Origin of the sequence: Rhodococcus sp. NCIMB 12038 (assembly GCF_002165735.1) — a bacterium.
GTDB lineage: Bacteria > Actinomycetota > Actinomycetes > Mycobacteriales > Mycobacteriaceae > Rhodococcus_F.
Genome location: NZ_NHML01000044.1, coordinates 1 through 44,752 on the forward strand (window position 1 = coordinate 1; position 44,752 = coordinate 44,752).

Below are 44,752 nucleotides of genomic sequence, written 5' to 3' on the forward strand. Positions count from 1 at the left end.
GCTCTTGTGGACGATGAGGTTGACTGCGTAGGGGGCGGAGGGTGTTTCGGGGTTGTTGGCGTCGTGTTTGGCGAGTTCTTCGGTGATGCGGGTGAGCCATTCGCGCAGGACGGGCTGGGGGCGGGCGTTGAGGGAGGGGAACGATCCGACGACGCCGGAGGTGGATTGGGCGATCACCAGGTCGGGGCCCGAGACGATGAACATCGGCGACGCGACAACGGGCAGGCGGAGCCGGTCTTGCAGGATGGGGGGCAGGCTCATGAATTTCTCCTTCATGCAGTGACGAGTGATGCGGTGTTATAGGAACGCAGTGTTATAGGGAAGCAGGGATTTACGACTGGGACAGCTGGGCGGCCATCAGTGGGATGAGCGCCTGCAGGCCCTTCACGGGCCGAACCATCACTTTGAACGACGTGATCTGGTCGCGGTCGTTCCAGTGGATCAGGTCGATGCCGTTGACATGGATGCCGTCGAGTTCGGTGGCGAATTCCAGGACCGCCGACCCGTCGCCGTACCACTCTTCGACATACCGGAATCCGGTGCCGTCGAAGACGGTCAGGGCGGCGCCGAGGTAGGCCAGGACCTTCGGCTTCCCTTCCTGCGGAGTGAAGACCGCGGGGGAGGAGAACACGGCGTCGTCGGCGATCAGGGCGTCGAGTGCGGGGAGGTCGCGGTGGTCGACGACGTGGTGCCAGCGGTCGACGACGGCGGGCCGGGCCGGCTGTGCGGCGCTCATCCGCGGAACGCCGGGGCCGGGAGGTCGTCGCCGAACACGTCCGGCAGGTCGTCGCGGACGCTGTCCGGGAACACGGCGGGCCGCTTCTCCAGGAACGCGGAGATGCCCTCACGCGCGTCCGGCCCGATGCCGCGGATGTTGATGCCGCGGGTTTCGACGCGGTGCGCGATCATCGGATGTTCGGCGCCGAGCGCCCGCCACATCATCTGGCGGGACAGCGCCACGGACACCGGGGCGGAGTGTTCGGTCAGGCTCCGGGCCAGCGCGTAGGCCTCGTCGAGCAGGGACTCGCGCGGGTACAGCTTGTACACGAGGCCGGCGTCGTGGGCTTCGGTGGCGGGGAACACCCGGCCGGAGTACACCCAGTCGAGGGCCGTCTGCAGCGGGACGAGGCGCGGGAGGAACCACGTCGAGCAGGATTCGGGGACGATGCCGCGGCGGTTGAACACGAATCCGATGCGGGCGTCGTCGGCGGCGAGACGGAAGTCGGCGGCGAGGGTCATCGTGATGCCGACGCCCACGGCGGGACCGTTGATCGCGGCGATGATCGGCTTGCGTGATTCGAACATCCGGAGCACCACCCGGCCGCCCCCGTCGCGGCGGGCGTCGGCGCCTTCGTCCTCGTCCTGCCACTGGTCGAACGTCGCGGCACCCGCCGACAGGTCGGCGCCCGCGCAGAACGCTCGTCCGGCTCCGGTGAGCACGATCGCCCGGACCGTGTCGTCCGCGTCGAGCTGGTCGTATGCGGCGATCAGCTCGTTCTCCATCGTGGTGGTGAATGCGTTGAGCTGGTCGGGTCTGTTCAGGGTGATCGTCGCGATGCCGTCGGAGACGGCGAGTCCGATGTGATCCATCGCACCAGCATGACATCGCTACCGAACGATCGCTAGAGCGGAATCTGTGACGGGACCCACTACGCTGGTGTCGTCGTGTGACGATCGGAGCGGGGACGGAGTACCAGGGATGTGCGCTGCAAAGGTGGCCGCTACGAGCACGGGTACCGGGCGGCAGGTGATCCTCGACTCCGCGGTCGCCAACATGAACGAACGCGGCTATCACGGCACGTCCATGCGCGACATCGCGCGCGGCGCCGACATCACCGTCGCGTCGATCTACCACCACTTCGCGTCGAAGCAGGAGATCCTGCAGGACATCATGGTGCGCGCACTCCACGACGCGATCGCGATGACCCGGGGCGCGCTGCTGCGTTCGGGCGGTGTCCCCGCCGACCAGTTGCAGGCGCTGATGCGGGCGTGGGTCATGTTCCACACCACCCGGCAGCGGGACGCAATGGTCGGTGCCACCGAGATCCGCAGCCTCGACGACCCGGGCCGCCGACTCGTCGTCGCCCTCCGCGACGAACAGGAGCACCTCTTCCGCGACGTCATCGAGCGTGGTGTCGAAGAGGGCGACTTCGCGACCGAATACCCGCGGGACGCGGTTCGCGGCATCATCAACATGGGTCAGTCGGTGTGCACGTGGTGGCACGCCGACGGTCCCCTGAAACCCGAAGAACTCGCCGAGCGCTACGCCGACCTCGCCCTCGCGATGGTAAAACCGGCCGTCTGATCGCATGAAATTCGCCCGAAGACTCGACGCTCTCCAGCAGCGATATCCGGCGATGGGTTTCCCGATCGCCGTCGCGTACAAGTTCCTCGACGATCAGGGCGTGTATCTCGCGGCGTTGATCGCCTACTACGGGTTCATCTCGCTGTTTCCTCTCCTCCTGCTGCTGTCCACGGTGCTCGGGTTCGTGTTGTCCGGGCATCCCGAACTGCAGCAGGACATCATCGACTCGGCGGTCAGCCAGTTCCCCGTCATCGGAGCCGACCTGGCCGACCCGCACCGGATCGGCGGCGGAGTGACCGGCCTGGTGATCGGACTGGTCGGAGCCCTCTACGGCGGCCTCGGCGTGGCGCTGGCCTGCCAGAATGCCATGAACACGGCCTGGTCGGTGCCGCGCAACATGCGACCCGACCCGATCCGCGGCCGGCTGCGGGGTCTGCTGCTGCTCGGCACGATCGGGCTCGCGATCCTGGGGACGGCCGCGGTCGCCGGGATCGGTGCCGCGACGCACCTGTCCGGTTCGTTCACGGTGCTGCTGATGCTCGCCGCGATCGCGATCAACTCGGTGATCTTCGTCCTCGCGTTCCGGCTCGCGACCGCCCGCCCGCTGTCCGTCGCGGACGTGGCGCCCGGCGCCGTCGCGGCGGCCGTGCTGTGGCAGGTGCTGCAGTCGTTCGGTGCGTACTACGTCAGCAAGGTGGTGAGCACCGCGTCCGTGACGAACGGGGTGTTCGCCGTCGTGCTGGGACTGCTGGCGTTCCTCTTCCTCGCCGCCGCGGCCGTCGTCATGTGCGTGGAGATCAACGTCGTCCGCGTCGACAGGCTGCATCCGCGGGCGCTGCTCGTGCCGTTCACCGACAAGGCGGAACTCGTGGACGGCGACAAGCGGACGTTCACCGACCAGGCGAAGGCGCAACGTGCGGTCCCGCGCCAGGGAATTCACGTCACCTTCGACGAACTTTCTGGGACGATGGACGAGTCTGCACCGACGGACGAGTCTGCACCGACGTCGAAGGAGGAGCCGTGACCGATCCGATCTTCGACAAGTCGGAACAGCTGAAGCAGGTCCAGCAGGGGATTCTCCCCGGCGAGACGATCATCGCCGTGTACGACTGCATCGGCGCGGGCACCGGCTTCCTCGCGATCACGAACCTGCGCGTCGTGATCCAGGACAAGAGCTTCGTCGGCAAGCGCACCGCGATCACGTCGATCCCGTACAAGAACATCCGGTCCGTGTCGTTCCTCAGCAACAAGTCGTGGGCCGGCCAGTTCTTCTCGTCCAGCAGCATCGCCGTCGACGTCGCCCAGACCACGTACGAAGCCGATTTCCGCGGCATGGACAAGGCCCACCACGTCCACACGGTGATCCTGCAGCACATCACGTGACGTAGGTCGCTCCGGTCCGGTGCGCCGGCCCGCGTCTCACCTGCACGCTCGGTGAGTGGAATCACGCCCGCGCGGATTGTTAATTCGCTTGCGGCCTCACCCATACTGGGACGAGCCGGTTTGCCACGATCTCGGCCCGGCGTTTTCCTCAGGCGAGTCCACGACATGTGTTCGCCGAACCTACGATCTGCCCCGATGGGAGTCCTGCTGCCATGACGCCGCCCTCCGTCCAGTTCACCGAATCCGCGGTCGCCGCTCCTTCGACGTCTCGGCGGCCGCGGATTCCGTCACCGAGCAGGCGCGGCGCGATGCTGGCGCTTGCGCTCGGCGGGTTCGGCATCGGCACAACGGAATTCGCATCCATGGGACTGCTGCCGGCGATGGCGGCGGGCACCGGGGTGTCGGAGCCGGTGGCCGGGCACTTCGTGTCCGCGTACGCGCTCGGCGTCGTCGTCGGCGCGCCCACGATCGCGGCGCTGGCCGCGCGCGTCGAGCGGCGCACGCTGCTCATCGCGTTGATGGCCACGTTCGTGATCGGCAATCTCGCGACCGCGCTCGCGCCCGGATACGAGACGCTGCTCGCCGCCCGGTTCCTCGCCGGGCTGCCGCACGGTGCGTACTTCGGGGTCGCCGCGTTGGTCGCCGCGCACCTCGCGGAACCGGGCAAACGGGCCAAGGCCGTCGCGACCGTGATGATGGGCCTGTCGGTCGCGAACGTGATCGGGGTGCCCGCCACCGCGTTCTTCGGCCAGATCCTCGGCTGGCGGTCCGCGTTCGTGCTCGTGGTGATCATCGGAATCGTGACGCTGGTGGCGTTGGCGCGCCTCGTCCCGCCGCTGGCCGGGGTGCACGTGAGCAACCCGGTCGCCGAACTCGGGGCGCTGCGCCGGGTGCAGGTGTGGATGACGCTGATCTTCGCGACGGTCGGCTTCGGTGGCTCGTTCGCGGTGTACACCTACATCAGTTCGACGCTCACCGACGTGTCCGGGCTGCCGCACTCGATGGTTCCGGTGGCGTTGATGCTGTTCGGTTCGGGGATGATCCTCGGCAACATCGTGGGTGGGCGCGTCGCCGACAACGCGGTGGTGCCCGGGCTGTTCGGGTGCATGATCGCCCTGATCCTCGTCCTCGCGCTGTTCATCGCCGCCGCGCACAACCCGGTGACGGCGCTCGTCGTGCTGTTCTTCATCGGCATGGCGGTGACCGCGATCTTCCCGTCCGTCCAGGCACGGCTGATGGACTCCGCGGGTGACGCGAAGACGCTCGCGTCGACGCTGATCCACGGCGCGTTCAACCTGGCCAACGCGGGTGGTGCGTGGATCGGTGGGGTCGTGATCGCCGCCGGCTACGGCTACACCGCCCCGGCCGCCGTCGGTGCGCTCCTCGGCGTCGCCGGACTCGTCGTCCTCACGCTCGCGGTCCTCCTCGACCGCCGGCGCCGGCCGGAACCGGTCGCCGGCTGACGGTTCAGGCGTGCACCCCGGCGGCGTAGCGATCTCGTAGCGTGCCCTTGACGAGCTTCCCCGTAGGGGTGCGCGGGAGGTCGTCGCTGAAGACGAGGTTCCGCGGGACCTTGAACCGGGCGAGCCGTCCCCGCACGTGGTCGAGGAGCTCCCCGGCCAGCGCGTCGTCGCCGGTCACACCCGGGACGGTCTGGACCACGGCCAGCACCGATTCGCCCATCTCCTCGTCGGGGACCCCGATCACCGCGACGTCGAGGACGGCGGGATGCTCGGTGAGGGTGTTCTCGATCTCCTGCGGGTAGATGTTGACGCCGCCGGAGATGATCATGAACGACTTCCGGTCGGTGAGGAACAAGTACCCGTCCTCGTCGAGGTAGCCGACGTCGCCGGTGGTGGTCCACGTCGGGTGCTGCGGGTGCTGGGCGTCGCGTGTCTTCTCGGGGGCATTGTGATATTCGAACGGCAGGGTGTCCCGCTCGAAATAGAGGGTGCCGACCTGGCCCGGTGCGAGGTCGGCACCGTCGTCGCCGCAGATGTGCGCGACACCGAGCGCGGCGCGGCCGACGGTCCCGGGCCTGCGCAGCCACTCCTCAGAGTTCACCAGGGTCATGCCGTTGAGTTCGGTGGACGAGTAGTACTCCGACAGGATCGGACCCCACCACTCGATCATCTTCCGCTTCACGTCCACCGGGCACGGGGCGGCGGCGTGCACCGCGACGCGCAGGCTGGAGACGTCGTACCGCTCCCGCGTCTCCGCGGGCAGTTTCAGCATGCGGACGAACATCGTGGGCACCCACTGGCTGTAGGTGACGCGGAACTTCTCGATGTACGCGAGCGCCTCCTGTGCGTCGAAGCGGTCCATCACGACGACGGTGCCGCCGAGGGCCTGCACCGACGCGCAGGTGCGGAGCGGCGCGGCGTGATACAGCGGGGCGGGTGACAGGTAGACGGTGTCGGGCGTGACTCCCCACACCGTGGCGTTCATCCCGGTCATGGTGTCGCCCGGGTCCTGGATCTGCCGTGCGGGCAACTCCGGTTTGATGCCCTTCGGGCGACCGGTGGTGCCTGAGGAGTACAGCATGTCCGCCCCGCGTGGCTGGTCGGGAAGCGGAACGTCGGACTCCGCGGCCGCGGCCGCGTCGAGCGAGTCGTAGCCGGGAATCGTTCCCCCGAACGCCAATCGGTGCTCGACACCGGGGGTGAGGGCGGGAAGTTCACCGGCGACCGCGTCGAGTGCGGCGTCGACGATCAGCGCCCGGGCCCCGCAATCGTCGACGACGTACGCGACCTCGGGTGGCGTGAGATGCCAGTTCACCATCGTGAGGTAGAGCCCGGAACGCATGGCGGCCCAATAGATGTCGAAGATGGCGGGGGTGTTCGTGGCCAGAACCGCGACGTGATCCCCGCGTCGCAGTCCGAGGGCGCGCAGGTGGCGGGCGATGCGGACCGAGCGGGACTCGAGTTCGGCGAAGGTGACCGTCTGCCCGGTGCCTGCCATGATCACGGCCGGCTTGTCGGGTGTGGTGGCAGCATGAGCGCCGGGATACATGGTTACTCCCATTCGTGGTGGATCTCGAGTGATGAATTCGTCTCGGCGTCAGCCGAGTTGCTCCTGCGCGACCTTGGACCGGCGTGCCACGCCGGCCACCGAGATCAGTCCGATCACCGCCGCCACGATCACGAAGACGGCGGGCGAGAGGATGTTTCCGGTTTTCGCCACGAGCCAGACGGCGACGAAGGGGGCGGTGCCACCGGCAATGACGACACCGAGGTTCCAGCCCATCGCGACACCGGTGAAGCGGACGTCCTTGTCGAACAGCAGCGGCATGAGCGTGTACGAGCCGACCTGGGCCCCGGGGTGCGTTCGTAGCCGAGGCTCTTCATCAGATGGATGCTCATGTAGGTGAGGCCGATTTACGCGGTTCCGTTGCACGCCACACTGATTCCGACCGACTGCAGGAGAGCGAGCGGCTGACGCCGGAAGACGGCGACGACGGGTGCCTGCGCCGGTCCGGAATCGGCGTCGTCATCGTGGATTTCCTGGACCCGGGTGCGGGCCCACAGGCAGAGCAGCGTCAACGGCAGCGCGAGAAGGAACGGCACCCGCCATCCCCAGCTCTCGAGTTGCACGTCGGTGGTGAATGCCGACACCGTGCCCGCGACCGCGGCGGCCATCGCGAACCCCATCGTGGAGCCGAGCGGGGTGAACGCGCCGTAGGTGGCCTCGAGATGCCGCGGCGCCGATTCGGAGAAGAACGTGGCCGAGCCGCCGACCTCGCCACCGGCCGAGAACCCCTGGACCATCCGGACGACGACGAGCAACACCGTGGCCCAGATCCCGGTCTGCGCGTGGGTGGGCAGGAATCCCATCGCCATGCTGCCGAGGCCCATGCAGGCGAGCGTCGCGAGGAGGGCCTTCTTCCGCCCGAACCGGTCGCCGATGTGCCCGAACACGATGCCGCCGAGCGGACGCATGAGGTAGGCGGTGCCGAACACGGCGGTCTTCGGCACGCCATTCGGTGGTGGCAGCAGACCCGGTCAACTGGTCCGTCATAGGTGTCCTGACCTTTCGGGATGGCTGAGACGTGCATCACTTCCGGTGGATCATGCCAAGTGAACGATCGCTTGGCAAGTGCTTCGGTTTTCGGGACTCCCAGCGGTTAATTGCAGAATATCGGCGTATTGACTTCCGGAGCTCGTTCGGCCGATGATGGGAATTGGCCGAACGAGCGTTTGGCTGAACATCGAAACACTGGAAAGGACGCAGCGGATGACGACGTCCCACGCCGAAGCGGACACCCACCAGGGCCGGGAGGATTCGGCAGGCGTCGATCTCACCGCCCTCGCCCACTACCTCGACGGCGCACTCGACGGCGGCGTGAGCGGCGACCTCACCCTCTCGCTCATCAGCGGCGGCCGCTCCAACCCCACCTACCGGGTCGCCGACGCCGACCGGACGTGGGTCCTGCGGCGGCCCCCGTACGGGCATGTCCTGCCGAGCGCCCACGACATGAAACGCGAGTTCACCGTGATCCGGGGGCTGGCCGGCACCGCCGTCCCGGTGCCCGAAGCGGTGCTGCTGTGCGAGGACGCGGATGTGCTCGGCGCGTCGTTCTACCTCATGGAACTCGTGGACGGCACGCCCGTCGGAACCGTTGAGCAGGCGTCCGCACTCACCCCCGCCGAGCGTCGCCGGCTCGGACTGGATCTGGCCGACACCCTGGCCGCACTCCACGACGTCGACCCGGACGCGGTCGGGCTCGGCTCGTTCGGCCGCCCCGACGGCTACCTGGAACGCCAACTCGACCGGTGGTCCCGGCAATGGGAGGCCTCGCGCGGCGCCGATCGTCCCGAGGTGGCCGTGCTGCTCGACAAACTGCGCCGCGCGCTGCCCACCTCGCACTTCCCGGGCATCGTCCATGGCGACGTCAAACTCGACAACGTGCTCGCGTCCCGGGGCGACGCCGGGAAGATCGTCGCCGTCCTGGACTGGGAAATGGCAACCCTCGGCGACACCCTCGCCGACGTCGGGATCATGCTGAGCTTCTGGGACCAGCCCGGAGCGGTCGACAACCCGGTGACCAAGGGCCTCGCCCGACTCGACGGATTCCCCACCCGCGCCGAACTTCTCGACCGCTACGCCGGCAAGCGTGGCATCGAGATCCCCGACATCGACTGGTACACGGTGTTCGCAGACTTCAAGATCGCCGTCATCCTCGAGGGCATCAACGCCCGGCACGCGCAGGGCGACACCGTCGGTGGGGGGTTCGACGACGTCGGCGACATGGTCGGCCCGCTGTTGCAGCGCGCGCTCGATCTCGCCGCGGCGTCGCCCGTGTCCGAACTTCGCCGCTGACCGCGGCATCACCGAAACAGATTGGAGCCACCGAAGTGGAATTCGAGTACAGCCCGAAAGTCGTGGAACTGCAGGCGAAGCTGACGAAATTCATGCAGGAGCGGGTGCTGCCCGCCGAGGCGATCGCCGAGGAACAGCTCGCGTCCAAGCCGGACCACTGGGGTGCGCCGCCGATCGTGGCCGACCTGAAGGCCGCCGCCAAACGCGAAAGCTTGTGGAACCTCTTCCTTCCGGCCCGCGAGGGCGCGGGCCTGACCAACCTCGAATACGCGCCGCTCGCCGAACTCACCGGCTGGAGCCCGCTGATCGCCCCCGAGGCGTTCAACTGCAACCCGCCGGACACCGGCAACATGGAACTGCTGCACCTCTACGGCACCGACGAGCAGAAGCAGGAATGGCTCGCCCCGCTGCTCGACGGCGAATTCCGCTCGTGCTTCTCGATGACCGAACCGGACGTCGCGAGTTCGGACGCCAACAATGTCCGCCTCGAGATCGCGGAGGACGGTGACGACTGGGTTCTGACCGGACGCAAGTGGTGGTCCACGGCGGCGCTGCGCGACGACTGCCGGGTGGCCATGGTCATGGGTGTCACCGATCCCGACGCCCCGATCGGCAACCGGCACAGCATCGTTCTCGTCCCGATGGGCACGCCCGGCCTGACCATCGTCCGGTCCACCACCGTGCTCGGTTTCGCCGACCGTCACGAGGGCGGCCACGGCGAGGTCGTCTTCGACGAGGTTCGCGTCCCCAAAGCGAATCTCCTCGGTCCGCGCGGCAAGGGCTTCGCCGTCGCGCAGGCCCGGCTCGGTCCGGGGCGCATCCACCACTGCATGCGACTGATCGGGATGGCCGAGCGGGCCATCGCACTGATGACCGAACGCGCCCGCACCCGCGTCGCGTTCGGTAAGCCCCTCGCGGACGAGGGTGTCGTGCAGGCGACCGTCGCGGACGCGCGGATCCACCTCGACGCCGCCCGGCTGCTGGTGCTGCGGGCCGCGTGGCGGATGGACGTCGAGGGGACGAAGGCGGCCCGCCACGACATCGCCGCCGCCAAGGTGATGGTCCCGCTGACGGTCAAGCGGATCGTCGACGACGCGATACAGATCTTCGGCGGCGCCGGGCTGTCGCAGGACACGATCCTGCCGGTCCTGTACGCGCAGGCCCGGTTCCTGCAGATCGCCGACGGCCCCGACCAGGTGCACCGCCGCTCGCTCGCCCGCGCCGAGTTCGCCGCCGCCCCGGTCCTGAGAGAAGTCCGCGGGTGACCGACGACAGGACGCGCGCCCGGCAGCAGAGCATCGGCGACATTCCCCGTCGTTCCGCGGCGCGTTACCCGCACAAGCTCGCCGTGGTGCACCGCGACGTCCGGCTCACGTTCGCCGAATTCGACGCCGTGATCGACCGGGTCGCGGCGGCCCTGCACGCCGAGGGGCTGAAACAGGGCGACCGGCTGGCGTTGCTGTCGCACAACTGCTGGCAGTACCCGGTGCTGAACTTCGCGACCGCCCGGCTCGGGGTGGTCCTCGTCCCCATCAACTTCATGCTCACCGGCGGGGAGATCGGGTACATCCTCGACGACTGCGCCGCCGACGCGTTCGTCGTCGAGGACGCGCTGGTGCCCGTCGCCGAGACGGCGCTCGCGGAATCGAAGGGAAGCGTCCGGGTGCGGGCGGCGATCCCGCTGTCCAAGGCGGCGGTTCCGGACGGGTGGGTCTCGGTGGCCGGCTGGACGGACGGTGCGTTCGGTTCGCCACCCGAGGTGTGCGTGGAGGACGACGACGTCGTCCGCATCATGTACACGTCGGGCACCGAATCGCGGCCGAAAGGCGCGATGCTCACCAGCCGGTCGCTGATGTGGCAGTACATCAGTTGCATCATCACTGGCGGCATGAGCAGCGAAGACGTGGAGGTGCACGCTCTGCCGCTGTACCACTGCGCTCAGCTCGACAACTTCCTCAGCACCGACATCTACCTCGGTGCGACGAGCATCATCGTCGACGGACCCGACCCCCGGGTGCTGCTGCGCACCATCGAGACCGAGCAGGTGACCAACCTGTTCTGCCCTCCGACGGTGTGGATCTCGCTGCTGCAGTCGCCCGACTTCGAGAACACCGACCTGCGGTCGCTGCGCAAGGGTTACTACGGGGCGTCGCCGCTGCCGCTGGAGATCCTGCGGGAGATGAACCGCCGTTTGCCGGGCATCCGGTTGTGGAACTTCTACGGGCAGACGGAAATGGCGTCGCTCGCGACGGCACTCGGGCCGGAAGATCAAGAGACACGCGGTGGTTCGGCGGGGAAGCCCGCGCTCAACGTGGAGACGCGGATCGTGGACGACCGCAACCAGCCGCTGCCCGCGGGCGAAGTCGGCGAGATCGTGCACCGCAGCCCGCACGCCACCGTCGGCTACCTCGGACAACCCGAGAAGACCGCGGAAGCGTTCGCCGGCGGCTGGTTCCACTCCGGCGACCTCGGCTACCTCGACGAGGACGGCTACCTGTGGGTGGTCGACCGCAAGAAGGACATGATCAAGACCGGCGGCGAGAACGTCGCCACCCGCGAGGTCGAGGAAACGCTGTACGAACTCGACGGCGTCGGTGAGGCCGCCGTGTTCGCGGTGCCGCACCCCCGGTGGATCGAGGCGGTCGCGGTCGTCGTGGTCCCGTCCGCCGGCGTCGAACTCGACGAGAAAGACGTCGTCGAGCACTGCCGCGCACGGCTCGCCGGCTACAAGGTGCCCAAATACGTGATCATCGCCGATTCCCTACCGAAGAACCCGAGCGGCAAGATCCTCAAACGCGTCCTCCGAGACACTTTCGGTTCCATTGCCCAAGACTGAGGTGACGTGAGTGGCAAAGCGTGGTCGGGCACGCTTTGCCACTCACCTGGGGATCAGCGGGACAGCCGGCGCTGCCTCGCATAGGCCACGCCGACGAGCGCACGCAGTGCCTGCGGTGCCCGTTTCGCGGTCCGCAGGACGGCCTGGTCGATCATGCTCAGCTTCGGTGCGAGTCGAGGGACGGTCCGGGGCGCGTGGTCGGCGTCGGTGAGGGAGTACAGGGGCCACCGGCCCGGCACGCCCTTCAGTTCGCGTTCGCCCACGTCGGCGAACCGCAGTCCCGACCCCACCACGAGGTCGCGCACGGTCCGCGACACCAGTACCTCCCCGGCTCCGGCCGCGGAACCGATGCGTGCGCCGACGTGGACGGTCATGCCGCTGACGTCGGGTCCGTTCCGCTCGACCTGTCCGGTGTGCACGCCGGCCCGCACCTCGAGGCCGAGGGTGCACGCGTCGTCGACGACAGTCTGCGCGCACCGGACCGCCGCGGCGGGGCCGTCGAAGATACTGAACGTGCCGTCGCCGGCCACGTTGAGGAGACGTCCGCCCGCGTTCTCCACCGCGTCGCGGACCTGCCGTTCGTGGGTCGCGCGGAGTTCGCGGTAGGCGGCGTCGCCGATCCGGGCGAGCACCTGCGTCGACCCGACGACGTCCGTGAACAGCACGGACGCGACGAACTGTCCGGCGTCCGGTGTCGGGTGCCCGCCGGTGGCGACTTGCTCGACGTGGTCGATGATCGGCTTCCACGCCTCACCGAGCGACGCGCCGGATTGCGCAGGCGGCAGCAGGTGGAAGGTGCCGCGCGGAATATGGGTGGCGACGTACTGCGAGGCCGTCGCGGGGACAGGACTACCGGAGACGAGCAGCACCCGGGCAGGGCACTGGATCGACGGCAGAATGTCCGAGTAGTCGAGGCGGAAGATCCACTCCATGTGGGCGCGCGCGACGGCCGGCGTCGCGGAGTTCCGCTCGAGCATCGCCATCAGCCGCCGGTTGAACGGGGAATCCTCGCGGGGATCCCACAGCGGCACGCTGGCGCCCGACCCCCACGACTCCGTGGCCGCGCGCCATGCGGCGACGAACTGGTCCCGCTCGGTGGCCGTCCAGCCGTCCGGTACGTGGTCGCCGCCGATCAGTCGCTCGGCGAAGGGCTGGATCAGCACCACCCCGGTGACCCGTTCCGGCGTCCGCGCCGCCACGAGCGCCACGGCGCCGCTCGCGCTGGCCACACCCACCAGCATTGCCTCGCGCATCCCGATCGCGTCCATCACCGCGACGATGTCGTCGGCCTGCTCCTCGAGCGTCGGCAGGTGGTCGACCGGTTCGGACAGCCCCAGCCCCCGCTGCTGGAAATACGCGGTGCGGGCGAACGTGCTGCCGCGTTCCATCAGGTAATGGATCTGCGGGTCGGTCCACATGAGGTCGAGGTGCATGTTGATCTCGAACAGCCACACGACGTCGAGCGCGCCGCCGCCCACCACCTGATACGCCAGCGCGTGTCCGTCCCGCTGGATGTACTGGACGACCGGTGGGTCCATTTTCCCAGCGTAAACGCATGTGAGCGGCAAAGTGTGCGTCCGGACGCTTTGCCGCTCACCTGGGGATGGTGCCGAGCTCCCGGGCCCGGGCGATTGCGGAGGTCCGAGACTTGACCCCGAGTTTGCCGAAGATGTGGACGAGATGGGACTTCACGGTCGTCTCGGAGAGGAACAGTTCCTTCCCGACCTCCCGATTGGATCGCCCGGCGGCCACCAGTGTCAGCACCTGGATCTCCCGCGGGCTGAGGCTGGTGGCCGGTCGGCGGACGCGTGTCATCAGTTTCGACGCCACGGCGGGGGACAGCACGCTGTCGCCGGCCGACGCGGCCCGGACGGCGGCGAGCAGTTCGGGCGGGGGCGTGTCCTTCAGGAGATACCCGGCGGCGCCGGCGGCGATCGCGTCGAGGATGTCCGCATCCGTGTCGTAGTTCGTGACCACCAGCACGTGCGGCGGGTTCGGCAGCGACCGCAGGTTCCGGGTGGCGTCCACCCCCGACGTGCCTGCGCCGAACCGGAGGTCCATGAGCACGAGGTCGACGGGGGTCGTCGCACACAACGCCACGGCGTCGTCGGCGGTGGCTGCCTCGCCGACCACCTCGATGTCGTCCTCGTGCTCGAGCAGGGCGCGCAGTCCCGCGCGCACGATCGCGTGGTCGTCGGCGAGCAGCAGTCGGATCATGCGCCGGCCTCGAGCGGGAACGACACCGCGACCGCGGTCAGTCCCGGCTCCGACTCCACCGACATCGACCCGTCGAGCAGCTCGACGCGACGGCGAATCGAATTCAGCCCGAACGCTTTCGACGGTTCGCGGTCGAGAAGTTCGACGTCGAAGCCGATGCCGTCGTCGACGACGTCCAACCGGACCGCATCCTCGTAGTACGTGAGGGTGACCGCCATCCGGGACGCCTGCGCGTGCCGGACCACGTTCGACACCGCACCCTGCGCGATCCGCACCAACGCCGCCTCGACGGGCATCGGCAACCGCACCGGATCCCCCACGACGACGGCGATCGTGTCGAAGGTGTCGCTCCTCGCCTGCGTGCAGATCCGCGCGAGCGCGTCCGCGAGCGACTGCCCGTCGAGGACGGCGGGTGTGAGATCGCCGATGAGCTGCCGGGTTTCGGCGAGGCTGTCGGCGGCGGTCTCCCGCGCCAACCGGATACGGTCCCGGGCGGGGTGGCCGGGATCTGCGCGTTCCGCGGCGTGGAGCAGCATCTGAATGCTCGACAGGTCCTGCGCGACGGTGTCGTGGATCTCGCGTGCGAGCCGCTCACGTTCGGCCAGGGAACCGGCGGCGTGTTCCTGCTCGGCGAGTTCGGCTCGGGTCCGGGTCAATTCGTCGATGAGGCGATCGCGTTCGACCGCCTCCCGGTACAGCGCCCGGTAGCCGAGGCCGATCGCCACCGCGACGCACGCCCCGATCACCGGACCGACGACACCCGCGACGCTCCAACCGCGGTGCATTCCGGTACCCACGACCGCCACGACGGTCGCGGCTGCGACCGCCAGGACGCCCCATCGTCGCGGCAGCAGGTGCAGGTACAAGAAGAACAGTCCGAACGCGAGATAGGCGGCGTCGGGGGCGAGGACCATCAGCGCCACCCACAGTGCGGTCAGCGCTGCGAGCCACCAACCCCCGCGCAGGCGTCGCGTCGCCCCCGCCGCGTACACCGCGAGAAACGCCAGCGACAGCACCACGATCGCCGGCGCGTTCGGCGCGTCCAGGAGGACGGCACGCAGGATCACGACTGCAGTGAGCGCCGCGGTCAGCGCGTGCAGTCCGAGTTGGAGTCCCGCGAACACGGGAGTGAGCGGGGAGCGGTGCACCCCGTCCAGCTTATCGACGTGAGCGCACCCGGCATCCATCGAAAGTCGGAACCCGCACCCGACCTTCGACTGCCGGGAATTCCATCCCACGTGCGATGGAACCGTGCCGCGCCGGGGGCACGGTGAGTTCGGAGGCCGTGAGCGCCGCCCCGGCCCGCATCGACTGCGGCGCCAGCCGTGATCCGGAGAGGACCATCACCTGCGTGCCGCGCGTGGTCGCTTCGCGCTGATATCCGTCGTCGTGGTGCTGATCGCGCTGCTCGTCACGTTCCTCAGCGGACTCACGGCCGGACTGCGCCACCAGAACGTGTCCGTCGTGGAACGAATCGACGCCGAGTCGGTGGTCTTCGCGGCCTCCGACGACGGTCCGTCGTTCGACGAGTCCGCGCTGACGTCCGAGCAGGTGGCCGTCTGGCGGCGGAGTGCCGACTCGGTGCACCCGATCGGCGTGGTACGAGGCTCGGCGTCGGCCGTAGGAGGTGCGACGAAGGGGGTGGCGCTCGTCGGCGCGGACGGCGGTGTGGGCGACCGCGCACCGTCCGCGCCGGGAACCGTGATCCTCGGGGACGGCGCGGCGCGGTCGCTCGGAGTATCCGCCGGCGGCACGGTGACGATCGGCGGCCAGTCGTTCACCGTCGCCGCGGTTCGTGGCGACGACTGGTACGGCCACAGCCCGGCCGTGTGGATGACGCTCACCGACTGGCAGCACGCGAACCCGCGCGGGGGTGCCGCGACGGTGCTCGCGGTGACGGGCGGGGACGACGCCACGAACTCCGTCGCGGGGACGACCTCCCGCTCCGTGGCCGACTCCTTCTCCGCCATCGGGTCCTACACCTCCGAGAACGGGTCGCTGACGTTGATGACGGTGATGCTGTTCGCGATCTCCGCGCTGATGATCGGCGCGTTCTTCACGGTCTGGACACTCCAGCGCACCCCCGACGTCGCGACGCTGAAGGCGCTCGGTGCGTCGACCGCATCGCTCGTGCGGGACGCGCTCGGGCAGGCGCTCGTCGTTCTGCTCGCCGGCGTGGGTGCCGGTGTCGGAATGGCGGCCGTGGCCCGGTCGATGATCGGCGATGCGGTGCCGTTCGTGCTCGACGTCTCCACCACCCTCCTGCCCGCCACCGCCCTCGTCGGGCTGGGCCTCCTCGGCGCCGCCTTCGCGCTCCGCTTCCTCGTCACCACCGACCCCCTCACCGCCCTCGGGAGCGCACGATGACCACCCCCGCCCTCACCCTCGACGACGTCACCCTCACCTACCCCGACGGCGCCGGACGCGTCACCGCCCTCGACTCCGTGTCGCTGACCCTCGGCCGGGGTGAGATCGCCGCGATCACCGGTCCGTCCGGTTCCGGAAAGTCGACGCTCCTCGCGGTGGCGTCGACCTTGATCCGGCCCGACTCGGGCTCCGTCCGGCTGGGCGACACCGAACTCACCGCTCTCAGCCGGCGCCAGGCGTCCACACTGCGCCGCGACCGGATCGGCATCGTGTTCCAGCAGTCCAACCTGGTGTCGTCGCTGACGGCCCTCGAACAACTCGAGGCGATGGCGCATCTCGGGCAGCGGCTGTTCGTGCCGCGGCGGGCGGGGCGCGCGAAGGCCCGCGACCTGCTCGACGCCGTCGGCCTCGCAGATCACGCCGGGAAGCGGCCAGCGCAGTTGTCGGGTGGGCAGCGACAGCGGGTCAACCTCGCCCGCGCGCTGATGAACGATCCGTCGCTGCTGGTCGTCGACGAGCCGACCAGCGCGCTCGACCAGGAACGGGGCGCCGCGATCATGGATCTGATCCTCGGTGTCGTGCGAGAACGCGAGGTCGCGACGCTGCTGGTGACCCACGACCGCACGCATCTGTGCAAAATGGATGCAGTCCACCGCGTGGTCGACGGCTCACTCACCTGTGAGTACTTGTTAACCGCGGAGGGTTAACAAGTACTCACGGGTGTGAAATGTATGTTTCGTCCAAAGTCAAGGGTTGACGTTTCTCATGTGCGTGAGATTACATCTTAGCGGTAAGCCTTTGAGGGCTTAAGTAAATGCCTCGACCCGACCCTGAGGATGCTCATGACGACGGTATCGCCCGCCATGGCTGCCACAGCTGAGATGATCAGCGCACGACTCGAACGCCTGCCGATGAGCAGGTGGCACATCAAGGCCCGCGTCATCGTCGGCGCCGTCACGTTCTTCGACGGCTTCGACCAGTTGATGATCGCGTATTCGCTCCCCGTCCTCACCCCCAAGTGGGGTCTGACCCCCGGCGACATCGCCTGGGTGATCGCCATCGGCGGCATCGGCATGCTCATCGGTGCCCTTGCCGGCGGCTGGTTCGCCGACCGCGTCGGCCGGCTCAACGTCATCATCGCCTCGCTCGCGCTGTACGCCGTGATGAGCCTCGGCATGGCGTTCACCGACTCCCTGGAACTCTTCCTCGTCTTCCGATTCGTGCAGGGCATCGGCCTCGGCGCCGAGGTCCCGGTGGCCGCGAGCTACATCGGCGAGATCACCAAAGCCCACAAGCGCGGACGATTCGTGCTGCTCTACGAGGTGATCTTCCCGATCGGGCTCGTCATGTCGGCGATCGTGTCGGCGTGGGTGGTCCCGAACTTCGGCTACAAGATCCTGTTCGCGCTCGGCGCCCTGCCCGTGATCCTGCTGCCCATGCTGTGGAAGCTGCCGGAGTCGCCGCGCTGGCTCGCCTCCCGCGGACGCCACGAAGACGCCCACGACGCCATGACGCGCATCGAGAACGAGATCACCCAGAAGTACGGCAAGACGCTCCCGGCTCCGCAGCCGTTGCCCGCCGTCGCCGTCGACGATCGCCACGGGCGGTTCCGCGAAGCGTTCCAGGGCGTCTACCTGCGCCGCACGCTGATGCTCGCCGCGATCTGGGGCTGCGCCTACTTCGTCAACTACGGCATCGCGTCCTGGCTGCCGACGCTCTACCACTCCGCCTTCAATGTCAGCGTCGGCACCGCGCTGCACTACAGCATCGTCACCAGCGTCGCCGGTCTGATCGGCTGCGTCCTCGTCGCGTTCCTCATCGACAACCTCGGACGCCGCATCTGCATCACCGCGTCGATGGTCCTGTGCTCGTCGCTGCTGTTCCTGCTCGCCGCCACCGGCGCCGACACCGCGACGAAGGTCCTGTTCTGGTCGGCCGGATCGGCCCTGTTCGTCTTCGCCGTCAACATGGCGCTCTACGTCTACACCGCGGAGCTGTACCCGACCCGGATGCGGGCCATCGGCTGCGCCATCGGCGGAGCCAGCGGGCGCCTCGGCATCATCGTCGGACCCCTCGCCGTCGGAGCCATCCTCGACGGCGGCGGCACTCTCACTGTCGTCTTCGGAATGTTCTCCGCGGTCGCCCTGATCGGTGCCCTCGTCGTCGGCTTCTTCGCCGTCGAAACCCGCGAGAAGACCCTCGAGGAGATCTCCCAGTGACCGTTCTCGACACCGCACCACAGACACTGCCGTTCGTCCCGGTCGCCGACCGGATCCTCGTCGCCGGAGAGTGGCGGCAGGCGAGCGGCCCCGCCTTCGCCGTCACCGACCCGTCGAACGGCGACACCCTCCAGGTGATCCACCAGGCCACCGCCGACGACGCCGACGAGGCGGTCCGGAAGGGCCGCGCCGCCGCCGACGACGCGGCGTGGCGCGCGCTGCTCCCACACCAGCGGGCGAAGTATTTGCACCGCATCGCCGACGCCATCGAGGCGAACACGTCCCGGCTCGCGCTGCTGCAGAGCTACAACACCGGCAAGACGGTCGCCGAGACCACGGCACTCGTCGGCAGCGCCGCGGGCACGTTCCGCTACTTCGCCGCCGTCCTCGAAACCGCGGACGACGACCTCACCGCCCCCCGCGGCAACTTCCTGACCATGAGCGTTCTCGAACCCATCGGCGTGGTCGGCGCCATCGCACCGTGGAACTCGCCGGTGGCCAGCGACGCGCAGAAGATCGCCCCCGCCCTCGCGGCCGGCAACGCCGTCGTCCTCAAGCCCGCCGAGTGGACGCCGCTGGTGTCACTCGAACTGGCGCGGCTGATCGACGAGTCGGGATTGCCGAAGGGCCTGCTGTCGGTGCTGCCCGGCAAGGGCTCGGTGGTCGGCGACGCCATCGTCACCCACCCCGGCGTCGGGAAGGTGACGTTCACCGGCGGCACCAACACCGGACGCTCCATCGCCCACGCGGCAGCCGACAAGCTGATGCCCGTGTCGCTGGAACTCGGCGGAAAGTCGCCGACGATCGTCCTCGAGGACGCCGACCTCGACGCCGCCGTGAACGGCGTGATGTACGGGATCTTCTCGTCCACCGGACAGAGTTGCATCGCCGGATCCCGCCTGTTCGTCGACCGCCGCATCTACGACCGGTTCGTCGAGAAACTGGTGGCCAAGACAACCCGGCTCCGCCTCGGGCCCGGCCGCGACCCCGACACCCAGGTCGGGCCGATGGTCCACCGCAAGCACCGCGACAGCGTCGCCGCCTACGTGGACCTCGCGCGCGAAGAAGGCGGACGAGTGCTGTGCGGCGGGGCGATCCCCGACGACGAGCGACTGCGCGACGGCGCCTACTACCTGCCGACGATCATCGACGGGCTGCCCAACAGTTCACGCACGTGCCAGGAGGAGATCTTCGGACCCGTCCTGGTGGTCCTGCCGTTCGACGGCGAAGCGGATCTCGTTGCACAGGCCAATGATTCGGTGTTCGGGCTGGCGGCGGGAATCTGGACCGGCGACTACCGCCGCGCCTGGAAACTCGCGCGTCGACTCCAGGCCGGCACCGTGTGGATCAACACGTACAAGCAGTTCAGCATCTCCACGCCGTTCGGCGGCGTCAAGGAGAGCGGACTCGGGGTGGAGAAGGGGCGCAGCGGCATCGCCGCCTACTCCCGGCAGAAGAGCATCTACTGGGGCCTCGACGAGGAACCCAACCCCTGGGCTGATTGAGCGACCCGCTCGTCGGCAAACTGAAGCTATAGGTCGTCCGGAAAGAAATTCCCGCCACCTCTGTACGACCTATTACTTTAGCGCTAAGATATTGAGACCTAAGCAACTGGAGGCTTGCGATGAACCAACCCATAGCCCGGCTGCGGTGCCTGCGCTCCGTCGAACTGCGCACACAGGCCAGCCTCGAATCCACCGATTTCTACTCGGAGGTGTGGGGACTGCGCGTGGTCGAACAGGGCGCGAACGGTGCTTGGCTGCGGGGAACCGGTGAGCACCACCACGCGCTGCAGCTCACCCAGGCCGAGCGAAACGGCCTCGGCCGCATCACGTTCGCCGTCGCCACGCCGGCCGAGGTCGACGAAGCCGCCCGCAGGCTCGAACTGCGCGGCGTCCCGATCGTCAGCGGCCCGGGGCCGGTCGACGACCTCGGTGGCGGCTACGGCGTGAGCCTGGTCGACCCCGAGGGGCGCGTCGTCGAACTGCTCGCCGACGCACTCGCGGTCCCGAAACTCGGCCGCGACGACGCCGTCCCGGTTGGTGTCACGCACGTCGTCCTCAACACCGTCGACATCGATGCCGCGGTGAAGTTCTACTGCGACATCCTGGGCATGCGGGTCTCCGACTGGTCCGAGCACCAGATGGCGTTCCTGCGGTGCAACACCGACCATCACAGCATCGCGTTCAACCAGGCCGAGTGGACGTCGGTGAACCACGTCGCCTACGAGATGCCCACCGTGGACCACTTCATGCGCGGCATCGGCCGGTTGCGGCACCACGGCACCGTGCCGCTGTGGGGTCCGGGCAAGCACGGTCCGGGCGACAACACGTTCTCCTACTTCGCCGATCCGGCGGGGCTGGTGTGCGAGTACACGTCCGGCATCGCGCAGGTCGACGAGGACCGGTGGCTGTGCAAGGTGTGGCGCCGGGTTCCGGAACTCTCCGACCTGTGGGGCACCGCGGGCCCGCCGTCCAAGCAGGTTCGCGACCACATGGCCGGCATCCCCGACCCCGGGGCGTTCGAGCGGTTCGACCTCGGGCGGGCGTCGTGACGCACGTCGTCGAATCCGGGTCCGGTCCCGCGCTGCTGATGCTGCACGGGATCGGCGGCAGCGCAGACAGTTTCGCGCCGCAGTTCGACGAACTCGCGGGATCGCTGCGACTGCTGGCCTGGGACGCTCCCGGCTACGGTCGCAGCGAGGATCCCGGGCGTCCGTTCGACCTCGACGACTACGCCGACGCCGCCGCCGACGTGATCCGCGACCGGTGCGGCGACGCGGGGGCGCACGTTCTCGGAATGTCGTGGGGCGGCGTGATCGCCACCCGGCTGGCGTTGCGTCACCCCGGCTTCGTGCGGAGTCTGCTGCTCGGCAGTTCCACCGTCGGCTCGGGCGCGGACGGCGAGGCCGCCGACCGGATGCGCGCCCGGGCCGCGACCCTCGAACGGGAGGGTGCGGAAGCCTTTGCCGCCGAACGGGCCCCGCGACTGTTGTCCGGAACCGCCGGCGACGAACTGACGGCGAAAGCAACGGCCATCATGGCGTCGTCGATCCGGCTGCCCGGCTACGGGTACGCCGCCGAATCGATGGCCGCCACCGACCACACCGCCGATCTGCCGAAGATCGACATCCCCACCCTCGTCCTCGGCGGCGACGAGGACCGGGTGACCGGGATTCCCGCGAGTCAGGTTCTCGCGGGCGGAATTCCGGGCGCCGTGTTCGTCACCATCCGCGGTGCCGGACACCTCGCCAACCAGGAGCGACCGGACGCGTTCGACGCCTGGGTCGAATCCTTCATCCACATCACCGAACGCCTGCGCAACCACGTCTAGAGAAGGAGCACAACATGACACTCGAATACGGCACCGCCGACCTGAAGGAATTCACCGACTCGCTGATCCTCACCCGCGGCTCCCGCCACGAGGACTGGGACACCCTGGGCTTCCAGGCCAAGGCAGGCGACCAGTTCAAGCGCGCGCAGATCCGCTACGTCGGCTCCGGCGCGACCGGCAACCACGAGAACGACAACCGCACCATCGCGTCGCAGGGATTCACGTTCTCCAACATGCTGCTTCCCCCCGGCGCCGAGGGCCCGGAGCACACCCACCACGACGCGGAAGAGGCCTTCTTCGTGCTCGAGGGTGAGGTGGAGGTCGGCGTCCACCGCGACGGCCAGGTCGAGAAGCGCACCCTCGGCTACCGCGACATGATCGTCGTCCCGGCCGGCGTGCCCCGCAGCCTGAAGAACAACGGCGACAAGGACGCCCTGTTCTGCGTCATCATCGGCGCCCAGAAGCCGCAGATCCCGACGTACCCCGAGACGTCGGCCATGCACGGCGTGACCCGGGACTGATCGTGAGTCTCGACGGACGCAGCATCCTCGTCACCGGGGCGGGGCGGGGTCTCGGCCTCGCCCTGGCCCGCCGGCTCGGCGAGGACGGCGCCACCCTGTGGCTCGCCGACATCCGCGAGGACTGGGGCGAGGCCGCGGCGGAAAGCCTGCGCGCGGACGGCGTCAAGGCCCAGTTCGTGCGGGTCGATCTCCGTGACGCGGAGTCCGTCGACGCGATGGCGGCCACCGTCACCTCCGGTGGCCCGCTGTACGGCCTCGTCAACAACGCGGCCCTCGCGGACGGCGTGGGCGGCAAACCGATTCACGAACTCGACATCGACGAGTGGGATCGTGTGCTGGGCGTGAACCTGCGCGGCACGTTCCTCGTGAGCAGGGCGATCGTTCCCTCCATCATCGGGAACGGAGGCGGACGAGTCGTCACCATCGGCTCCGACGCCGCCCTGTACGGTTCGCCGCGGCTCGCCCACTACATCGCATCCAAGGGCGGGGTGGCCGCACTGACCCGTGCCATGTCACGCGACCTCGGCCCGCACGGCATCACCGTCAACACCGTGTCGCCCGGTCTGACCGAAAGCGAATCGGCGCAGAAGGTTCCGGAGCACCGGCACGAGCTGTACAGACTCAACCGCGCGCTCGAACGGCCGCAGCAGCCGTCGGATCTCGTCGGCGCCGTCGCGTTCCTGATGGGACCGGAGGCGTCGTACATCACCGGCCAGCAACTCGTCGTCAACGGCGGATTCGTCCTGCACTAGAGAAGGGGACCACGTCGTGGACCTGCAACTGAAAGACCGCACCCACCTGGTGACCGGCGGAAGCTCGGGAGTCGGGCTCGCCACCGTCGCACTGCTGCTCGAGGAGGGTGCCAACGTCGTCACCTGCGCGCGCGACCGCGACCGGCTCGACTCCGTGCTCGCGCCGCTGCCCGGCAGCGACCGCGTCCTGACCGCGTCCTGCGACGTCCGGGACCCGGCGGCGGTCGCCGCGCTGGTCGAGGCGGGTGTCGCCCGGTTCGGCGGCCTCGACGGTCTGGTCAACAACGCAGGCAAGTCCCGCATGGTCCCGCGCGGTGAGGCGACGCTCGACGACTGGCGCGACGAACTCGACCTCAAGTTCTCCAGCGTCCTCAACACCGTCGACGCGGCGCTGCCGGCGCTGCGCAAGTCCGATGCCGCGTCCATCGTCAACATCTCGGCGGTGCTCGCGCGCCAGCCCGAGCCGCGGCTGGTCACCACCAGCGCCGCCCGGGCCGGTCTGCTGAACCTCAGCAAGTCGCTGTCGCTGGAACTCGCGGCCGACGGCATCCGCGTCAACTCGGTGTCGCTCGGACTCGTCGACACCGGTCAGTGGCGACGTCGCTACGAGGAATCCGGCACCGACGCCACCTTCGCCGAATGGGAGGCGGAGATCGCCCAGGACCGCGGCATCGGCCTCGGCCGGTTCGGCCGCGCCGACGAGGTGGCCGCCATGATCGTGACCCTGCTGTCCCCCCGCTCGTCGTACGTGACGGGCACCAGCCTCGACGTCTGCGGAGGCGTCGCGCGCTATGTCTGAGAGGAACACCATGTCGGTAGGAAACGGGGGCGACCTGCTCGTCCAGGTGCTGCGTGAGGCCGGTGTCGACACCGTCTTCGGCATCGTGAGCGTGCACAACCAGCCCCTGGTGCAGGCGGTCGCCAAGCACCTGCGGTTCGTGCCGGTCCGGCACGAGGCCACCGCCGTCAGCGCCGCCGACGGATACGCCCGGGCCACCGGGGGACTGGGCTGCGCTCTCACGAGCACCGGGACGGGTGCCGGCAACGCGGCCGGGTCGCTGATCGAATCGCTCAGCGCCGGAACGTCGGTGCTGCACGTGACGGGCAACGTCGAGAGCCGCTACCTGGGATCGGGTCGCGGGTTCATCCACGAGACGAAGGATCAGCTGGGGATGCTGACGGCGACATCGAAGCACGCCGCCACCATCCTCGACACCGACAGTGCCGGAAAGGTGCTGCGGGAAGGCGTCGCCGCTGCACTCGCCGCGCCCGGCGGACCGTCGAGCATCGAATGGCCCATCGACCTCCAGTACGCGGACCACGTCATCGACGTGGTCGAGCCGGTGACGGAGTCGCCGCGCATCCCGGATGCCGACGAGTTGGCCGTCGCGTTCGCGTTGCTGCGGTCCGCGGAACGCCCGGTGATCTGGGCGGGCGGCGGTGTCGCACACGCAGGCGCGGAGCTGACCGCACTGGTGGAGCAGTGGGGAGTCCCGTTGCTCACCAGCAACTCCGGGCGCGGCGCCGTGCCGGAGGACCACCCGCTGTGCATCGGCAACTACGGCAACACCCCGGCCGGGCGCGAACTCCTCGCCGACGCCGACCTGCTGCTGTCGCTGGGCACGCACTTCCGGTCCAACGAGACCGGCGACTACGCCATGCCCGTCCCCGCCGTGCACGTGCAGATCGACCTCGACGCGGCCGCGGTCGGACGCGTCTACCCGGCGCAGGCCGGCGTGACCGCCGACGTCGCGACGTTCCTGCGATCACTGTCCGAACTGGCCCCGGTCGACGCGTCGTGGACCGAACGCGGCCGAGCGACACGGGAACTGGTCCGCACCCGGCAGCGCGCCGGGCTCGGCGACCACGCCGTGCTGTGCGACGCCGTCCGCGCCGCGTTCCCGCAGGACTCCGTGATCGCCCGCGACGTCACCATCGCGTCCAGTTCCTGGGGCAACCGGCTGCTGCCGATGTTCGACCCCAGGTCCAACGTCTTCCCCCGCGGCGGCGGCATCGGGCAGGGCCTGGGCATGGCCATCGGTTCCGCACTGGCCGACGAGACCCGCCCCACCCTGGCGCTCGTCGGCGACGGCGGCCTGGCCGTCCATTTCGGCGAGATCCTCACCATGGCGCAGGAGAAGCCGTGGCTGGTACTGCTCGTGTTCAACGACGGCGGCTACGGCGTGCTTCGCAACATGCAGCAGGGCGGCGGCGAAGACACGTACGCAGTCGACCTCGTCACCCCCGACTTCCCGTTGCTGGCACAGTCGATCGGCGTGCCCTACCTGCGGATCGGCGGTGCGGCCGAGGCGCACAGCGTGCTCGCCGACGCCGTGTCCCGGCAGGCCCCCGTGATCGTCGAGGTCGACCTCGCCGCGTACGGCGAGATGCCCGCCCCGTTCACGCCGCCCGTCACCGTCCCCGGAAAGGACCCGAAATGACCACAGTTGCGGTGTGCGGCGGCGGAATCGGCGGGCTCGCCACGGCGATCGCCCTCCGGAAGTTCGGCCTCGACGTCACGGTCTACGAGCAGACGCGGCAGTTCGCTCGCGTCGGCGCCGACATCAACCTCACACCCAACGCGGTCCGGGCGCTCGACGGGCTCGGTGTCGGGCCGGCGATCCGCGACTCCGCCGCCCGGCCGCAGTTCCGGATCAGCCGCACGTGGGACACGGGCGCCGAGACGTCCCGGCTGCCGATGGGCGACAGCGCGGAACAGCAGTACGGCGCACCGCAGTTGACCATGCACCGCGGCGATCTCATGACCGCGCTCGAGAACCGGCTGCCGTCGGGGACCGTCGAAATGGGCCGCCGGGTCGCCGGCGTCGCGGACGGGCGCATCGAGTTCACCGACGGCAGTACGGCTTCGGCCGACGTGATCGTCGGTGCCGACGGCATCCACTCCGCGGTCCGGACGGCGCTCCTCGGGCCGGATCAGCCGACGTTCACCGGCGTCGTCGCGTTCCGGGCCGTCGTGCCGGCCGATCGCGTGGGGACGGTGGCGAACCTCGACTGCTTCACCAAGTGGTGGGGGCCCGACAGTTCGACGCAGATCGTCACGTTCCCCCTCAACCAGGGCAAGGACATCTTCGTCTTCGCCACCTGCGGCCAGGAGGAGTGGACCGAGGAATCGTGGACCACTCCCGGTTCCGTCGCCGAACTGCGCGAGCTGTACCGCGACTTCCACCCAGAGGCGCGGGCGCTTCTCGACGCGTGCGACGACGTCCTGAAATCGGCTCTCTACGTGCGGGACCCGCTGGCGTCGTGGACCGACGGCCGGTCGGTGCTCCTCGGCGACGCCGCGCACCCGATGATGCCGTTCATGGCGCAGGGCGCGGGCATGGCCATCGAAGACGCCGTCGTCCTCGCCCGCTGCCTGAGCCTGTTCGACGACCCCGCGGTTGCGCTGCAGACCTACCAGGAGACCCGGCTGGAGCGGACCTCCCGCATCCAGCGCGGCTCACGGTCCAACGAATGGCTGAAGGTGGCCGGCAACGGCGACTGGGTGTACGAATACGACGCCTGGCAGGTGCCGTTGGAGTTGGCCGCGGCCCGAGCGGACGCGTAGGTGGAACCGGTTGGCCGACACACGCTGTCGAGGCGCCGGGCGTTGACCCTGCTGGGTTCCGCCACCGCCGTCGCCGCGACCAGTTGCGCGTCGCACACCTCCGATGCGCAGCCGAGCGGTGCGACGCCGCCGGACGCCTACGAGCTGTCCGGTGACGTCGACGGCTACACGACGACGCTGACTCTGCTCGGAACCGCGGCCGGACCCATCGCCGTGCCGGGACGCAGCGGCGCGTCCAGCGTGCTGGTCGTCGGAGACCGGCCGTATCTCGTCGACGCGGGTCCGTGGTCGAGCCGCAAGCTGATCCAGGCCGGCATCTCCGCCGATTCGCTCGGCGGCGTCTTCGTCACCCACATGCACAGCGATCACATCGCCGACCTGGTCAACGTGTTCTGGCTGGTCGGTGGCACGCCGTCGTACAGGGCCCGGGGTGTCGTGCCCGTCTACGGACCCGGTTCGGCGGGAGCCCTGCCGACGCCGCGTGCGGGCAAGACCATTCCGGTCCGGAATCCGCTCACACCCGCGCCCGGGCTGAGCCAGCTCTTCACCGGCGTCCTCGACGCCTACGCGTACGACATCAACATCCGCAACGCGGAGAAGGGCGCCGGCACCGACTACAACCGCATGTTGTCGCTGCACGACGTGCTGCCACCGGATTCGTCGGGCGCGTCCGCCGAGAACACCGCGCCGGAGATGGAACCGTTCCCGGTGTTCGAGGACGACCGGGTGCGGGTCACCGCGACGCTGGTCCCGCACGGTCCCGTCTACCCGTCGCTGGCCTACCGGTTCGACACCGAGGACGGTGCCGTCACGTTCTCCGGCGACACCGCGAAGTCGCCGACCCTGGTTCGGCTCGCGCAGGGATCCGACATCCTCGTCCACGAGGTGATCGACGTCGACTTCTACGCCGCGACTTCGGGTCCGGCGCTGGTCGAGCACATGATTCAGGCGCACACCACCGCGCAGGACGTCGGACGCGTCGCCACCGATGCGGACGTCCGCCAGGTGGTGGCTCTCCCACATCGGGCCGGGCGACCCCCGGCAGGTCACCGACGACCAGTGGGAGCGTGGCGTGAAGTCCACGTTCGCCGGTGCCGTGACCGTCGGGCACGATCTGGTCCGGATCGGCGTCGGGCAGCGGCGGTAGCGGCCCGGCTGCATCTTGCGCGGTGCTGCCGTCCCGAGAAAGCTTGACGTCACGAGACCGCGACGTGATCGGAGCCAGGGATGGACACCACGATTACCGAGATCGCTCCCGACATCTACCGGCTGTCCACGTATCTGGACGAGCCGAACCTGATCATGAACCAGTTCGTCGTCGACGGTGAGGAACCGCTGCTGTTCCACACCGGTCAACGCGCGCTGTTCCCGGCCGTGTCCGAGGCGGTCGGCCGGCTGATTCCCCTCGACCGGCTGCGGTGGATCACGTTCGGGCACGTCGAGGCCGACGAGTGCGGCGCGATGAACTCGTGGCTGGCGGCCGCGCCGAACGCCGAGGTCGCGCACGGGGCGATGGGGTGCTTCGTGCAGGTCAACGACCTGGCCGATCGCGCGCCGCGTCCCCTGCAGTACGGCGACGTGCTGGAGACCGGCGCCAGACGGGTCCGTCACCTCGACACCCCGCACGTTCCGCACGGGTGGGACGCCGGGCTGATGTTCGAGGAGACGACGCAGACGCTGTTCAGCGGCGACCTGTTCACCGCGTTCGGCCATCACCCTGCGATCACCGAGGAAGAGATCGTCGGACCGGCCATCGCGGCCGAGGACATGGGAAGCGCGACGTGCCTCACGCCGGCGCTCGGGCCCACGATCCGGGCGCTCGCCGATCTGGAACCGCTGCTGCTGGCGCCGATGCACGCGCCGGTGTTCACCGGCGACTGTGCGCGGAGTCTGCGTGACCTCGCGCAGGCGTACGAGGAGCGGATGGCGGCCGAGACCGCGCGGTACTGCGAAGCCGAATAATTGCCCCGCGAATTTCCCCTCGACTGTGGCGCAGAATACATCTTAGTGCTAAATTATTGAGCACTAAGGAACTATGCCTTCGGGTCGAGCTTGGGAGTGAGCGATGACAACAGACGCAGACACCGTCCCCATGATGGTGCGTCAGATGCGGGTCGAGTCCTCGGGCGTCGTCTCGCTCCGTCTCGAACGGCAGGACGGCGGCGCGGTCGACCGGTGGACGCCCGGCGCCCACCTGGACCTGCACCTGAACCGCGGGACCGTCCGTCAGTACTCCCTATGCGGAGACCCTGACGACAAGACCGGGTACCGCGTCGCGATCCTCCACGAGGTGAGCGGCCGCGGCGGTTCCCGGCACGTCCACGAGACGCTGCGGCCCGGCGACAGCCTGTCGGTGAGCGCGCCCCGCAACAACTTCGAACTCCTGCCGTCCCCGCGCTACGTGTTCATCGCGGGCGGCATCGGCATCACGCCGATCCTCGCGATGATCGGCGAGGCCGAACGCATGGGCGCCGAATGGGAACTGCACTACGGCGGCCGAGCCCGCACGTCGATGGCGTTCCTCGACGAGCTGTCCCCGTACGGCGACCGCGTCCACGTCGTCACCGAGGAGGCCGACGGCATCCTCGACCTCGGCGGCATCCTCGGCGCCGCCCGCGAGGAGACCCTCGTCTACGCCTGCGGTCCCGAGGGTCTGCTCGGCGCGGTCGAGGGATTCGCCGGCTCCTGGCCGGACGGCGCGATCCGGCTCGAACGGTTCAAGGCCAAGGAGATCCCCGCCGACACCCTCGCCGGCGACCGTCCCGTCCGCGTGATCTGCGAACGATCCGGCATCTCCGCCACCGTCGCGCCCGACCGGACCATCCTCGAAACCCTCGAGGAATCCGGCGTCGACGTCCCCAACTCCTGCCGCGAAGGCATCTGCGGAACCTGCGAAACCCGCGTCCTCGCCGGCACCCCCGACCACCGCGACTCCCTGCTCTCCAGCTCCGAGCAGGAGTCCGGCACCACCATCATGATCTGCGTTTCCCGCGCCCGCTCCGACGAGCTCGTGCTGGATCTCTAGAAGGGAAGAACCATGAGCCTGTATCTGCAACCACGCCAGTCTGGCACGGCGCCCACCCCGTACGAACGGAAATTGGCCGGTGCGATCGAAGAGGTCTTCGGCACCGGGGTGCACCACCTCGAAGGCCTGGTGAAGGGGCTGAACGCCCTCGGCATCCACAGTCCCGGCGGCGACGCCTGGACCACCGACACTTTCACGGACGAAATCCGACGGATGGGGGCCTGACCATGGTGAACCGACTGCACAAGGCGGCGCTGACCGGCGACGAGATCTTCGCGACCGGGATGCGCGACCAGTGGCACGCAGTGTGCCCGTCCGACTTCGTCGCGCGCGGCGACATGAAGAAGATCCGCCGCCTCGGCGAGGACTGGCTGCTGTTCCGTCAGTCCGACGGCACCCTCCGCATGCTCGCCGACCGCTGCCCGCACCGCGGCGCCCCGCTGTCCCAGGGGCAGCACCTCGGCGACCGCGTCGCCTGCCAGTACCACGGTGTGCAGGTCGACGGCGACGGCACCGTCGTCTCCGTCCCCGGAATGCCCGGGTGCAACCTCGAAGGCAAGCGGCTGGTGACCAGCCTCCCCGTGCGGGAAGTGGCCGGCGCCGTGCTCGCCTGGTTCGGTACCGACCCCGACGCCGAACCCGCACCCCTCGAACTGCCCGAGCGCCTCACCGACGACGGCATCTCACACTTCCTCTGCTACGCGGAGTGGAAGGCGCCGTGGCGGTTCACGCTGGAGAACCTGCTCGACCCGATGCACGGGGCGTTCCTGCACCGGGAATCGCATTCGATGTTCGGCGGGGAGACGTCCGCGAAGTTCCGGATCCGCGAGACCGACCGCGGGTTCTTCTTCGAGAAGACCGACCAGCGGGGCGTGAACTTCGACTGGGTCGAATTCTGCCGGACCGGCATCGACTGGGTGGATCTCGAGATCCCGTACCCGCCGACCGCGGGCCCGGGCGGATCGTTCGGCATCGTCGGCATGGGAACGCCGATCGACGCCGAGACCACCGCCGTGTTCTTCTGGCGCTACCGCCGCGTCGAGGGCTGGGAGCGCGACGTCTGGCGGTTCCTGTACCGCACCAAGCTCGAGGAACGGCACTGGGTGGTGCTCGAGCAGGACCGCACCATGCTCGAGGCGATGGCATTCGACGCGGACCAGGCGGAGAACCTGTACCAGCACGACCTCGGCGTCATCCGGCTCCGCAGGCTCTACCGGGCGCAGGCCGAGGCCCAGGCGAAGGCGCTCCAGGAGGCGTAAGGTCGCGCGGGTTGACTCGAGTGAAATGTCAACTAAGAATGTGTGACGGCCGACACGTCGGGCGCCGGCCGGGTGCGAGGAGGCGCGAGCGGTGCTTACGAACGGTGACGATCGGGGTCGGCCCGCGCTGGTCGAAGCGGCGGGGCGGTGCTTCGCCGAACTGGGATACGAGCGCACCACCGAGGCGGTCATCGCCGCTGCCGCCGGAGTGTCCGAGGCCGAATTCCGCGCCCGGTTCGCGTCCCGCGACGACGCCTTCCGTGCCGTCGCCGCGGAGGTGTTCGACACGTTCGTCGAGGCCCAGCGGATTCCGGTCCCGCCGGACGCGGACCCGCGCAGTATCCTGCGCGCCGCCACCGCCGCGTTCATCGAGACCGTCTACAGCAGCGGCCGATTGTTCACGATGATCGAGGACCGCGCGGCCGTCGACCCCGTGATCGGTGAACAACTCGAGGCGGCGCACAACCGGATCCTCGGCCGGTACATCCGGTTCATCGAACGACTCAACCAGGCCGGCATCGCGACGCCGTGCGCCGAACCCGCCCAACTCGCCCGGAAGCTGTCCGAGGCGCAGTGGACGGGTGCGGCGCGCCTGATCGATGCGTCGCCGGACGAGCAGCGGCGGTTCATCGTGGAGATGACAGCGGCTTCCGAACGATTCATCGGATTCGGTGAGGTCGCCGATCTGACGTCCCGCGCGGCCAGCTGAGTTACCGGCTCAGGCGGTGGGGTCCTGGTTCTCGACGATCGAGTGCTCGAGCTTGCGGAGCAATTCCGCCAGTGACGCCTGATCGTCCTTCGACATCCCGCTGAGGATCTGGGACTCGTTGGCGAAGTGGGCCTCCGCGACCTTGTTGATCACCCGCAGGCCCTCGTCGGTGAGTTGCGCATGGACGATGCGACGGTCCTCGGCGTCGCGCTCCCGCTGCACGAGTCCCGCCTTCTCGAGCCGGTCGACGCGCAGCGTCACGCCACCGGTCGTGACGAGCGCGGACTCCGCCAACTGTCCGGACGTCATCCGGTACGGCGGACCCGAACGTCGGAGGGCGGCCATGACGTCGAACGACGCCATGTTGATGCCGTGCTCCTCGAACACCGCGGCGAGGGACGACTGGTAGCGCAGATACGAACGGTGTAGGCGGCCCAGCACTTTCAGCGGACTCACATCCAGTTCGGGCCACTGGTGGGCCCACTGGTCGACGATGTCGTCGACGGCATCGCGATCTGGAACGGGGCGTTGCGTCACCGGGCGCACCTCCTGAATTCTCGAGGGTCTCATCTGTTTAGTACCAAGATATCGAAACGAGCATAGGTGACGGCGACGCGCCGCGGGTCCCCGCCGATTGCTCGGAACGGGGACCCGCGGCGCGGCTGGGCGTCGGTGCCGTCAGTCGCCCGCGACCGCCGCGACTGCGTCGATCTCGGCGATGGCGCCGTAGGGGAGGCTGCTCACCTCGAGGAACGTGCGCGCGGGACGCGGCTCGTCGAAGATGCGCTCGAACTGGCGGTTCGCCTCCTCGCGCAGCGACAGGTCGGTGACGTAGTAGGTGAGCTTGACGACGTCCTGCAACTGCCCGCCGACGGTGGCGAGGCGATCGACCATGCGGTCGACGGCGGCGTCGAGCGCCTCGGTGCGGCCGGGGACGGCGGTGCCCTCGGCGTCGACGGACAGTGCGCCGGAGACGAAGGCCAGTCCGCCCGCGACCACGGCCGGGCTGTAGGGGTGGTGGGCGGTGACTTCGGTGAGGGACATGGAGGCTCGCTTTCTCGGTGGGCTTCTCCGGCCATTATATCTTAGCGCTAAACTAATTGACAGGGTTGTGGGAATGAAGCCTCGCCCGACGGGTACTCGGCCCCCATGTCCCGAGCCTCCAAACCCTCGGCCGCACCGTTCGTTCCGGACGCCGTCGACCTCGACACGCTGTCCCAAGCGGCGCAGGGGTGCCGCGGCTGCGACCTGTACCGCGACGCCGGGCAGACCGTCTTCGGCGCGGGTACACGATCCGCGCGGATGATGCTCGTCGGCGAACAGCCCGGCGATCAGGAAGACCGCGCCGGCGAACCGTTCGTAGGTCCGGCGGGGAAACTCCTGAACAAGGCACTCGACGCGGCGGACATCGACCGCGACCTCACCTACGTCACCAATGCGGTCAAGCACTTCAAATTCGTCCCCGCCGAACGCGGCAAACGCCGAATCCACAAGAAGCCCAACCGCACCGAGATCGTCGCGTGCAGACCGTGGCTGATAGCCGAACTGGCGGCCGTGCAACCCGACGTCCTCGTGTGCCTCGGCGCCACCGCCGCGCAGGCGCTGCTCGGACCGTCGTTCCGCCTCACCGAACACCGCGGGGAGTTGCTGCACCTCGACGGCGAAGTGGAAGTCGACGCACACCCGGACGTCTTCGCCACCATCCACCCGTCCGCCGTGCTCCGCGGACCGTCGGACAAACGGGACGACGCCTTCGACGCCCTCGTCGCCGACCTGAAGAAAGCCGCCGCCGCCCTGTGAGGATCAACCGGCCGAACTCCTGGCGTGACGGACCGCCGAGGACGAGATTGAGGGCATGACGAATTCGAACCAGACTATGAAGGCAGTCTCCTACTCGTCCTACGGCGGTCCCGAGGTGCTCGAGATCCACGACGTGCCGGTGCCCGAGCCCACCGGCAACCAGGTGCGCCTCGACATCCGGGCCGCCGGCGTGAACCCGATCGACTGGAAGCTGCGGTCGGGGTCGATGGCCGAGGTGATGTCCGTGCAGTTCCCGAAGATCCCCGGCAGCGAGGTCGCCGGCGTCGTCGACGCGGTCGGGCCGGACGCGACCGGTGTGCTGGTGGGCGACGAGGTGTTCGGCTGGTCCGACACCGGTGGCTACGCCGAATACGCGCTCGCCTCGATCGTCGTGCCGAAACCGAAAGGGCTGAGCTGGACGGACGCGGCCACCATCCCCGTGGCCGGCGAGGCCGCGGATCGCGGGCTGCGGTTCCTGAGGCTGAAGTCCGGGGAGACGCTGCTGGTGAACGGTGCTTCGGGTGCGGTGGGAACCATTGCGGCGCAACTGGCGCTGGACGCCGGCGTCACCGTGATCGGCACCGCCAGCGAAAAACACCACGACGCGCTGCGGGAGCTGGGCGTGACCCCCACGACGTACGGCGAGGGAATGGCGGACCGGGTGCGTGAACTCGCCCCGAACGGCGTCGACGCCGTCCTCGACCTCGGCTTCGGCGGGCTCGACGCCGCGATGGACCTGCGCGGGGGCACCGACCGGATCGTCACGCTGTCCGACGGTGCCGCGTTCGGTCTCGGAATCACCTTCTCCTCCGGCAACGCCGGCGACCGGAACGCGGAAACCCTCCGTCGGCTCAGCACCCTCGCCGTCGCCGGAAATCTGACCCTCCCGGCCGCCCGCACCTTCCCGCTCACCGACGCCGCCGACGCCCAGCGCGCCGGCGAGAAGGGCGGGAGCCGCGGGAAGCTGCTGCTGCACCCGTGAGTACTTATCAACCGCCCGACGTTAAGAAGTACTCACGGGTCAGGCCGTGGTGGCCAGCGCGGCGGCGAGGCCGAACGGAACGGCCATCACCACCACCTCGAGGATCGCGCGCCGCAGGGACCCTTCCGCGGTGATCCGGTGCGCGGCTGCCTGGACGACCCACGTTCGCCGCCACCACCAGCCGAGCCCGAGCAGCGCCGCCAACGCCACCGCCTTGGCGAGCACGATCCGGCCGTAGCCCGTGTCGAACAGGGGAGTGACTCCGCCCAGCCGGACGGCCGCGTCGACGATCCCGGTTGCGGTCAGCAGCCACACGCACCGCCACGCGACGACGGAGTACCGCGGCAGCCACGACGACCAGTCCCCCCGCGAGCGGAGCATCAGGCCGAGGGCCGCGAGGAGCCCGAACCACACGGCGGCGGCCAGCGCGTGGACGACGTCGAGGACCGAGCCGAGAACCTGCTGCGACATGTGGCCGGTGATCGGCCGGGCCACCAGAGCGAGCGCCGCGAGGACCAGCACCGGGACGGGGAGCCGGGCGTCGCTGCGGCGGAACGCGACCGCCGACCACACGGTGGCGGCGACGGTGCACACGAGAACGGCGAGGTCGACGCGTCCCGCGCTGATCTCGGTCACGTAGGCGCCGAACCGCCCGACCGACAACTGCGACAACGTCAGGGCGTCGGCCTCCGCCGCCGTCATCGACAGCAGCACAGCCTCGGCGAGCATCCACGCACCCGCGACCGCGGTCGACAACCGCCACAGTCGTTCGTCCCGCACGAGGGGACGGCTGTCCGCGCGACTCCACCAGCCCAGGGCGGCCAGCCCGAGGACCGCCGACCCGAGCACCAGGCACAGCGCCCGGACAGCGCTCGACGGTGACGGGCCCTCTGGTTGCGCCAACGCCCAACCGCACGCGACCCCGACGAGCGACGTGGGTACGGCGAACAGCAGCCACGACTGTCGCGCCGTACCCACCGCGCTCAGTTCTCGCCGCGCGGCTTGCGGAGGGCGAACCACAGTCCGCCGCCGAACACGACCACCCCGGCAACGATGAACGGCCACAGGGGAACTCCGCCGCTGCCGGATTCACCGGAGCTGTCGGCGGCGGCGCCGGGTGTGCCCGACCCCTCCTGGGTGAGGGTGAATGTGCGGGTGCCGCTCACCGGATGCCCGTCGGCGGAGGTGACGCGAAACGCGATGGTGTACACACCGGTCGGTCCCAGCTCGCCGAGTTCGGCACTGACCGTGGGTCCTTCGACGACGGGGTCGCCCTTGTTCCACAGGTTGCCGTCTGGGCCCACCACGGTCAGCGACGCGAATGATTCCTGCAGCGCCTCGTTGAACGTGACGCTGACCCGTTCCGGACCGGACGCGATCTCCGCGCCGTTCTCGGGGGTGGAGCTGATCACGACGGAATGGGCGAGAGCGGTGCCGGCGCCGAGCATGCTCGCGAGCATCGTCAGCAGCCCGACCGCGATCACCTTCACCGACGTGAAGGTGGTGTGTCTTCTCATTTCCGACGGCTCCGGACCATCGCGCCGAGACCGAGCGCCGCACCGAGCGCGCCAAGGATCAGGCCGATGCCGCCGAGCCAGCGGGCGGTGTCGTCGGTGCCGGACGCCGTCGTCTCGGTCTCCTCGGACGTCGTGGCGCCGCCGGCGTCGTGGCTGTGGTCTTCCCCGCTCGCCGCGGCGAGGGTGAGCGTGGGAGCCGGCTTGTCGGGCTCCGCGCCGTCGGGGCCTTCCGCCTGATCCCAGTTGACGACCTCCCCGTCGCTGTACGTCTGGGCGGCGGGGAACGACACGTCTTCCTGCTCCGGCAGCGGTCCGGCGGACAGCTCGAACTGCTGGAACTGTCCGGGCGCGACACCGACACCGGGGTCGGCGGTCCACGTCACGGATTTCGCGACCTGCGACGTCGGGTCCTTCTCGACGACGGACGTCCACCCCGGCATCGGTGTGGTGCGGGCCGACTTCAGGTCGGGGAGCGTGACGGTCAGCTTGGTGGTGGACGCCGTCTCGGACTCGGTGGGGACGCGGAACGTCAGGACGGAGTAGCCGCCCTGCTCGGCGCCGGGGGCGACGACGGTCACGTGGGCGGCGGCCACACCGGCCGCGAGGAGCATGGCGCTACCGGCCGCACCGGCCGTGAAAAGGGCACGCGAAACGAGGGAATTCATCGAAGGTCCTTTGAAAGGTCTGAAGGGAGAAGAGGTGGGAATCAGACCGGACCGGTGGGCCGCGACGCGAAATGCTCGCGCGCAGCAGGGCGTCCACGGGATTCGTGGGACGCGCGGGGACGTGCGCCGTTCTTGTCGCCGAGACGGGCTGCGGTTCACCGCGCAGAACCACCCGCCAGACGTGGACCAGGGGACCGTACAGCCGCTCGGCGTTCGCGATCAGCAGCGCACAGACCACAGTGGCGGCCGCGTGCGCGGCGAGCATCGGCACGGCGGGGACCGCCGAGTGCACGTGCGAGGTGAGCGTGAGCGCGAAGTGCGCGGCCACCTGGCCGGCGCCGAGGGCCCCCACGAGCGCGAGCGGTCCCTGGAACCGGGCGGGCAATTGTGCGGTGACCGCGCCGACACCGCTGCACGTGACGAGCAGCAGGGTCAGAGCCGCGGATTCGGGGAGACCGCCCCCGCCGATGCCGTGCGCCGCGACCGCGAGACCGGCGACGAGCGCACCGACCGCCGACCCCCGAAGGGTGGCGGTCGCGGCGGGACGGGCGGGGGACATCGAGGTGATCGGGTCGTTCAGCGCACGCCGAGGCGGGCGAGGAGATCGGCTTCGACTCCGTCGAGTTCGGACGAGATGGCGTGATGGGCGGCCTTGCGGCGGGCCTGCGGCATCTGCTCGGCCGCGCGGACGGCGGTGTTGAGGTCGCCGAGGCGTTCGCGGATGGCGGCGGCGAACTTCTGCGTCTCCGCGTCGTCCGGCTTCTGCGCGAGGATCTCCGTGGTGGAGCTCTCGGCACCGGCGATGCGGGCGCTCAGCTTGGCGCCGTGCCCGGTGAAGTTGGCGAGCTGGTCGACGTCGATGCCCATCCGGTCGGCACGCCGGGCGTCGATCTGCCCGCGCACGACGGTGGCGGCGCGGTAGGCGATCGGCAGCAGCACCGGCGTCAGCAGTCGAGCGACACCGAGGTACTTGCGGACCGCGGCGACCGTGAAACCCTTCTGGGCGGCGGCCTTCTCCTGGGCCTTGAACGCAGCGATCTGAGCCTTCTCGACCTTCTTCTGCGACTTCAGTTCGGCGGCCTCGAGCTTCCGCCCGGCCTTGGCGGCCTGCTTGTCGCGTTTCCGTTCGTTCCTCGCGCTCAGCTTCGCCTCCACCCCAGCCTTGTGCTTGAGTGCCTTGGCTTCCGCCTTGCGGGTGGCTCGGGACTTACGTTTCTTCAACAACCCCATCGAAAAGACCCCTTTTCCTGGTGTTTCAGCGGAGCCCACGCTACCAACTGCATCCGGTGCTTCGGGATCAGCCTAGGGGAGCACATAATCTTCGTCATCGTGTGTTCCCATATCGGTCAGCAATCAGAACCCGACGCCTCTCCCGGAAAGGTGCCGGGGACGGTGATCGATGCCAGCGCTCTGACGCGGTGCCGCCACCGGGTGCACCTCGACGCGGCGTTCCCCGAACAACTCGCGGCCGCGCCGGAGGACCCGGGTGTCCGCCAGCGTCAGGATGCCGCCGCCGCCAAACGCGAGGACGTCCGCCGGATCCTCACCGAGCACGCACCGGAACGGTGGGTGCAGATCGACACCGAGCAGAGCCTGCGCCGGCGCGCCGAGGACACCCTCGCCGCCTGCGAGGCGGGGGCGGACCGCATCTGGGGAGCCGTGCTCCCACTCGACCGCGACGCCGGCCGGCGGGCGCGCTGCGAGATCCTGCTCCGCGACGAGGACCACGGTGGGTACATCCCCGTCATCGTCGTCAACCACAAGGTCACCGATCCCGGCCGCGGCGCGCTGACGTCGGGAATGTTCGAGTGGAAACCCCGCGAGGACCCGTCGCGGAAGCCCCGCAGCCAGGTCCGCGACCAGATGCGCGTCGCGCAGGTGTACCGGATGCTCGAGCGGCACGGGCTGGCGAGTCCCGCCCGGGTGGCCGGCGCCATCGGTTACGGCTCCGACGTCATCTACGTGCACGACCTCACCACCATCCTCGACGACTACGACGAACGCTTCGCCGACCGGCTCGCCGTCGCCCGCGGCGAATCGGCGACCGTGCCGTCCCGGGTCGGCGAATGCCGTTCGTGCCCGTGGTGGCCCGGATGCGAGGAACAGCTCACGCAGACCCACGACGTGAGCCTGGTGGCCACCGGTTCGCGGGCCGACATGCTGCGCGACGCGGGATGCCACACCATCGACGACCTCGCGGCGTGGGACCGAGAACCCCTCGAGGACTGGCCGCACGGCGCGTTCGAGGACGCCGTCGTCACCGCCAAGGCCTGGCTCGCGGGGGCGCCGCTGGTGCGCCGCTTCCCCGAGATCCGGGTGACGCGCGCCGACGTCGAGGTCGACGTCGACATGGAGAGCTACCAGGAACACGGCGCCTACCTGTGGGGGACGCTGCTCAACGTGGACGGGGTGTCCGCGTACCGGCCGTTCGTCAGCTGGGATCCGGTGCCGACGCAGGACGAGGCGCGGTCGTTCGCGGAATTCTGGACGTGGCTGATGGCCGAGCGGGAAGCGGCGGCACTGAGCGGCAGAACCTTCGCCGCATACTGCTATTCACGGTCCGCCGAGGACAAATGGTTGCTGGACTCCGCCCGCCGGTTCGCCGGGGCACCCGGAATCCCCACCGAAGCCGAGATCCGCGAATTCATCGACAGCCCACAATGGGTCGACATCTACCAGGCCGTCAGCGACCAGTTCATCTGCCCCGGCGGCAAGGGCCTCAAGAAGATCGCCCCCGTCGCCGGATTCCGGTGGCGCGACGCCGACGCCGGCGGCGAAGCATCCATGAGCTGGTACCGCGAAGCCGTCGGCTACGACGGCGAACCCGACCTCACCCAGCGCGAACGACTCCTGCAATACAACGAGGACGACGTCATCGCCACGAAAGTACTGCGCGAATGGATGTCCGATCGGGCCGAGAACGAGATTCCGCTCGCCTCCGACCTCTAGGCTGCAAGGCAGGCCCGAGACGGTAGGGGTGGTCAGGTGGACTTGCCGAAGACATCCACGACGCTGCGATTCGCGCTGCTCCTCACCGCCGCCGGCGGCTTCCTCGACGCCTACACCTACGTCAGCCGCGGCGGCGTCTTCGCGAACGCCCAGACCGGCAACGTCATCCTCATGGCCATCGACCTGTCCGAGCGGCACTTCCACGCCGCACGCGCACACCTGTGGCCGATCCTCGCGTTCATCGTCGGCGTCGCATTCGCGCACCTGCTGAAGGGCGAACTCGCGCACAGCGTCTTCGACCACCCGATCCGGATCGCGATGGTCGCGCAGATCGTCGTCCTCGTCGCGGTCGCGTTCGTCCCCCCGGACGTCCCCAACGCGCTCGTCACCGTGCCCATCGCGTTCGTCGCGGCCATGCAGTTCGGCCTGTTCCGCACCATCGGATCGCTGTCGTACATCGCCGTCGCAACCACCGGCAACCTCATGCGCTTCACCGAAGCGGCATACGCCGGATTCATCGAGAAGGTCCCCGAATCGCGGCAACACACCCGGGTGTACGCCGCGATCATCAGCAGCTTCGCCGGCGGTGCCGTCCTCGGCGCGTACGCAACCCGCTACTTCGGTGGATCCGCCGCCTGGATCCCCGCCGCCCTCCTCACCGTCGCCCTCATCCTGTTCTACGTCGACGACGTGCGGCGCCGCCGCCCGTGAGTGGTTCGGGAGTCCAGGGACTCCTTTCGCACGCACGGGCGGCGAAGCCGACTACTCCGAATTCGCGGGCCCGATCCACTCCGGATACTGAACGGCGACAGGCATCGTCGGGGGCTCGAATCCCGGGGGCGGAACGAGGTTGCCGGACGCATTCGCTGCGAACGTCGGGAACTGCTGCTGCCACCAGTCCGTGCACCCCTGAGGAATGACATCACCGTCCAGCCGTCGGAGGTAGTGGAGCTTGGTGATCTTCCAGCCCTCGAACACATTCCACGTCGGCACCCGGTGCGCGCGAGGGTCCTGCTGGGCAGGGTCGGCGTCGGGAACACCCGGCTGCCCGGGGTCGTCGGCGGTTCGCTCCAGCTCGACACGGAACGCCGCATTGAGCCCTTCCACAGTGAAGTTCGGTCCCGGGTCTGTATGCAGGTTGTAGCTGCACACAGTTGCCCCGATGCCGGGCCCCGTCTCGTCGTATGCAGTGATGTGGAGGAAGTTGGTCAGGGGAATTTGCTCGTCCTCATCGGGCTCGAGCCAGGTGAAGAACTCTTCTTTGTCGGGGTTACCGTGTCGAGTGGGGCCACCGACCGCCTCGGGATATCCAGGAAAAGAGTGGGCCTGACCGACGAACCGCGTGTAGTCGGCTGCCTCGTAGGCACTTCGCACCAACTCAGGCCCGCGCTGTGCCAGATCGACGCCAGTATCGGCGGACCACACGTTCGTGTAATGGATGGTGGGTGGCTGCTCGACGGAGTCGGCCTCACCTCCAACGTTGGGTGTGCAGCCTGTGACAAGGATGGTCGTAGCCGCGACCACCACCGGCCACTGGAAGTTTCTGCGATCAACCGTCATTGCGGACCACGTCGTCGTACCCGTTGCGCATGCGCTCGCCATTGCCGTCTGCCGGATTGCCGAGACGACTGAACATCGTCTGATAGCCGTCTTTCAGGAGTGAACGGGTCGCAGGATCGGATTGGACGTCCTCCCAACTCCGAAGCTCTCCGGAACCGTCGAATGCCCAGGGAAAATCGACGCGAGCAGCTGGCGGAAGTTCCGGTGTCGCTTGGAGAATGTTGTAGTAGTCGCGGTAGAAGTCCGGAGCTTCCAGAGCGACGGAGGGCGCCGGCCCCGGCGCCTTGCCGATGATGGCGTCCTTCAGGGGGTCGCCGCCCGCGTCGATCATGGTGTTGATGAATTCCCCGCCGGGGAGGCGGTCCAGGCCGACGGACCCGATGCTGGTGAGAGCACCGTACGCCGCCGCTTTGCGGTCGTAGATGGCCTGCGCCTGCTCGGCCTTGTCGCTGTAGCTGTCCTCGGTCGAGAGAAGCAGTCCTCTGTCCATGAGGCCGTGGATTCGGCCTGCGGTGGAGAGGTCGCCACCGGCCAGGGGCGCCGCGGGGTCGTGTGCGTACCGGCCCTCGGCGGCAAGGATTTCCTGCATCGAGGACTGGGTGAAGTGTGTTCCGGCCTCGGGGTCGGTGTTGATCACGGCGAATACGTTCGACGAGCCACCGAAGTGATTGTTGTCGGCGGGGTCTGCCCAGGTACCGATGTCGAAGCCGGGGTTCTCTGATCGGCCGGCGCCTGCGAGGTCGCTGATGTACGGACTCATGCTGTGGGACATGGTCCGCAGAAGGTCCGGGTTGACCTCTCCGACGGATTGGCCGCCGCTGCCGGGTATCCCCCGCAGCGTGTCCCAGTCGGTACTCATGTTCTCGGCGACGGCCGACATGATCTGCCCGCTGCGCGTTGCGGCTTCGATGTCCGCGGGGTTGTTCGGGTCCTCGACGGTGGCCTCTGCGTCGTCGAACCGGAACATCGAGGCTGCTGCTTGCCCGTTGTCGGACCAGTTGTGGGTGAGGACGTCGCGAACCAGATTCTGGCCTGTGTCGGGCTGGGTGACCGCGTTCTGGACGGCGATCTTGTCGTCGCCGACGGCGGTGAAGATCCCTTCGGTGATCGCCGTGTTCTCGGTTCCCCGGCCGTCGACCGTGAAGTACTCGAACTTGTGGTTGGGGTTCTGTTCGTGCGCGACCTGGGCGTCGAGGTACTGGCGACCGACCTCCAGCAGGTGCTGATCGAGGCTGCTGCCGCTCTTGTATTGCACATCGCCTGCCTGGACGATGCCGGCGATCGCCTGGTTGTCGGCGACTCCGTGCAGTTCGACGCTGGATGAACCGGTGGGCCCGACCATCTTGAAATCTCGGGTCACGAGATCGTCCCGGGTCAGCGATTCGACCATCTTGTCGGGTAGCAGGTTCAGGCCACCAGTTGCCGGCACCTGCGAGTCGCCCTTGACGGTGGCGGTGATCTTGTCGTTCGACATGATCTGGAGCGAGTTCGCCAGGGCACGCGCAGAGTCCGGGGGTAGCTTGTCCATGATCTGCTGGATCTCCTGTGGACTCTTTCCGTCCAGTGACCGGCTGACCTGATTCAGGTACTCCATCTGCGACGCAGGGATCGTCGCGGCGTTGCCGGAGTTCACGGCGTCGAGTTGTTCGGGAGTCAGTTCCCCGGCCTCGGTCAGTCTCTGGATCTGCTCGGGATTCAATCCGGCGGGGTCGGAGACGAGTTGCGTCCCGTCGGACACACCCTGGTCGGAGCCCAGCGCCGCGGCGGAGGTGAATGTTGCCCGCAGCCCGTCGCGAGCGGAAGCGAATGCGTCCCTGACGGTTGCGTCGGCAGTTTCCGTCGCCGATGCGGCGTCGGCGATGTCGCGTTGCCACCCCGTCATTTCGTTCACGCGATCGTTGTCGGGATCGGGGGTTCCGGGATCGGTGACGGTCAGGTCGTCGGCTACGCGGAAGCCCGCAGACTCGGCGGCCACGATCGCCATCCGCGCACGCTGCAGCGGTGCGTCGACGTCGTGGAAACCCTGCTTCGCACGGTTGGCGAGTGCCTCCAGTTGATCCACCACGACAAGCGCCGTCTTCTTGTCGGCGTTCGCCCGGTTTTGGGCGGCTTCGGCGGTCTTACCCTCCCAGTAGGCGTCGTTGACCCGGGTCACGCCGTCGACGTATCGGGTGAAGAGATCTTCGACCTTGGTGCCGAGCGCGATCCATGCGTCACCGATCTCGGTCAGAGTCGCGGGACTCCAGGACTCGATCTGGGTGCGAGTGAGGCTCATGCTTCACCGCTCCACTCGCCGGTGGCGTTCGTGTACGCGGCGACGAACCGGTCGGCCGACGATTCGTCCTGGTTCCGGTACTCCTGCGCGACATGGATCATCACGTCCCCGGTCTCGCCGAGTCGTTCCTTGATCGCCGGGACGAGCGCTGCATCCACGAGATCCGCGGAGATGCTCGACGCCTCGATGACCGAGGGCATCATCGCTCCCGCGGACGACAGGTAGGGGCCTGCCGCCGTGCCGGTTCTGAGACCGCCCGCCTCGTCGGCCAGCCCGTGCAAGGTTCCCCCCAGCCGTTCGAGCTCTTCCAGATCAGCTTTCAACGTTCCCACGAAGCCCCCCTCGTCTGTTCGCGAATCGACAGCAGCCTAGCGCCCCGTGAGTGGGTGACGAGTCCCCGGACTCCTCAGGCGCGCACGGGCGGCGAAGCCGCGATCCCGAGGGAGTAGGCGCCGACGATTTTCGGTGTTGCTGTCTCGTAGAAGCGGTCGAGGTCCTGGATGTCGAAACCGGCGTTCGTCAGCAGGGCGGGGATGTCGCGTGTGAGGTGGCAACCACCGGCGACGGTTTTCTGGATCGGTTCGAGCCGGCGCTGCCAGCGTTGGACGTTTTCGTCCGGCGCGAGGCCGTGCTCGACGAAATGCAGTGTGCCACCGGGTTTCAGGACCCGTCGGATCTCCCGCAGTGCGGCGTCGGCGTCGGGGATGGTACACATCGTCCAGGTGGACAGTGCGGTGTCGAAACTGTTGTCGGGGAAGGGGAGTGACTGACCGTCGAGACCGGACCGCTCGACCGGCGTCGTCGATGCCGCCAGACGCTTGCCTGCCAGCTTCCAGCCGAGGTCGGCGGGTTCGACGGCGCTCACCGACTCGACGGCGGCCGGATAGAACGGGACGTTCAGGCCCGATCCGAATCCGATCTCCACCACGCGTCCGTGAAGCCCGGCGCAGACGCGTCGCCGCGAGGGCTCTGTGAACTTCACCCCGCAACTGATGTCGACGAGCCGCGGAACGATCCGGTCCGAGTAGAACCCCATGCTCACCTCCAGCGAAGGGCGCTTCGCGCCCCGTGCGCCTTTCTGGTTGCTCCAGCTACCAAAAAGGCGCACGGGCGGCGGAGCCGCCTACCGCGGCGCCATGCGCAGGGCGCCGTCCATACGAATGGTCTCACCGTTGAGGTAGTCGTGTTCGA

47 protein-coding genes and 1 pseudogene are annotated in these 44,752 nt (G+C 68.8%); 28 read left to right on the forward strand and 20 right to left on the reverse strand.

The annotated features are described in order from the left end of the window. The 3 genes and pseudogenes from CA951_RS38730 to CA951_RS38740 form a co-directional block, all read right to left on the reverse strand. Window positions 1-261: pseudogene (locus tag CA951_RS38730) on the reverse strand (nitronate monooxygenase); the annotation flags it as partial. 70 nt (window positions 262-331) lie between these two features. Then, window positions 332-736 carry a nuclear transport factor 2 family protein gene (locus CA951_RS38735; RefSeq protein WP_087561909.1) on the reverse strand — a complete coding sequence of 135 codons (405 nt, stop codon included), beginning with the start codon at window positions 734-736 and terminating at the stop codon, window positions 332-334. After that, window positions 733-1,590 (reverse strand): crotonase/enoyl-CoA hydratase family protein, encoded by an 858-nt coding sequence (locus CA951_RS38740; protein WP_087561910.1) that lies wholly within the window; start codon window positions 1,588-1,590, stop codon window positions 733-735. Before CA951_RS38740 ends, CA951_RS38735 begins: the two co-directional genes overlap by 4 nt. Window positions 1,591-1,699: 109 nt before the next feature. Here CA951_RS38740 and CA951_RS38745 point away from each other — a divergent pair, with 109 nt between their 5' ends. From CA951_RS38745 to CA951_RS38760, 4 genes are all read left to right on the forward strand, one after another. Beyond that, on the forward strand, window positions 1,700-2,305 hold the full coding sequence (locus tag CA951_RS38745) for a TetR/AcrR family transcriptional regulator (protein ID WP_087561911.1): 606 nt from the start codon (window positions 1,700-1,702) through the stop codon (window positions 2,303-2,305). Window positions 2,306-2,309: 4 nt separating this feature from the next. After that, window positions 2,310-3,329 (forward strand): YihY/virulence factor BrkB family protein, encoded by a 1,020-nt coding sequence (locus CA951_RS38750; RefSeq protein WP_087561912.1) that lies wholly within the window; start codon window positions 2,310-2,312, stop codon window positions 3,327-3,329. Next, complete coding sequence (locus CA951_RS38755; RefSeq protein WP_087561913.1) at window positions 3,326-3,688, forward strand: PH domain-containing protein; 363 nt, start codon at window positions 3,326-3,328, stop codon at window positions 3,686-3,688. Before CA951_RS38750 ends, CA951_RS38755 begins: the two co-directional genes overlap by 4 nt. A gap of 212 nt (window positions 3,689-3,900) precedes the next feature. Continuing rightward, window positions 3,901-5,151: an MFS transporter gene (locus CA951_RS38760; protein ID WP_373415084.1), complete on the forward strand. Its 1,251-nt coding sequence runs from the start codon at window positions 3,901-3,903 to the stop codon at window positions 5,149-5,151. Between the two features lie 4 nt (window positions 5,152-5,155). Here the strand turns inward: CA951_RS38760 and CA951_RS38765 are convergent, their stop codons facing one another. The 3 genes from CA951_RS38765 to CA951_RS44695 form a co-directional block, all read right to left on the reverse strand. Continuing rightward, entirely contained in the window at window positions 5,156-6,700 is a 1,545-nt protein-coding gene (locus tag CA951_RS38765) for an acyl-CoA synthetase (RefSeq protein WP_087561914.1), read from the reverse strand. 48 nt (window positions 6,701-6,748) lie between these two features. Further along, a complete protein-coding gene (locus tag CA951_RS44690) occupies window positions 6,749-6,979 on the reverse strand; it encodes a hypothetical protein (protein ID WP_256974264.1) in 231 nt (76 codons plus the stop codon). An 86-nt stretch (window positions 6,980-7,065) separates the two neighbouring features. After that, on the reverse strand, window positions 7,066-7,662 hold the full coding sequence (locus tag CA951_RS44695) for an MFS transporter (protein WP_256974265.1): 597 nt from the start codon (window positions 7,660-7,662) through the stop codon (window positions 7,066-7,068). Window positions 7,663-7,921: 259 nt separating this feature from the next. On the opposite strand from CA951_RS44695, the gene CA951_RS38775 reads away from it, so the two are divergent. The 3 genes from CA951_RS38775 to CA951_RS38785 are packed head-to-tail and all read left to right on the forward strand — an operon-like array spanning window position 7,922 to window position 11,843. Beyond that, window positions 7,922-9,007: a phosphotransferase family protein gene (locus tag CA951_RS38775; RefSeq protein WP_087561915.1), complete on the forward strand. Its 1,086-nt coding sequence runs from the start codon at window positions 7,922-7,924 to the stop codon at window positions 9,005-9,007. A 35-nt stretch (window positions 9,008-9,042) separates the two neighbouring features. Continuing rightward, window positions 9,043-10,272, forward strand: coding sequence for an acyl-CoA dehydrogenase family protein (locus tag CA951_RS38780; RefSeq protein ID WP_087561916.1), 1,230 nt, complete (start codon window positions 9,043-9,045; stop codon window positions 10,270-10,272). Beyond that, entirely contained in the window at window positions 10,269-11,843 is a 1,575-nt protein-coding gene (locus CA951_RS38785; protein ID WP_087561917.1) for an acyl-CoA synthetase, read from the forward strand. Before CA951_RS38780 ends, CA951_RS38785 begins: the two co-directional genes overlap by 4 nt. Before the next feature lie 53 nt (window positions 11,844-11,896). Here CA951_RS38785 and CA951_RS38790 read toward each other — a convergent pair whose 3' ends face one another. From CA951_RS38790 to CA951_RS38800, 3 genes are read right to left on the reverse strand one after another with little or no spacing between them, the layout of a single operon-like run. Further along, a complete protein-coding gene (locus tag CA951_RS38790; protein WP_087561918.1) occupies window positions 11,897-13,381 on the reverse strand; it encodes an adenylate/guanylate cyclase domain-containing protein in 1,485 nt (494 codons plus the stop codon). A gap of 55 nt (window positions 13,382-13,436) precedes the next feature. Continuing rightward, a complete protein-coding gene (locus tag CA951_RS38795; RefSeq protein WP_087561919.1) occupies window positions 13,437-14,060 on the reverse strand; it encodes a response regulator transcription factor in 624 nt (207 codons plus the stop codon). Further along, the gene (locus tag CA951_RS38800; RefSeq protein ID WP_087561920.1) at window positions 14,057-15,247 is read right to left on the reverse strand and encodes a sensor histidine kinase; all 1,191 of its coding nucleotides are present in this window, start codon (window positions 15,245-15,247) and stop codon (window positions 14,057-14,059) included. The genes CA951_RS38795 and CA951_RS38800 overlap by 4 nt, the downstream gene beginning before the upstream one ends. 160 nt (window positions 15,248-15,407) lie before the next feature. On the opposite strand from CA951_RS38800, the gene CA951_RS38805 reads away from it, so the two are divergent. The 17 genes from CA951_RS38805 (at window position 15,408) to CA951_RS38885 (ending at window position 31,813) form a co-directional block, all read left to right on the forward strand. After that, on the forward strand, window positions 15,408-16,427 hold the full coding sequence (locus CA951_RS38805) for an FtsX-like permease family protein (RefSeq protein ID WP_087561921.1): 1,020 nt from the start codon (window positions 15,408-15,410) through the stop codon (window positions 16,425-16,427). Then, on the forward strand, window positions 16,424-17,134 hold the full coding sequence (locus CA951_RS38810) for an ABC transporter ATP-binding protein (RefSeq protein WP_087561922.1): 711 nt from the start codon (window positions 16,424-16,426) through the stop codon (window positions 17,132-17,134). The genes CA951_RS38805 and CA951_RS38810 overlap by 4 nt, the downstream gene beginning before the upstream one ends. Before the next feature lie 129 nt (window positions 17,135-17,263). Beyond that, the gene (locus CA951_RS38815) at window positions 17,264-18,646 is read left to right on the forward strand and encodes an MFS transporter (protein ID WP_087561923.1); all 1,383 of its coding nucleotides are present in this window, start codon (window positions 17,264-17,266) and stop codon (window positions 18,644-18,646) included. Next, entirely contained in the window at window positions 18,643-20,151 is a 1,509-nt protein-coding gene (locus CA951_RS38820) for an aldehyde dehydrogenase (protein ID WP_087561924.1), read from the forward strand. Before CA951_RS38815 ends, CA951_RS38820 begins: the two co-directional genes overlap by 4 nt. Window positions 20,152-20,270: 119 nt before the next feature. Then, window positions 20,271-21,200: a VOC family protein gene (locus CA951_RS38825; RefSeq protein ID WP_087561925.1), complete on the forward strand. Its 930-nt coding sequence runs from the start codon at window positions 20,271-20,273 to the stop codon at window positions 21,198-21,200. Next, a complete protein-coding gene (locus tag CA951_RS38830; RefSeq protein ID WP_087561926.1) occupies window positions 21,197-21,979 on the forward strand; it encodes an alpha/beta fold hydrolase in 783 nt (260 codons plus the stop codon). The genes CA951_RS38825 and CA951_RS38830 overlap by 4 nt, the downstream gene beginning before the upstream one ends. Before the next feature lie 14 nt (window positions 21,980-21,993). Continuing rightward, entirely contained in the window at window positions 21,994-22,500 is a 507-nt protein-coding gene (locus CA951_RS38835; protein WP_087561927.1) for a cupin domain-containing protein, read from the forward strand. 2 nt (window positions 22,501-22,502) lie between these two features. After that, entirely contained in the window at window positions 22,503-23,252 is a 750-nt protein-coding gene (locus tag CA951_RS38840; RefSeq protein ID WP_072949169.1) for a 3-oxoacyl-ACP reductase family protein, read from the forward strand. Window positions 23,253-23,268: 16 nt separating this feature from the next. After that, the gene (locus CA951_RS38845) at window positions 23,269-24,051 is read left to right on the forward strand and encodes an SDR family oxidoreductase (protein WP_087561928.1); all 783 of its coding nucleotides are present in this window, start codon (window positions 23,269-23,271) and stop codon (window positions 24,049-24,051) included. Further along, the gene (locus CA951_RS38850) at window positions 24,044-25,693 is read left to right on the forward strand and encodes a thiamine pyrophosphate-binding protein (protein ID WP_087561929.1); all 1,650 of its coding nucleotides are present in this window, start codon (window positions 24,044-24,046) and stop codon (window positions 25,691-25,693) included. The genes CA951_RS38845 and CA951_RS38850 overlap by 8 nt, the downstream gene beginning before the upstream one ends. Next, entirely contained in the window at window positions 25,690-26,820 is a 1,131-nt protein-coding gene (locus CA951_RS38855; protein ID WP_087561930.1) for an FAD-dependent monooxygenase, read from the forward strand. Before CA951_RS38850 ends, CA951_RS38855 begins: the two co-directional genes overlap by 4 nt. Before the next feature lie 42 nt (window positions 26,821-26,862). Continuing rightward, entirely contained in the window at window positions 26,863-28,014 is a 1,152-nt protein-coding gene (locus CA951_RS38860) for an MBL fold metallo-hydrolase (protein ID WP_256974267.1), read from the forward strand. A gap of 33 nt (window positions 28,015-28,047) precedes the next feature. Further along, the gene (locus CA951_RS38865) at window positions 28,048-28,782 is read left to right on the forward strand and encodes an MBL fold metallo-hydrolase (protein ID WP_087561931.1); all 735 of its coding nucleotides are present in this window, start codon (window positions 28,048-28,050) and stop codon (window positions 28,780-28,782) included. Window positions 28,783-28,885: 103 nt separating this feature from the next. Continuing rightward, complete coding sequence (locus CA951_RS38870; RefSeq protein WP_179220485.1) at window positions 28,886-29,845, forward strand: PDR/VanB family oxidoreductase; 960 nt, start codon at window positions 28,886-28,888, stop codon at window positions 29,843-29,845. 12 nt (window positions 29,846-29,857) lie between these two features. Then, entirely contained in the window at window positions 29,858-30,070 is a 213-nt protein-coding gene (locus CA951_RS38875; RefSeq protein ID WP_005248918.1) for a recombinase-like helix-turn-helix domain-containing protein, read from the forward strand. Window positions 30,071-30,072: 2 nt separating this feature from the next. Next, the gene (locus CA951_RS38880) at window positions 30,073-31,104 is read left to right on the forward strand and encodes an aromatic ring-hydroxylating dioxygenase subunit alpha (protein WP_087561932.1); all 1,032 of its coding nucleotides are present in this window, start codon (window positions 30,073-30,075) and stop codon (window positions 31,102-31,104) included. Between the two features lie 91 nt (window positions 31,105-31,195). After that, window positions 31,196-31,813, forward strand: coding sequence for a TetR/AcrR family transcriptional regulator (locus CA951_RS38885; protein ID WP_087561933.1), 618 nt, complete (start codon window positions 31,196-31,198; stop codon window positions 31,811-31,813). Window positions 31,814-31,822: 9 nt separating this feature from the next. Here the strand turns inward: CA951_RS38885 and CA951_RS38890 are convergent, their stop codons facing one another. Both CA951_RS38890 and CA951_RS38895 read right to left on the reverse strand, forming a co-directional pair. Continuing rightward, window positions 31,823-32,383 (reverse strand): MarR family winged helix-turn-helix transcriptional regulator, encoded by a 561-nt coding sequence (locus CA951_RS38890; RefSeq protein ID WP_179220486.1) that lies wholly within the window; start codon window positions 32,381-32,383, stop codon window positions 31,823-31,825. 108 nt (window positions 32,384-32,491) lie between these two features. Continuing rightward, entirely contained in the window at window positions 32,492-32,857 is a 366-nt protein-coding gene (locus tag CA951_RS38895; RefSeq protein WP_087561934.1) for a RidA family protein, read from the reverse strand. Window positions 32,858-32,962: 105 nt separating this feature from the next. Between CA951_RS38895 and CA951_RS38900 the strand changes: the two genes are divergently transcribed. Together CA951_RS38900 and CA951_RS38905 are read left to right on the forward strand one after the other, a co-directional pair. Then, window positions 32,963-33,613, forward strand: coding sequence for a UdgX family uracil-DNA binding protein (locus CA951_RS38900; protein ID WP_087561935.1), 651 nt, complete (start codon window positions 32,963-32,965; stop codon window positions 33,611-33,613). A gap of 55 nt (window positions 33,614-33,668) precedes the next feature. After that, the gene (locus tag CA951_RS38905) at window positions 33,669-34,595 is read left to right on the forward strand and encodes an NADP-dependent oxidoreductase (protein WP_087561936.1); all 927 of its coding nucleotides are present in this window, start codon (window positions 33,669-33,671) and stop codon (window positions 34,593-34,595) included. Between the two features lie 39 nt (window positions 34,596-34,634). Here the strand turns inward: CA951_RS38905 and CA951_RS38910 are convergent, their stop codons facing one another. From CA951_RS38910 to CA951_RS38930, 5 genes are read right to left on the reverse strand one after another with little or no spacing between them, the layout of a single operon-like run. Beyond that, window positions 34,635-35,573, reverse strand: coding sequence for a CopD family protein (locus CA951_RS38910; protein ID WP_087561937.1), 939 nt, complete (start codon window positions 35,571-35,573; stop codon window positions 34,635-34,637). A 5-nt stretch (window positions 35,574-35,578) separates the two neighbouring features. Beyond that, window positions 35,579-36,112 carry a copper resistance CopC family protein gene (locus CA951_RS38915; RefSeq protein WP_087561938.1) on the reverse strand — a complete coding sequence of 178 codons (534 nt, stop codon included), beginning with the start codon at window positions 36,110-36,112 and terminating at the stop codon, window positions 35,579-35,581. Continuing rightward, the gene (locus CA951_RS38920; protein ID WP_087561939.1) at window positions 36,109-36,777 is read right to left on the reverse strand and encodes a YcnI family protein; all 669 of its coding nucleotides are present in this window, start codon (window positions 36,775-36,777) and stop codon (window positions 36,109-36,111) included. The genes CA951_RS38915 and CA951_RS38920 overlap by 4 nt, the downstream gene beginning before the upstream one ends. Next, window positions 36,728-37,336 (reverse strand): hypothetical protein, encoded by a 609-nt coding sequence (locus CA951_RS38925; RefSeq protein ID WP_256974268.1) that lies wholly within the window; start codon window positions 37,334-37,336, stop codon window positions 36,728-36,730. The genes CA951_RS38920 and CA951_RS38925 overlap by 50 nt, the downstream gene beginning before the upstream one ends. A gap of 17 nt (window positions 37,337-37,353) precedes the next feature. Continuing rightward, window positions 37,354-38,007: a DUF6474 family protein gene (locus CA951_RS38930; protein ID WP_087561940.1), complete on the reverse strand. Its 654-nt coding sequence runs from the start codon at window positions 38,005-38,007 to the stop codon at window positions 37,354-37,356. A 162-nt stretch (window positions 38,008-38,169) separates the two neighbouring features. Between CA951_RS38930 and CA951_RS38935 the strand changes: the two genes are divergently transcribed. Together CA951_RS38935 and CA951_RS38940 are read left to right on the forward strand one after the other, a co-directional pair. Then, on the forward strand, window positions 38,170-39,726 hold the full coding sequence (locus CA951_RS38935) for a TM0106 family RecB-like putative nuclease (RefSeq protein ID WP_087561941.1): 1,557 nt from the start codon (window positions 38,170-38,172) through the stop codon (window positions 39,724-39,726). A gap of 36 nt (window positions 39,727-39,762) precedes the next feature. Continuing rightward, a complete protein-coding gene (locus tag CA951_RS38940; RefSeq protein ID WP_087561942.1) occupies window positions 39,763-40,437 on the forward strand; it encodes a YoaK family protein in 675 nt (224 codons plus the stop codon). A 51-nt stretch (window positions 40,438-40,488) separates the two neighbouring features. Here CA951_RS38940 and CA951_RS38945 read toward each other — a convergent pair whose 3' ends face one another. The 4 genes from CA951_RS38945 to CA951_RS38960 all read right to left on the reverse strand — a co-directional run bounded on the left by CA951_RS38945 (window position 40,489) and on the right by CA951_RS38960 (window position 44,597). Then, a complete protein-coding gene (locus tag CA951_RS38945) occupies window positions 40,489-41,286 on the reverse strand; it encodes a hypothetical protein (RefSeq protein WP_143543173.1) in 798 nt (265 codons plus the stop codon). Next, window positions 41,276-43,561, reverse strand: coding sequence for a hypothetical protein (locus CA951_RS38950; RefSeq protein WP_087561944.1), 2,286 nt, complete (start codon window positions 43,559-43,561; stop codon window positions 41,276-41,278). The genes CA951_RS38945 and CA951_RS38950 overlap by 11 nt, the downstream gene beginning before the upstream one ends. Continuing rightward, a complete protein-coding gene (locus CA951_RS38955) occupies window positions 43,558-43,893 on the reverse strand; it encodes a hypothetical protein (RefSeq protein ID WP_087561945.1) in 336 nt (111 codons plus the stop codon). Before CA951_RS38955 ends, CA951_RS38950 begins: the two co-directional genes overlap by 4 nt. A 74-nt stretch (window positions 43,894-43,967) precedes the next feature. Beyond that, window positions 43,968-44,597 (reverse strand): class I SAM-dependent methyltransferase, encoded by a 630-nt coding sequence (locus tag CA951_RS38960; protein WP_087561946.1) that lies wholly within the window; start codon window positions 44,595-44,597, stop codon window positions 43,968-43,970. Window positions 44,598-44,752: the final 155 nt, after the last annotated feature.

Coding starts and splice junctions, on each gene's coding strand:
- CA951_RS38735 (WP_087561909.1), bottom strand. CDS start 736: ATGAGCGCCGCACAGCCGGCCCGGCCCGCCGTCGTCGACCGCTGGCAC.
- CA951_RS38740 (WP_087561910.1), bottom strand. CDS start 1,590: ATGGATCACATCGGACTCGCCGTCTCCGACGGCATCGCGACGATCACC.
- CA951_RS38745 (WP_087561911.1), top strand. CDS start 1,700: ATGTGCGCTGCAAAGGTGGCCGCTACGAGCACGGGTACCGGGCGGCAG.
- CA951_RS38750 (WP_087561912.1), top strand. CDS start 2,310: ATGAAATTCGCCCGAAGACTCGACGCTCTCCAGCAGCGATATCCGGCG.
- CA951_RS38760 (WP_373415084.1), top strand. CDS start 3,901: ATGACGCCGCCCTCCGTCCAGTTCACCGAATCCGCGGTCGCCGCTCCT.
- CA951_RS38765 (WP_087561914.1), bottom strand. CDS start 6,700: ATGTATCCCGGCGCTCATGCTGCCACCACACCCGACAAGCCGGCCGTG.
- CA951_RS44690 (WP_256974264.1), bottom strand. CDS start 6,979: ATGCCGCTGCTGTTCGACAAGGACGTCCGCTTCACCGGTGTCGCGATG.
- CA951_RS38775 (WP_087561915.1), top strand. CDS start 7,922: ATGACGACGTCCCACGCCGAAGCGGACACCCACCAGGGCCGGGAGGAT.
- CA951_RS38790 (WP_087561918.1), bottom strand. CDS start 13,381: ATGGACCCACCGGTCGTCCAGTACATCCAGCGGGACGGACACGCGCTG.
- CA951_RS38795 (WP_087561919.1), bottom strand. CDS start 14,060: ATGATCCGACTGCTGCTCGCCGACGACCACGCGATCGTGCGCGCGGGA.
- CA951_RS38800 (WP_087561920.1), bottom strand. CDS start 15,247: ATGGATGCCGGGTGCGCTCACGTCGATAAGCTGGACGGGGTGCACCGC.
- CA951_RS38810 (WP_087561922.1), top strand. CDS start 16,424: ATGACCACCCCCGCCCTCACCCTCGACGACGTCACCCTCACCTACCCC.
- CA951_RS38815 (WP_087561923.1), top strand. CDS start 17,264: ATGCTCATGACGACGGTATCGCCCGCCATGGCTGCCACAGCTGAGATG.
- CA951_RS38825 (WP_087561925.1), top strand. CDS start 20,271: ATGAACCAACCCATAGCCCGGCTGCGGTGCCTGCGCTCCGTCGAACTG.
- CA951_RS38835 (WP_087561927.1), top strand. CDS start 21,994: ATGACACTCGAATACGGCACCGCCGACCTGAAGGAATTCACCGACTCG.
- CA951_RS38850 (WP_087561929.1), top strand. CDS start 24,044: ATGTCTGAGAGGAACACCATGTCGGTAGGAAACGGGGGCGACCTGCTC.
- CA951_RS38855 (WP_087561930.1), top strand. CDS start 25,690: ATGACCACAGTTGCGGTGTGCGGCGGCGGAATCGGCGGGCTCGCCACG.
- CA951_RS38865 (WP_087561931.1), top strand. CDS start 28,048: ATGGACACCACGATTACCGAGATCGCTCCCGACATCTACCGGCTGTCC.
- CA951_RS38870 (WP_179220485.1), top strand. CDS start 28,886: ATGACAACAGACGCAGACACCGTCCCCATGATGGTGCGTCAGATGCGG.
- CA951_RS38875 (WP_005248918.1), top strand. CDS start 29,858: ATGAGCCTGTATCTGCAACCACGCCAGTCTGGCACGGCGCCCACCCCG.
- CA951_RS38880 (WP_087561932.1), top strand. CDS start 30,073: ATGGTGAACCGACTGCACAAGGCGGCGCTGACCGGCGACGAGATCTTC.
- CA951_RS38890 (WP_179220486.1), bottom strand. CDS start 32,383: ATGAGACCCTCGAGAATTCAGGAGGTGCGCCCGGTGACGCAACGCCCC.
- CA951_RS38895 (WP_087561934.1), bottom strand. CDS start 32,857: ATGTCCCTCACCGAAGTCACCGCCCACCACCCCTACAGCCCGGCCGTG.
- CA951_RS38900 (WP_087561935.1), top strand. CDS start 32,963: ATGTCCCGAGCCTCCAAACCCTCGGCCGCACCGTTCGTTCCGGACGCC.
- CA951_RS38905 (WP_087561936.1), top strand. CDS start 33,669: ATGACGAATTCGAACCAGACTATGAAGGCAGTCTCCTACTCGTCCTAC.
- CA951_RS38915 (WP_087561938.1), bottom strand. CDS start 36,112: ATGAGAAGACACACCACCTTCACGTCGGTGAAGGTGATCGCGGTCGGG.
- CA951_RS38920 (WP_087561939.1), bottom strand. CDS start 36,777: ATGAATTCCCTCGTTTCGCGTGCCCTTTTCACGGCCGGTGCGGCCGGT.
- CA951_RS38925 (WP_256974268.1), bottom strand. CDS start 37,336: ATGTCCCCCGCCCGTCCCGCCGCGACCGCCACCCTTCGGGGGTCGGCG.
- CA951_RS38930 (WP_087561940.1), bottom strand. CDS start 38,007: ATGGGGTTGTTGAAGAAACGTAAGTCCCGAGCCACCCGCAAGGCGGAA.
- CA951_RS38945 (WP_143543173.1), bottom strand. CDS start 41,286: ATGACGGTTGATCGCAGAAACTTCCAGTGGCCGGTGGTGGTCGCGGCT.
- CA951_RS38950 (WP_087561944.1), bottom strand. CDS start 43,561: ATGAGCCTCACTCGCACCCAGATCGAGTCCTGGAGTCCCGCGACTCTG.
- CA951_RS38960 (WP_087561946.1), bottom strand. CDS start 44,597: ATGGGGTTCTACTCGGACCGGATCGTTCCGCGGCTCGTCGACATCAGT.